Annotated in this window: 56 protein-coding genes and 1 tRNA gene (2 of these 57 cut by a window edge); 33 read left to right on the top strand and 24 right to left on the bottom strand. The window is 62.6% G+C overall.

Annotated features, from left to right (window positions below):
• Nucleotides 1-217, top strand: the 3' portion of a protein-coding gene (locus tag AArcS_RS11570) for a hypothetical protein (RefSeq protein ID WP_238477574.1). Its footprint begins 155 nt before the window's first position; the window shows 217 of its 372 coding nt (coding positions 156-372); its start codon lies off the left edge, out of view; it ends in the stop codon at nucleotides 215-217.
• A gap of 29 nt (nucleotides 218-246) precedes the next feature.
• Here the strand turns inward: AArcS_RS11570 and AArcS_RS11565 are convergent, their stop codons facing one another.
• Both AArcS_RS11565 and AArcS_RS11560 read right to left on the bottom strand, forming a co-directional pair.
• Entirely contained in the window at nucleotides 247-1305 is a 1059-nt protein-coding gene (locus AArcS_RS11565; RefSeq protein WP_238477573.1) for a glucose 1-dehydrogenase, read from the bottom strand.
• Between the two features lie 71 nt (nucleotides 1306-1376).
• Nucleotides 1377-1934, bottom strand: coding sequence for a DUF6663 family protein (locus AArcS_RS11560; RefSeq protein WP_238477572.1), 558 nt, complete (start codon nucleotides 1932-1934; stop codon nucleotides 1377-1379).
• An 88-nt stretch (nucleotides 1935-2022) separates the two neighbouring features.
• Here AArcS_RS11560 and AArcS_RS11555 point away from each other — a divergent pair, with 88 nt between their 5' ends.
• From AArcS_RS11555 to AArcS_RS11530, 6 genes are all read left to right on the top strand, one after another.
• Nucleotides 2023-2823: a hypothetical protein gene (locus AArcS_RS11555; protein WP_238477571.1), complete on the top strand. Its 801-nt coding sequence runs from the start codon at nucleotides 2023-2025 to the stop codon at nucleotides 2821-2823.
• 82 nt (nucleotides 2824-2905) lie between these two features.
• Nucleotides 2906-4003 carry a substrate-binding domain-containing protein gene (locus AArcS_RS11550; RefSeq protein WP_238477570.1) on the top strand — a complete coding sequence of 366 codons (1098 nt, stop codon included), beginning with the start codon at nucleotides 2906-2908 and terminating at the stop codon, nucleotides 4001-4003.
• Between the two features lie 30 nt (nucleotides 4004-4033).
• Entirely contained in the window at nucleotides 4034-5617 is a 1584-nt protein-coding gene (locus AArcS_RS11545; protein WP_238477569.1) for an ABC transporter ATP-binding protein, read from the top strand.
• Nucleotides 5614-6747, top strand: a complete 1134-nt coding sequence (locus AArcS_RS11540; RefSeq protein WP_238477568.1) for an ABC transporter permease — start codon at nucleotides 5614-5616, stop codon at nucleotides 6745-6747. Before AArcS_RS11545 ends, AArcS_RS11540 begins: the two co-directional genes overlap by 4 nt.
• Entirely contained in the window at nucleotides 6744-7799 is a 1056-nt protein-coding gene (locus AArcS_RS11535) for an ABC transporter permease (protein ID WP_238477567.1), read from the top strand. Before AArcS_RS11540 ends, AArcS_RS11535 begins: the two co-directional genes overlap by 4 nt.
• Before the next feature lie 62 nt (nucleotides 7800-7861).
• Nucleotides 7862-9079: a Gfo/Idh/MocA family protein gene (locus AArcS_RS11530; protein ID WP_238477566.1), complete on the top strand. Its 1218-nt coding sequence runs from the start codon at nucleotides 7862-7864 to the stop codon at nucleotides 9077-9079.
• Between the two features lie 34 nt (nucleotides 9080-9113).
• Here AArcS_RS11530 and AArcS_RS11525 read toward each other — a convergent pair whose 3' ends face one another.
• A complete protein-coding gene (locus AArcS_RS11525) occupies nucleotides 9114-10148 on the bottom strand; it encodes a Gfo/Idh/MocA family protein (protein ID WP_238477565.1) in 1035 nt (344 codons plus the stop codon).
• A gap of 89 nt (nucleotides 10149-10237) precedes the next feature.
• Here AArcS_RS11525 and AArcS_RS11520 point away from each other — a divergent pair, with 89 nt between their 5' ends.
• The 5 genes from AArcS_RS11520 (at nucleotide 10238) to AArcS_RS11500 (ending at nucleotide 15980) form a co-directional block, all read left to right on the top strand.
• Nucleotides 10238-10915 carry an HAD family hydrolase gene (locus AArcS_RS11520; RefSeq protein ID WP_238477564.1) on the top strand — a complete coding sequence of 226 codons (678 nt, stop codon included), beginning with the start codon at nucleotides 10238-10240 and terminating at the stop codon, nucleotides 10913-10915.
• Nucleotides 10908-11882 carry a phosphotransferase family protein gene (locus AArcS_RS11515; protein WP_238477563.1) on the top strand — a complete coding sequence of 325 codons (975 nt, stop codon included), beginning with the start codon at nucleotides 10908-10910 and terminating at the stop codon, nucleotides 11880-11882. Before AArcS_RS11520 ends, AArcS_RS11515 begins: the two co-directional genes overlap by 8 nt.
• A 620-nt stretch (nucleotides 11883-12502) precedes the next feature.
• On the top strand, nucleotides 12503-13525 hold the full coding sequence (locus tag AArcS_RS11510) for a tyrosine-type recombinase/integrase (protein WP_238477562.1): 1023 nt from the start codon (nucleotides 12503-12505) through the stop codon (nucleotides 13523-13525).
• Nucleotides 13526-13528: 3 nt separating this feature from the next.
• The gene (locus tag AArcS_RS11505) at nucleotides 13529-13906 is read left to right on the top strand and encodes a hypothetical protein (RefSeq protein WP_238477561.1); all 378 of its coding nucleotides are present in this window, start codon (nucleotides 13529-13531) and stop codon (nucleotides 13904-13906) included.
• Nucleotides 13907-15173: 1267 nt separating this feature from the next.
• Nucleotides 15174-15980, top strand: coding sequence for a zinc ribbon domain-containing protein (locus tag AArcS_RS11500; protein ID WP_238477560.1), 807 nt, complete (start codon nucleotides 15174-15176; stop codon nucleotides 15978-15980).
• 1144 nt (nucleotides 15981-17124) lie between these two features.
• Here AArcS_RS11500 and AArcS_RS11495 read toward each other — a convergent pair.
• Nucleotides 17125-17198, bottom strand: a tRNA-Tyr gene (locus tag AArcS_RS11495).
• Nucleotides 17199-17343: 145 nt separating this feature from the next.
• Here AArcS_RS11495 and AArcS_RS11490 point away from each other — a divergent pair.
• The 4 genes from AArcS_RS11490 (at nucleotide 17344) to AArcS_RS11475 (ending at nucleotide 19882) form a co-directional block, all read left to right on the top strand.
• Entirely contained in the window at nucleotides 17344-17850 is a 507-nt protein-coding gene (locus AArcS_RS11490) for a double zinc ribbon domain-containing protein (RefSeq protein ID WP_238477559.1), read from the top strand.
• A 215-nt stretch (nucleotides 17851-18065) separates the two neighbouring features.
• On the top strand, nucleotides 18066-18242 hold the full coding sequence (gene cdrS, locus AArcS_RS11485; RefSeq protein ID WP_238477558.1) for a transcriptional regulator CdrS: 177 nt from the start codon (nucleotides 18066-18068) through the stop codon (nucleotides 18240-18242).
• A gap of 2 nt (nucleotides 18243-18244) precedes the next feature.
• Nucleotides 18245-19438 (top strand): cell division protein FtsZ, encoded by a 1194-nt coding sequence (ftsZ, locus tag AArcS_RS11480; RefSeq protein WP_238477557.1) that lies wholly within the window; start codon nucleotides 18245-18247, stop codon nucleotides 19436-19438.
• A 69-nt stretch (nucleotides 19439-19507) separates the two neighbouring features.
• Complete coding sequence (locus AArcS_RS11475) at nucleotides 19508-19882, top strand: Ig-like domain-containing protein (protein WP_238477556.1); 375 nt, start codon at nucleotides 19508-19510, stop codon at nucleotides 19880-19882.
• Between the two features lie 15 nt (nucleotides 19883-19897).
• On the opposite strand, the gene ncsA is transcribed toward AArcS_RS11475, so the two are convergent.
• The gene (gene ncsA / locus AArcS_RS11470; RefSeq protein ID WP_238477555.1) at nucleotides 19898-20908 is read right to left on the bottom strand and encodes a tRNA 2-thiolation protein NcsA; all 1011 of its coding nucleotides are present in this window, start codon (nucleotides 20906-20908) and stop codon (nucleotides 19898-19900) included.
• Between the two features lie 48 nt (nucleotides 20909-20956).
• On the bottom strand, nucleotides 20957-21649 hold the full coding sequence (locus tag AArcS_RS11465; RefSeq protein WP_238477554.1) for an alpha/beta hydrolase: 693 nt from the start codon (nucleotides 21647-21649) through the stop codon (nucleotides 20957-20959).
• A 117-nt stretch (nucleotides 21650-21766) separates the two neighbouring features.
• Here AArcS_RS11465 and AArcS_RS11460 point away from each other — a divergent pair, with 117 nt between their 5' ends.
• Nucleotides 21767-21928, top strand: a complete 162-nt coding sequence (locus AArcS_RS11460) for a hypothetical protein (RefSeq protein WP_238477553.1) — start codon at nucleotides 21767-21769, stop codon at nucleotides 21926-21928.
• Between the two features lie 3 nt (nucleotides 21929-21931).
• Here the strand turns inward: AArcS_RS11460 and AArcS_RS11455 are convergent, their stop codons facing one another.
• Nucleotides 21932-22804 (bottom strand): hypothetical protein, encoded by an 873-nt coding sequence (locus AArcS_RS11455; protein WP_238477552.1) that lies wholly within the window; start codon nucleotides 22802-22804, stop codon nucleotides 21932-21934.
• Between the two features lie 103 nt (nucleotides 22805-22907).
• Nucleotides 22908-23120 (bottom strand): hypothetical protein, encoded by a 213-nt coding sequence (locus tag AArcS_RS11450; RefSeq protein WP_238477551.1) that lies wholly within the window; start codon nucleotides 23118-23120, stop codon nucleotides 22908-22910.
• Nucleotides 23121-23335: 215 nt separating this feature from the next.
• On the opposite strand from AArcS_RS11450, the gene AArcS_RS11445 reads away from it, so the two are divergent.
• Nucleotides 23336-24769, top strand: coding sequence for an ATP-binding response regulator (locus AArcS_RS11445; protein ID WP_238477550.1), 1434 nt, complete (start codon nucleotides 23336-23338; stop codon nucleotides 24767-24769).
• 95 nt (nucleotides 24770-24864) lie between these two features.
• On the opposite strand, the gene purH is transcribed toward AArcS_RS11445, so the two are convergent.
• Entirely contained in the window at nucleotides 24865-26481 is a 1617-nt protein-coding gene (gene purH / locus AArcS_RS11440) for a bifunctional phosphoribosylaminoimidazolecarboxamide formyltransferase/IMP cyclohydrolase (protein WP_238477549.1), read from the bottom strand.
• A gap of 168 nt (nucleotides 26482-26649) precedes the next feature.
• Here purH and purB point away from each other — a divergent pair, with 168 nt between their 5' ends.
• Nucleotides 26650-28032 carry an adenylosuccinate lyase gene (gene purB / locus AArcS_RS11435; protein ID WP_238477548.1) on the top strand — a complete coding sequence of 461 codons (1383 nt, stop codon included), beginning with the start codon at nucleotides 26650-26652 and terminating at the stop codon, nucleotides 28030-28032.
• A 21-nt stretch (nucleotides 28033-28053) separates the two neighbouring features.
• Here the strand turns inward: purB and AArcS_RS11430 are convergent, their stop codons facing one another.
• The 4 genes from AArcS_RS11430 to lysA form a co-directional block, all read right to left on the bottom strand.
• Nucleotides 28054-28839 (bottom strand): SIMPL domain-containing protein, encoded by a 786-nt coding sequence (locus AArcS_RS11430; protein ID WP_238477547.1) that lies wholly within the window; start codon nucleotides 28837-28839, stop codon nucleotides 28054-28056.
• 72 nt (nucleotides 28840-28911) lie between these two features.
• Nucleotides 28912-29991 carry a M20/M25/M40 family metallo-hydrolase gene (locus AArcS_RS11425; protein WP_238477546.1) on the bottom strand — a complete coding sequence of 360 codons (1080 nt, stop codon included), beginning with the start codon at nucleotides 29989-29991 and terminating at the stop codon, nucleotides 28912-28914.
• A complete protein-coding gene (locus AArcS_RS11420) occupies nucleotides 29988-30386 on the bottom strand; it encodes a DUF7383 domain-containing protein (RefSeq protein ID WP_238477545.1) in 399 nt (132 codons plus the stop codon). Before AArcS_RS11420 ends, AArcS_RS11425 begins: the two co-directional genes overlap by 4 nt.
• Before the next feature lie 41 nt (nucleotides 30387-30427).
• Nucleotides 30428-31663 carry a diaminopimelate decarboxylase gene (lysA, locus tag AArcS_RS11415; protein ID WP_238477544.1) on the bottom strand — a complete coding sequence of 412 codons (1236 nt, stop codon included), beginning with the start codon at nucleotides 31661-31663 and terminating at the stop codon, nucleotides 30428-30430.
• Between the two features lie 120 nt (nucleotides 31664-31783).
• On the opposite strand from lysA, the gene AArcS_RS11410 reads away from it, so the two are divergent.
• The gene (locus AArcS_RS11410; protein ID WP_238477543.1) at nucleotides 31784-32653 is read left to right on the top strand and encodes a hypothetical protein; all 870 of its coding nucleotides are present in this window, start codon (nucleotides 31784-31786) and stop codon (nucleotides 32651-32653) included.
• Between the two features lie 97 nt (nucleotides 32654-32750).
• Nucleotides 32751-33197, top strand: a complete 447-nt coding sequence (locus tag AArcS_RS11405; RefSeq protein WP_238477542.1) for a glutaredoxin family protein — start codon at nucleotides 32751-32753, stop codon at nucleotides 33195-33197.
• Nucleotides 33198-33218: 21 nt separating this feature from the next.
• Here the strand turns inward: AArcS_RS11405 and AArcS_RS11400 are convergent, their stop codons facing one another.
• Complete coding sequence (locus AArcS_RS11400) at nucleotides 33219-33851, bottom strand: FAD-dependent oxidoreductase (protein ID WP_238477541.1); 633 nt, start codon at nucleotides 33849-33851, stop codon at nucleotides 33219-33221.
• Between the two features lie 160 nt (nucleotides 33852-34011).
• On the opposite strand from AArcS_RS11400, the gene AArcS_RS11395 reads away from it, so the two are divergent.
• Together AArcS_RS11395 and AArcS_RS11390 are read left to right on the top strand one after the other, a co-directional pair.
• Nucleotides 34012-35766, top strand: coding sequence for a 2-oxoacid:acceptor oxidoreductase subunit alpha (locus AArcS_RS11395; RefSeq protein WP_238477540.1), 1755 nt, complete (start codon nucleotides 34012-34014; stop codon nucleotides 35764-35766).
• A complete protein-coding gene (locus AArcS_RS11390) occupies nucleotides 35763-36629 on the top strand; it encodes a 2-oxoacid:ferredoxin oxidoreductase subunit beta (RefSeq protein WP_238477539.1) in 867 nt (288 codons plus the stop codon). Before AArcS_RS11395 ends, AArcS_RS11390 begins: the two co-directional genes overlap by 4 nt.
• On the opposite strand, the gene AArcS_RS11385 is transcribed toward AArcS_RS11390, so the two are convergent.
• Nucleotides 36623-37144, bottom strand: coding sequence for a GNAT family N-acetyltransferase (locus AArcS_RS11385; RefSeq protein WP_238477538.1), 522 nt, complete (start codon nucleotides 37142-37144; stop codon nucleotides 36623-36625). The genes AArcS_RS11390 and AArcS_RS11385 overlap by 7 nt on opposite strands.
• Before the next feature lie 81 nt (nucleotides 37145-37225).
• On the opposite strand from AArcS_RS11385, the gene AArcS_RS11380 reads away from it, so the two are divergent.
• From AArcS_RS11380 to AArcS_RS11370, 3 genes are all read left to right on the top strand, one after another.
• A complete protein-coding gene (locus tag AArcS_RS11380) occupies nucleotides 37226-37843 on the top strand; it encodes a rubrerythrin family protein (protein ID WP_238477537.1) in 618 nt (205 codons plus the stop codon).
• Between the two features lie 93 nt (nucleotides 37844-37936).
• Nucleotides 37937-39034 (top strand): DUF3179 domain-containing protein, encoded by a 1098-nt coding sequence (locus tag AArcS_RS11375; protein ID WP_238477536.1) that lies wholly within the window; start codon nucleotides 37937-37939, stop codon nucleotides 39032-39034.
• On the top strand, nucleotides 39034-39603 hold the full coding sequence (locus AArcS_RS11370) for a hypothetical protein (RefSeq protein ID WP_238477535.1): 570 nt from the start codon (nucleotides 39034-39036) through the stop codon (nucleotides 39601-39603). Before AArcS_RS11375 ends, AArcS_RS11370 begins: the two co-directional genes overlap by 1 nt.
• Before the next feature lie 38 nt (nucleotides 39604-39641).
• On the opposite strand, the gene AArcS_RS11365 is transcribed toward AArcS_RS11370, so the two are convergent.
• Together AArcS_RS11365 and AArcS_RS11360 are read right to left on the bottom strand one after the other, a co-directional pair.
• Nucleotides 39642-41051 carry a PAS domain-containing sensor histidine kinase gene (locus AArcS_RS11365; RefSeq protein WP_238477534.1) on the bottom strand — a complete coding sequence of 470 codons (1410 nt, stop codon included), beginning with the start codon at nucleotides 41049-41051 and terminating at the stop codon, nucleotides 39642-39644.
• A gap of 214 nt (nucleotides 41052-41265) precedes the next feature.
• Nucleotides 41266-42504: a mandelate racemase/muconate lactonizing enzyme family protein gene (locus AArcS_RS11360; protein ID WP_238477533.1), complete on the bottom strand. Its 1239-nt coding sequence runs from the start codon at nucleotides 42502-42504 to the stop codon at nucleotides 41266-41268.
• A gap of 165 nt (nucleotides 42505-42669) precedes the next feature.
• On the opposite strand from AArcS_RS11360, the gene AArcS_RS11355 reads away from it, so the two are divergent.
• Nucleotides 42670-43281 carry a translation initiation factor IF-2 subunit beta gene (locus AArcS_RS11355; protein WP_238477532.1) on the top strand — a complete coding sequence of 204 codons (612 nt, stop codon included), beginning with the start codon at nucleotides 42670-42672 and terminating at the stop codon, nucleotides 43279-43281.
• A 185-nt stretch (nucleotides 43282-43466) separates the two neighbouring features.
• Here AArcS_RS11355 and AArcS_RS11350 read toward each other — a convergent pair whose 3' ends face one another.
• From AArcS_RS11350 to AArcS_RS11335, 4 genes are read right to left on the bottom strand one after another with little or no spacing between them, the layout of a single operon-like run.
• Nucleotides 43467-45053, bottom strand: coding sequence for a cobyric acid synthase (locus AArcS_RS11350; RefSeq protein ID WP_238477531.1), 1587 nt, complete (start codon nucleotides 45051-45053; stop codon nucleotides 43467-43469).
• Between the two features lie 2 nt (nucleotides 45054-45055).
• A complete protein-coding gene (locus AArcS_RS11345) occupies nucleotides 45056-45712 on the bottom strand; it encodes a cob(I)yrinic acid a,c-diamide adenosyltransferase (RefSeq protein ID WP_238477530.1) in 657 nt (218 codons plus the stop codon).
• Complete coding sequence (locus AArcS_RS11340; RefSeq protein ID WP_238477529.1) at nucleotides 45709-47034, bottom strand: cobyrinic acid a,c-diamide synthase; 1326 nt, start codon at nucleotides 47032-47034, stop codon at nucleotides 45709-45711. Before AArcS_RS11340 ends, AArcS_RS11345 begins: the two co-directional genes overlap by 4 nt.
• Nucleotides 47031-47765, bottom strand: a complete 735-nt coding sequence (locus AArcS_RS11335) for a cobalt-precorrin-7 (C(5))-methyltransferase (protein ID WP_238477528.1) — start codon at nucleotides 47763-47765, stop codon at nucleotides 47031-47033. The genes AArcS_RS11340 and AArcS_RS11335 overlap by 4 nt, the downstream gene beginning before the upstream one ends.
• A gap of 61 nt (nucleotides 47766-47826) precedes the next feature.
• On the opposite strand from AArcS_RS11335, the gene AArcS_RS11330 reads away from it, so the two are divergent.
• The 6 genes from AArcS_RS11330 to AArcS_RS11305 all read left to right on the top strand — a co-directional run bounded on the left by AArcS_RS11330 (nucleotide 47827) and on the right by AArcS_RS11305 (nucleotide 53169).
• Nucleotides 47827-48990: a PGF-CTERM-anchored ABC transporter substrate-binding protein gene (locus tag AArcS_RS11330; RefSeq protein ID WP_238477527.1), complete on the top strand. Its 1164-nt coding sequence runs from the start codon at nucleotides 47827-47829 to the stop codon at nucleotides 48988-48990.
• Nucleotides 48987-49877: an ABC transporter substrate-binding protein gene (locus tag AArcS_RS11325; RefSeq protein WP_238477526.1), complete on the top strand. Its 891-nt coding sequence runs from the start codon at nucleotides 48987-48989 to the stop codon at nucleotides 49875-49877. The genes AArcS_RS11330 and AArcS_RS11325 overlap by 4 nt, the downstream gene beginning before the upstream one ends.
• Nucleotides 49878-50019: 142 nt before the next feature.
• Nucleotides 50020-50928 (top strand): ABC transporter substrate-binding protein, encoded by a 909-nt coding sequence (locus AArcS_RS11320; protein WP_238477525.1) that lies wholly within the window; start codon nucleotides 50020-50022, stop codon nucleotides 50926-50928.
• A gap of 3 nt (nucleotides 50929-50931) precedes the next feature.
• Nucleotides 50932-51642, top strand: a complete 711-nt coding sequence (locus tag AArcS_RS11315; RefSeq protein ID WP_238477524.1) for an ABC transporter permease — start codon at nucleotides 50932-50934, stop codon at nucleotides 51640-51642.
• Nucleotides 51639-52466 carry an ABC transporter ATP-binding protein gene (locus tag AArcS_RS11310; protein ID WP_238477523.1) on the top strand — a complete coding sequence of 276 codons (828 nt, stop codon included), beginning with the start codon at nucleotides 51639-51641 and terminating at the stop codon, nucleotides 52464-52466. Before AArcS_RS11315 ends, AArcS_RS11310 begins: the two co-directional genes overlap by 4 nt.
• Nucleotides 52459-53169: a TOBE domain-containing protein gene (locus tag AArcS_RS11305; protein ID WP_238477522.1), complete on the top strand. Its 711-nt coding sequence runs from the start codon at nucleotides 52459-52461 to the stop codon at nucleotides 53167-53169. The genes AArcS_RS11310 and AArcS_RS11305 overlap by 8 nt, the downstream gene beginning before the upstream one ends.
• Before the next feature lie 22 nt (nucleotides 53170-53191).
• On the opposite strand, the gene AArcS_RS11300 is transcribed toward AArcS_RS11305, so the two are convergent.
• The 3 genes in view from AArcS_RS11300 to cobT are tightly spaced (at most 1 nt apart) and all read right to left on the bottom strand, a layout consistent with a single transcriptional unit that may run on beyond the window.
• A complete protein-coding gene (locus tag AArcS_RS11300; RefSeq protein ID WP_238477521.1) occupies nucleotides 53192-53959 on the bottom strand; it encodes an adenosylcobinamide amidohydrolase in 768 nt (255 codons plus the stop codon).
• Nucleotides 53952-54962: a threonine-phosphate decarboxylase gene (locus AArcS_RS11295; RefSeq protein ID WP_238477520.1), complete on the bottom strand. Its 1011-nt coding sequence runs from the start codon at nucleotides 54960-54962 to the stop codon at nucleotides 53952-53954. Before AArcS_RS11295 ends, AArcS_RS11300 begins: the two co-directional genes overlap by 8 nt.
• Nucleotide 54963: 1 nt before the next feature.
• Nucleotides 54964-55602, bottom strand: partial view of a nicotinate mononucleotide-dependent phosphoribosyltransferase CobT gene (gene cobT, locus AArcS_RS11290; protein ID WP_238477519.1) — the 3' portion only. Its footprint extends 393 nt past the window's final position; 639 of the gene's 1032 nt are visible here — the last part of the coding sequence; its start codon lies beyond the right edge, outside the window; the stop codon is at nucleotides 54964-54966.

The following is a 55602-nucleotide window of genomic DNA, read 5'->3' as shown; positions in this document are numbered from 1 at the left end:
CGCTGCCATTGCAATCACGGCTATGTTGCTTGCAATCCTGCTCGGTACGGTCTTTGCAGTCATGCGGGCCATGGTAATCAGTGCAAAGCGCGACGACGGAAACCCGATGCACGCACTGACGAACCCGCTGTTTATCGTTCTGTTCTTGCTCGTGGCGATCGGTGTCGCCGTCTTCGTCGGCGTATACACCTGGATCAACGCTGGCGCGCCGCTGTAGGTCCTCGCGTCGACACTGCCGAGGGAGCGTCAGAACTCGATTGCGGTCTTGATGACGTCGTCGCCGTCCTCGAACGCGCGGTCGAGTTCGGAGAGGCCGTAGACGCCGGTCACGATGTCCTCGAACAGCCAGTCTGGAAGCGCCTCAAGCGTGTCAATTGCGGCGTCGAAGTGGTCGATGTTCGAGTTGACGCTACCGATCAGCGCCTTGTTGTGGAGGACGAACTCCTCGTGGAGTGCGCCGCCGTCGATTTCGAACTCCCACGGGTCAGGGACGCCGAGCAACGCGCCGACGCCATTGGGCGCGAGTGCGTCGATCGTCTGGAAGGCATGAGGCGGGTAGCCCGTCGCCTCGTAAATGAAGTCCATCCCCTCGTGTGCGGCGGGCACTTCGTCAACGGGCGTCTCGCGGGAATCGACGTAGGTCGCGCCGAGTGTCTCGATGATGTCGATCGTCGGATCTGGACGGTCACGACGGCCGAGACAGTAGGTTCGATCGAACGGTTCCGTGTGGATCGCCATCGCGAGGGTAAGCAGTCCGAGGCTCCCGTTGCCCAGAACCATCGCGCTCTCGGGGTCCCACTCGAAGGCCGAGCGGGAGGCGTATGCGTGCTCGAACGCTTTCTCGGAGATACTGATCGGTTCGATCAGAAAGCCAAGCTCGGCCAGCGATTCGGGAATCTCGATCAGGTATTTCCCCGGGGCAGTGAAGTACTCCGACATGAAGCCGTGTGTGCCGATAATCCCACACTCGAAGTACTCGCCGTCGGGAGCCATATCCGGTTGGCCGCGCTCGAAGTACTCGTTCGATTCCCCCGGCGGTCGCCGCACCGTCGGAACGACGATATCGCCGACGTCGTGGTCGGTATCGCCGGGCTCCTCGACGACGCCAACCGCCTCGTGGCCGAGCACGAGATGATCCGCACCCTGCGGATAGCCGCCATGGGAGCCGCTGATAACTTCGTGATCTGTTCCGTCGATACCAACTCGCAACGTCCGGACGAGAGCCTCCCCCTCGTCCGGATCGGGTCTGGGCTTCTCGATTATCGTGGGCTGGTCCTCGCCGCGTCGGACCGCTATCGCTTGCATACAGCCAGCGAAGATGGGGAGATGGAAATAATTTCTTTTTTGCTGGGAGTTCCGACAGAGTATCTAGTCGGTCAGCGATACGTATCCTGCATCGTCCGCTCTAGCAAACTGTCCGGTCCCAGCACGATGTATACGAGGACGAACGGTTCCGGTGTATCGAGCACCCAGACCGAAAAAGGTGGTTCAGCAGCTTCGGCGGCGCGGGCGACCAGCGGTTCCAGCGGTTTGACGCCGTCCCGGAACTCGCCGAACAGGTCGCGCTCGCCTGCCTGCTCGGCGAACGTGTAGACCACGCCGTTGGGATCGCTGTCCATATTCCGCGTGACCTGAGAGTTCATGGCCGCCCCCTCCGCACGCGCCGACTCGAAACACTCCCGTGCGGCCTCGAAGGCTGGTTCGTCGGTGCGGACGAACCGGAACGTCGTGGCGTCGACGACGCTGCACTCGGACACGGCAGGATCGCCGTCTTCCCACACGAGTGTCGCATCGACGAGGTGCCCGGTTGCTGGTGTCTCATCCGTGGGAACGGGCACGTAGTTCGGCTCGGCTGACTCGGCATCGAGCAACAGCAGTTCGTCGTCGCTCCGCCCGGGAAGCACGCGAAACCGCCCGTCCGTGGTCTGATCCATCGGCTGGTAGTGACCGCTCCACGGGTATGAGTGTTGAGAATATCGTTCGAGCTGAAAACTTATGTCCGAATGGGAACATATTGTGGCCATGAACCGCCGGTCCCTGTCGATCGCAGCGATCGCCCTCCTCGCAGTCGTCTGTCTCGGTATGGTTGCCGCAGTCGCATTTCCGCTCTCGACCGGAGAGCCCCAGGCGGCAACCGAAAGCTTCGATCAGCACGTCGACGAGGAGTACCAACTGAGCGCCGCAATCGAGACAGATGGTGATGTCCGTCTCGCCGTCGATGGTGGGGTATCGGAATCGGGTGAGGGTTACGTCAGGATAGTCGACACCGGTGTCACCGACACACGGTATCACGACGGCGACAACGATACCGTCTACCGACAACTGTTGATCGACGACGCCGGGCCTGACCAGCCGGACGCCGACCGGTATCTCGAGGACATCGAAGACGATCCCGACGAGCGACTGGTGCGGGAGAACCGGGCCGGTGAAACGACCGAACTCGTCACCGTTGTCGAAAACCCGGACACCGAGGTCGGTGACCGCCTCGACGGTGGCGCAAGCGTCGTCACCGAGACGCTGGGCGTTGCCGAGTACGATCCTGTCGAGACGAGTGATGGGACCCAAACACTCAGCCCGACCGATAGCTGGTTCGACGAGTATCGCTCGTACCGGATCACAGGGAGTAGTGGGGAGGTCCGCATCGACGCCGAAACGAACGCAGTCGAGCACGCGGACGTGCGCTGGGAACTGACCACCGACGTTGGTTCCTACGCCGAGTATCTGCTCGCCGGCGAGACGACCACACAGCGTATCACGTACGAGTACGAGGACGGCGACGTGGACGTCGAGACGCCCGGATGGGTTGACGAAATCGACGACTGAGATCCGTGAGTGGGCGTCATGCGTTGTAGGATATATAAAGGCCACTACTAGGGTTATATTCTATAATGAAAATACATTACCTATGGCGCAAGAGTCAACTAGCCATCAGGAGTTTGGGGGAGTACCAGCGGGGGCTATCGATCGGCGTACGTTCCTCGCAGCGAGCGCGGGGGTTGCGGGCATCGGTTTGGCGGGCTGTCTCGGTAACGGTGCGGAGGACGACGAAATCGCGATAATCTCCAGCGACGCCGGGTTCGATGACAACGCGTTCAACGATATGGCGCTAAGCGGGTTACAGAACGCACAGGAAGAGTACGACTTCGAGATCAACCAGATCGAGGAGACGGACACGACCGCGTTCGGTGACGTACAGGTTGAGGCGGCCGAAACCGAACCGGATCTCATCGTACTGGTTGGGTTCCAGCACACGTCGCCGCTGGAGGATAACGCGCCCGAGTATCCCGACCAGAACTGGATGCTGATCAACGATCCGCTCGACGAGCCGAACGTCGCATCCTATACCTGGGCGAACCACGAGATGTCATATCTCGCGGGGGTGCTCGCCGGGACGATGACGACGCACGAACTCGAACACGAGGGGAACGAAAACGATCCCGAGAACGCCCACGTCGGGTTCGTCGGCGGCGAGGATGGCTCGCTGATCAACGCCTTCGAGGAGTCCTACGTTGCAGGGGCGGAGTGGGTCAACGAGGAGGTCGAGGTCAGCACCGGCTATATCGGGAACTTCAGCGACACGAGTGTGGCAAACGACATCGCCACGTCGCAGTATCAGGACGGCGCGGATATCGTCTACCACGCCGCGGCGGCGGCCGGTGCAGGTGCGATCGAGGCCGCACAGCAACAGGAACGCTTTGCGATCGGCGTCGACGCCGACCAGTCCCGTACCCTGCCGGAGTTCCAGGACGTCATTATCGGCTCCGCAGTGAAGTTCATCGACGAGGGGACCGAGGAGGCCGCACAGGCCACGTACGAGGACGAGTTCGACAGCATCGCCGACGAGCACAACCTGCTCGGACTGGCTGAGGAGGCGGTCGACGCCGTCATCGGGCAGGCGTTCGAGGGCTCGCTGCCCGAGGAGGTCGACCAGAACATCGACGAGGCGGCTCAGGCGATCGTCGACGGCGAAATCGACGTTCCCTGTGAGGCGGACGGCTGCTAGACGCTGCCCTCCACTACCCTGTATTACATCATGAGTCGGAAGGAGACACGGGAGACTGCAGTTCGTCTGGACGGAATTACGAAACGCTTCGGAGAGATCGTCGCCAACGATGGCGTCGATTTCACGCTCGAATCGGGGACAGTTCATGCCCTGCTCGGCGAGAACGGCTCGGGCAAGACGACCCTGATGAGCATCCTCTACGGGCTGTACGATCAGGACGAGGGAGAGATCGTTGTCGACGGCAAACCGCAGGAGTTCACCAGCCCGCGTGACGCGATCGACGCGGGGATCGGAATGATCCACCAGCACTTCCAGCTCATCGAGCCGATGACCGTCCTGCAAAACGTCGTCCTTGGCCACGAGCCGGTTTCGGGTGGCCTCGTCGACGAAGAGGAGGCCAGAGTGGATATCGAAGCGCTCTGTGAGCGCTACGCGTTCGACGTCGATCAGCATCTCGACACGCCGGTTCAGGATCTCGATATCGGCCTCAAACAGCGAATCGAGATCGTCAAGAGCCTCTATCGTGGTGCGGAGATCCTCATCCTCGACGAGCCGACAGCGGTGTTGACGCCACAGGAGGTCGACGGGCTGTTCGATCTGATGCGTGAGTTGACCGAGCAGGATCGTTCGCTGGTCTTTATCACGCACAAACTCGACGAGGCCATCGAGATCGCGGACGAAATCACGGTGTTGCGCGACGGGGAAGCTGTGGGGACGGTCGACGCAGCCGACACCTCGAAAGCGGAGCTGGCACGGATGATGGTCGGCCGGGAGGTGCTGTTCGACCGAACGGAACGCGAGGCGACGGCGGGCACACGCGTTCTCGAAACCGAGGGGCTCCACGTCCAGGGTGACCGGGGTCTGGAACAGGTGACGGATGTCGACATGCGCGTCCGGGAGGGCGAGATCCTCGGGATCGCCGGCGTCCAGGGCAACGGCCAGTCCGAACTCGTCGAGGCGCTGACCGGGCTGCGATCCGTCACATCCGGATCAATCCGTTTTGAGGGCGAGGAGATCACGGAGACGGACCGGCGCGAGCGGATCGAGCGCGGGATCGCCTACGTCCCCGAGGACCGCCAGCAGGAAGGGCTGGTACTGGAGTACGATCTGGTTCGCAACGCGTTGCTTGGCAATCAGACAGTCGAGCCGTTCGTCGACGGCTGGTTCGTCGACTGGGACGCCGTCGACGAGCAGGCCCACGAGGTCGTGGCGGAGTACGACGTCCAGCCACCGGATCCATCCGTCCGTTCGGCATCGCTCTCGGGTGGCAACCAGCAGAAGTTCGTCGTCGGCCGGGAGATCAACCACGATCCTCGCCTCTTGATCGCATCGCATCCGACTCGCGGCGTCGACATCGGGTCGGTCGAGTTTATCCACAATCGATTGCTGGAACTGCGTGCGGAGGGTATTGCGCTCGTCATCGTCTCCTCGAAACTCGAAGAGATCCAGCAGCTCTCGGACCGGATCGCCGTCCTCTATGAGGGTTCGATCGTCGACATCGTCGACCCGGAGGAAGTAACCGAACAGGAGCTCGGTCTGTTGATGACCGGAACGGAGATCGACCGATCGGGAGTCTCGGTTAAACAGCAGTCTGATCTCCCGGGGGAGCCATGAGCGACGCCGATCCCGGCCGTATTCGACCCGCGCTTGACGCCGCCGCCGACTGGATGCTCCGGGCGACGCCGATCGAGCGGATCGCGCTGGCGGTCGCCTCGACCGTTGCAGCGCTTGCGATCGGACTCGTCGTCGTCACCGCCTCGGGGCACAACCCGGTCCTGTTCATCAACGACATGCTCTATGGAGCGTTCGGGACCGAGCGCAGGCTAACGATCACACTCCGGGAATCGTCGTACTTCATCCTTGCAGGCGTCGCGGTCGCGGTGGCGTTCCGTGCGGGCGTCTTCAACATCGGTGTACAGGGGCAGTTCATCGTCGGGATGCTGGCGACAACCATGACGATCCTGTGGCTGACGCCGTTTCTCCCCGCCAACCGGATCGGCGGGGTCGGGCTCATGCTCGTCGGCACGCTGGGCGGCGTCCTCGCGGGCGGCGCGTATGGCGCGCTTCCGGGCGTACTCAAGGCCTACGCGGACGCCAACGAGATCATCACGACGATCATGCTGAACTTCATAGCTATCGGCGTCGTCTTCTACCTCGTCGACGGTCCGTTTCGAGGTGAGGGCGAGTCGGCGACCCGAACCGCCTCCATCCCCGAGTACGCCGAACTCCCGCCGGTGCTGTTCGAGGGCTCCGGCTTCTCGATGCTCGGCCTCGCTGGGACGATCGGCGTCGCCGTGGTGATCTACGTGTTGCTCACGCGCACGCGGATCGGCTACGATATGGTGACGAGCGGCTACCAGGAGTCCGCGGCGGTCTACTCCGGCGTCGACGCGAAGCGGACCATCGTCGGGACGATGACGATCTCGGGGATGGTCGCGGGCGTCCTCGGAGCACTTTTCATCATCATGCACGCGAACGCGACGCCGAACGCCCACGGAATCGACACGTACGGGTTCGACGCCATCGCGGTGAGCCTGCTCGCTGCGAACCACCCGCTCGGCGTGATTCCTGCGGGAGCGCTGTTCGGTGGGCTAGAGGCCGGCGGTCAGTACATCAACGTGTCCTCCGACGTCCCGCCACAGCTGATCGATGGCATCGTCGGGCTCGTCGTCCTCTTCGTCGCCGTGCCCGAACTGTTCCGGATGACCGCACGGCGGACCGGTCTCGGTGGTGATGGCGAATGAGCGTCACCAGCTACGCGAGAACACACCCCAGTCGGATCGGTGCGCTGGTCGCCCTCACGGTACTCACGGGGGTGGTCCTCGTGTGGCATGATTCGGGGCTGGCTCGACTACTCACGCTCGGGTATCTCGAACGGTCCCTGCGGGCGGCAACGCCCATCGCGCTGGTCGCCATCGGGGGACTGATCGCCGAAAAGAGCGGCGTCTTCAACATCGGTGTCGAGGGATTCATGATCTTCGGCGCGGTCAACGCGCTCGCCGCGGCGTATCTCGTCTCCGGAAACGGCGAGGTTACGCAGATGCACCTCTGGATCGGACTCGTCGTCGCAGTGGTAATCAGCGCCGTCCTCACGACCTTCTTTGCGATCTTGATGATCCGCTACGAGGCCGATCAGATCGTCGCCGGGCTGGCAGTCTGGTTCATCGGTCTCGGCTTCGGACCGTTTACCGCAATCCTGATCTGGGATAGCCGTAACAGTGGGACCGTCGGTCGGATCGGTAACCTTGACCTGCCACTCCTGTCGGAGATCCCGGTGGTCGGTCCCGTCTTCTTCGATACGTCACCGTTTATTCTGCTGACCATTATCGTCGCCGTCGCCGCGTGGGTGTTCCTCTACCGGACCCGGTACGGCTACTGGCTGCAGGCTGCCGGTGAGAACCCCGAAGCGCTCGACACGGCAGGGATCAATGTCAACCGCGTTCGCTACGCCGCGGTGATCTTCTCTGGGACGATGGCGGGACTGGCGGGGGCCGTGTTGACCCTCGGCGTCACGGGCAATTTCATCGGCTCCGGGATGACAGTCGTCGACGGCCGGGGCTGGATCGGCATCGTCGCCTACCTGTTTGGCAACTACAACCCGATCGGGGCCTTTCTCGCCGCACTCCTGTTCGGCGCGATGGATATGCTCCAGATCCAGTTCCAGACGATTGGCGTACCCCTTCCGTCAAGTCTCGTGGACCTGTTCCCCTATGTCGTCGTGATCCTCGTCCTGACGTTTTACGGCTCGACGCGGATGCCCTCGCGTGTCGGCGAGCCCTACGAGAGCGAACAGTAGGAAACCGTCGTCCCGCTCCCCCCACCACCGGGAGTTATACGCGACGAGCCGGCGTTTCATATATGGGAGGGAATTTCGGTATCGGCTTCGTCGGTTGCGGGTTTATAACTCGCGAAGCACACGTTCCGAGCGTCGAGTACCTGCCCGGCGTCCGCGTCGCGGCGATCCAGAACCGTACACGGGGGACTGCGGAAACGCTCGCAGCACGGTGTCGATCCGAGGATCTGGGTGATCCGACCGTCTACGGCGAGGGCGATATCGCCGCACTCGTCGCGGACGAGGACGTCGACGGGCTGTGGATCACCAGCCCGAACTTCACACGGGTCGACGTCGTTGAGGCGGCGGTCGACGCCATCGCGGACGGCGCGGAACTGCGTGGAATCGCAATGGAGAAGCCCGTGGCTCGAAATCTCCGCGAGGCGCGCCGGATCGTCGACCGAATCGAGGATGTCGACTTGCCACACGCCTACCTGGAGAACTGGCCCCACGAGCCAGAGATCCAGCAGTTACGCGATCTGCTCTGGGAGCGCGGCCGGGACGCGGGACGGCCTTACCTCGCCCGCTCGCAGGCCGAACACGCAGGGCCACACTCGGCGTGGTTCTGGGATGGCAAGCGACAGGGCGGCGGCGCGCTGACCGACATGCTCTGCCACGCACTGGCGGGCAACCACGTCCTGCTGGCCGATCCGGCGCGTACCGACGGCGGCCTCGACCCGGTCTCGATCTCGGCCGATACGGAGACGCTAAAGTGGGCTCGCGAGGAGTACGCCGCCGAACTCCGTGAGGAGTACGGTGTCGATTACGAGACCGCACCCGCGGACGATTACGCCCGGGCAACGATCCGGTACGAGAGTGACGCCGGGGGGCCCCTGATCTCCGAGGCAACGGGGTCGTGGTGTTACGTCGGCGCAGGGGTGCGGCGTTCGATCGAGTTGCTCGGCCCAGAGTACTCCGGACAGGTCGTTACCGACGGGGAATCCTCGAGCGTCTTCGTCTCGGATGCGCTGTGCAACGGCGATGGATGGGCGGAGAAACAGACCGCCACGAGCGGCCGGATGCCGATCCCGGGCAAGCGCGTCGTCGACGGGGGTTACGTCGCCGAGAACCGCAACGCCGTCGATGCCTTCGAGCGTGGCGAGAACGGCCGCCTCGACCTGCACGACGGGCTGGAGGTCTTGCGGCTCTGTATGGCGGCCTACCGGGCGGCCGAAACCGGCGAGGACATCGACCCCCGGACCGCCGATCTGAGATCGTATACGCCGCCGCCAGCGCGAGGATAGCGGATCGCTGTGCTAACTCGCACTCCTGTACCCACTACTCGACCAGCCGCAGGGTCTCACCGCGCTCGGCACTCCGACGTGCGGTCTCGACGATTCGATGTGCATCTCGGCAGAACGCGGGATCTGCAGGCCCCGACGGCTCGCTGTCTGTTTCCAGCAGGTCGATCAGATAGGCAACCAGATTCTCGAACCGCCCGGGTAGGGGCGACGGCTCGACTGAATAGCCTTCCGGATCCCCCTCGGTCGTGACCCGGATCGACGCGCTCCGTTCTCTCGTGCTGATCGCTCCCTCCGTGCCGACGATTTCGTAGCCTTTCGGCGGCTGGGGCTGGATCTCCCACGGGTCGGTAAGCATCCGCCATGAGGTCTGAAACGCAGACAACCCCTCTTCGAACCGGCAGATCGTCGAGGACTGCACGTCGACATCGAGGCCGTCCGGGACGTACGTTTCAGCGGTGACCTCAGTGGGCAGGTCGCCACCGCGGAACCACGTCGCGAACGTCGCGCCGTAGCCCAGATAATCCAGCATTGATCCGCCGCCAGCCTCGGGGTCGTAGAACCAGCTCCCCCTGGGGGGTGCCCCGGAGTTCCCGCCGTAGTACTGCACCTCAATGACGTCGCCGATCGTCCCATCGGCCACCAGCGTCCGGACCTCGTGTATTACTGGATCCCACATGACCGGCCAGTTGAGGACGAACAGCCGGTCGGACTCGTCGACGGCGTCGAGTATTCGATCCGCTCCAGCCAGTGTCGCGGCCAGTGGCTTCTCGATAGCCAGATGGACATCGTACGGCTCGACGCGCTCGACGAAGGCCGCGTGTCCGGAATTGCGCGGACAGCCAATCACCACGTCGGGGTCGGTTTCAGCCAGACAGGTATCGAGGTCGTCATACACGTCCCGCTTTGGGATATCGAACTCACTCACCGCCGCCGACAGCGATCCGGTCGACGTGCTGGGATCCTCGTCGCAAATTCCGACGAGTTCCGCGTCCGGATGGGCCGCGACCCAGCCGATGTTTGTGTTCATGTGCATCTGGTCGAAATTCGCGCAGGCGAACGTCCACGTCATACGCTAGCAGTCCGGGCAAGGTGGCAAGAATCTGTGCCCGCCCGACGGCTCGACACGAGGTTTTTGCTCGTGAGGACCAACTACCGACTGTGGCGAACTTCGAAGCCGTTCTATTCGATCTCGACGGGACGCTCTGTCAGCGTACACAGGACACCGAGACGCTGTACGCGCGCGTCTTCGAGCGGGTGGGCGAGGACCCGTTCGGCGCCCCTTCCGACCTGTGGACGGCGCTCTCCGGGCCACCGGATCACGACGATCCGATCGGGTACTACGGGGCCGGGTTCGCCCGGGTCGCCGCACAGCACGACCGCTCGGACGCGGACACGCTGGCACTCGCGCGTGAACTGGTCGCGGCGATCGACGACAGCGCGGTCGAGCTGCTTCCGGGCGCAAGCGTAGCGCTCGATGCAGCGGCGGCCGCTGGACAGGTGGGGCTCGTTACGAACGGACCAGCCGACAGCCAGCGAACGAAACTCGACGCGCTCGGTCTCGGGGACCGATTCGATGCGGTCGTGTTTGCCGCGGAACTCCCGCGGGCGAAGCCGCACGCGCTGCCGTTCGAGCGTGCGCTCGATGATCTGGGTGTGGCTCCTGACCGCGCGCTCTACGTTGGCAACTCGGTGGAGTACGATGTCGCTGGCTCACAGAACACGGGACTCGCCGCGGCGTGGCTCCGTAACGAGCAGGGACCGGGGTCGTACGACCCCGAGTACACCCTGAACTCGCTGGCCGACCTGCCGGAGGTGCTGGGGGTGAACAATGAATAAATTGCGGGACGTGTTTGAGACCGAGCCACGGTGGGCTGCAGCCGAAGCTGCGCTCGGAAGCGTCGAGGAACCGGCGGTCGACGTCGAGCCGATCCACCGCGGCAACCGCAAGCGAACCGCGGTCGTCCGCTTCGCCGGGCGCGGTCCCGTCGTACTACAGGTCTGTGATGAGCGGACCTGGCTCCGGACGGAGGCAGCGCTCCTGCGCGAGATCAGGGGGCGAACCTTCGTTCCAGTTCCGCCGGTGCTCACGGCTGGCTCACACAATGGCGTCGCATACATGCTCACCGCATACGTGGCCGGAGCGGATCTTCACGAACGATTCGCCACAGTCAACGCGGAGACGCGACGTGATCTCGCGTACTGGTTCGGAAAGGCGCTCGCTCGGCTCCACGAGGCGTTCGAGTTCGACGGCTATGGGCGACTTCTCGTCTCCGAAGGGGAGTTTCGGACCGAACACACGGACTGGAACCGCTGGTTCCGGCAGTACGGTCTTCGGGCGGTCGAGCGGCTCCCCGACGCGTTCGACCCGCTACGTGACGATCTGCGCGCACTGTTCGAGGAGATACCGGTGTCGGACGCAGCACCACGACTGTTCCCCTGGGACTTCCGACCCGGTAACGCGCTCGTCGCCGACGGGTCAGTCACCGCGGTGCTCGACTGGGAAGCGCCGCTCGCGGCCCCGCCGGAGCTCTCGGTAGCGAAGTCGGAGTACCTCGTGGCCGACTGGTACGTCGACGATCCCGGCCCCCTCCGTGAGGCGTTCAGGAGTGGCTACAGTGCTGTTAGAGGCTATCCGTCGATCCACCCGGCATGTCGTGTCGCAGCGATCGCCGAAAGTGCAGTGGACTCGTCGGGTGTGGTCACCAATCCCCAGTATCCCCCCGTTGGATGGGCAGCGGCGGTAGATTTCCATTGGGACGCGCTGGAGAGCGTACTCTCTGACGGCGAAATTCGATATGAGTGAGAAAGTGTTTCGCTGATCACACTCCTGACGGTCGATCTAGATTCGGTTCCACTCTCGATTTCGACAGAGGGCACGGACCCCCGACTGGTTGCCAGTTCAAATCCGGATTTTCGCCGCGATTTCGAAAATCCAGATCTCCGATTAGAGGTGCTGAGAACAGTGTAAACAGCCGTATGGCTATCTACTGTAATTCGGGTAGGAAGTAGGTCCGCCCTCCCCGATATTGAACAGATGAGAGACGGTCTCGCTCACTTCGTTCGCGAGCGTGCGACTCTCGTGTTCAAATCGGCTCAGGATGGATTTCTCACTGCACACGTTGTTCGCAGGAGAAAGTCCGCCCTCCCCGATTTAGAACGCCGGAAGACGTGCTCGCTCCACTGTGCGCGCCTTCTGAGCCCTCGTTCGCTTCGCTCACGAGGACGGGGGACAAGTCGATGGAGGTCGACTACGATTCGACTCGAAAACCAGTCCGCCCTCCCCGATTTGAACGCCGGAAGACGTGCTCGCTTCGCTGTGCGCGCCTTCCGAGCCCTCGTTCGCTTCGCTCACGAGGACGGGGGACAAGTCGAACAGGGCAACGGATCCCGGTCGCTCCGTGGATCGCGGGTTCAAACAAAACCATGACTGGAAACCAAGAACTCGAACCGCTCGATCCAGAGACGGCAAAGGAAATGTATCACCGGGAGCGCGAAGGGGAAGTGACGGAACGAACGCTTCAGGCCCATCACTATCGACTCGTCCACTTCATCCGTTGGTGTGACGAAGAGGACATCGACGACATGAACGACCTCTCGGGTCGGAAGCTCCACGAGTATCGGCTCTGGCGGAAGGAGGATGGAGATCTAAACGCCGTATCCCTTCGCACCCAGTTAGAGACCCTTCGGGTATTCATACGGTTCTGTGAGACCATCGACGCCGTCCCGAGCGGCCTCCACGAGAAGATCCTGCTCCCAACGCTCTCGAACGACGACGAGCAGCGGGAAGAGATCCTCCGGTCGGAGCAGGCCGAGAACGTGCTGGAGTACCTCCGCCGGTTCGAGTACGCCTCCCGGACCCACGTCGTCCTTGAACTGCTCTGGCATACTGGGATCCGACTGGGATCGATCGTGGCTCTCGATCTCGACGATTACGATCCCGAAGAGAAACGCCTCGAACTCCGTCATCGTCCCGAGACCGACACGGGTCTAAAGAACGGGAGCGAAGGTGAGCGGCTGGTCGCTCTCGATCCCTACGTTTGCGAAGTGTTGGACGACTGGATCGACCGTCAGCGTCCGGAGATGACCGACGAAAACGGTCGTGAGCCGCTGCTGACGACTCAGCACGGTCGGCTATCGGGAACGACGGTCCGCGAGACGGTCTACAAGGCCACGAGGCCGTGCTACTACGGCTACGACTGTCCACATGACCGTGATCCCGACGGGTGTGAAGGCGTGGATTACGGCTCTTACAGCCGGTGTCCGTCGAGCGTGAGCCCGCACTCGGTTCGCCGGGGATCGATCACACACCACCTCTCTGAAGACGTCCCCGAGAAGGTCGTCTCCGACCGGATGAATGTCGGTCAGGAGGTCCTCGACAAGCATTACGATAAGCGCTCCGAGGAGGTCAAGGTCGAGCAGCGGCGAGAGTACCTCGAAGGGGTATAACCCATGGATCGCACTGAGTACTCACGGGACGCCTCAGTGACCGATCTCTCGGGGGTCAGAGGATCCGCTGACGATGAGGCAAAGCCCGAGATCGAGCCAGACTCGTGGCGCGAGCTGACAGAGTTCGCTGATCGATTCGACGACGCTGTCTTCAGTGTACTCGCCGAGCCCGACGATAGCCCTGAGGGCTTCTGGATCGCCGAGGACATTGACAAGGTTCGGCCAGCCGCTGTTCCCCTCGGTGATCCCCCAACGTTCGACATCTCCGTACTCGGGCCAGATGGTACGGCCATCGGCGAGATCCGGCTGACTATCGAGGAGATCGAGCACGTCCGGGCGGCTGAACCCTCAGGCGTGTCGCCGGAGACCGACGAGGTGTAGGATCGCTCGTGGGGGGTGAGCACCCGCGCCACGCCACTTTGCTGGCTCTCGGACTGCTCGACGATGTATCCCTTTCGTCGAGCGAAGGAGTTCCTGTGGACGCCTCCACGAGGCCCGTAGCGGACCCTCTCGACGATCTCGCACCGGACCCCGGAATCTCTCGCGCCGCGGGCCGGACACCAAGCGGCTGGAGTGCGAGATGATTACTTGATACTCGCTGGAGTACAGACAGAGGTACACCGCTGTCTGAGGGGTCAGACGGTTGACCACCTATCTACTCGTAGTTCAGAATCGAGTGAGATGTCTGAACCCTCAGGCAGAATACAGTAATATATGAGATACTAATTTTCGTAAGTCAGTGTCTGAGGGATCAGACAAACGAAGTGATATTAGATACTGGCATAGAGGGCACCAGTAGGGCGATTATGGTTGTCTGAACCTTCAGACGGATTCCCCACCCAGCTGTTTCAGTATGGCGACTACTTGTCTGAACCATCAGACGTTCGACACTCTTATGGCCCCCGAGGTCTTAGTAACACTCGTTGACGAGTACGCGAAGCCGAACCCCCTGAAGGCCGCTATACGAACAGGACATCGGTAAATCCGGAACGACTCCGGTCTGGTCGAGAAACCCAGTGCAGGAAACGAAAGCCCCTCTACGTCGGAAGGTGGAAGGTGAGGAAGTCAGGCCCCTCACACTTCCTTAGGTAGGTCCGAAGTAATGGGCTTTTGGGACGAACCCTCCCCCCAAAGGGACGTCTCCGTCTTCCCGTGCGGTGCGGGGCGGTCAAGGCGCGTCAGCGCCGCCAACGTTCTGTTCGGTCGCGGTCGAGGGGGGTGAGGTGGAGTAGGTCGGTAGTAGAACGGTAGCTGTACTAAAGGGATTATGAAGGGAAAACAGATCGGTACTAACAGTACGAAGAGCTGTCTGAAGGTTCAGACGACACCACCCTGTCGACGAGGTTGCCAGTGCATCCGAGGCCGCGAGTCCGTCTGAGGGTTCAGATGAACCCGACGTGAGTATTTATTAGATAAGAAACCCACGACAGGGTACTTCACCGTCTGAGCCTTCAGACGGAGGGGCTTCGACCCGTCGAGACAGGGCGAACCACGACCCCGATCCCGCAAGGACCGGGAGTGGGAGTGGACCCCGACAAACGACGGAGCAAACGTCGTCTGACCCCTCCCAGCGAGTCAGAGAGATGGGAACGGGTGCGACGAGACGAGTGGCTGAGGGTTCAGACGGGACGAACCGAAACGCGAGACGGTGAACCGGGCTCACAAGAGACCTTTCCGCAGAGAGCGGGGCCGCCTCGTGAAACTCTGGAGGGGGATAAATATCAAGGATAATGGGCTAGATGGTTTGTACATGGTAACCAATCAAGAATGTCTCAAATGTAAAACGAAAGTTGCCAAAGACGCAAAATATTGCCCCGAGTGCGGAACTAATTTAGCAGACTATTCATGTCCAAATTGCGGTGTCAGAATAGAGCAGGACCCCAATTTCTGTTCGGAGTGTGGGTATGAAATCCAATCGGATATTGAAGAGGTCAAGAAGAGTGATCATGATACCAACAAAATGGATGAAGTCACTGAGGACATAACGAACAAAGACCAAAGGGAGGCAGCAGATGGCACAGACGACAGCAGATGGGACCCAGCGTTTCCGATATTTTCGATTTTCACTGCTATCATGTTGATTTGGGCAGGCATGGTTCAAGTTCCGAGGACGGGAGAGGTCTTCTTTTTTATGTTGGCAGGGGTGCTCGTTATCCCCCGGGTACGACGCCGTGTTGTTCCTCTGATTCATGACAAAACTGGTGTAGACCTATCGTGGCACCGAGACGATTGGGAAGAAGGACCCCCGGACAGAATATGGAGTCGTCCGTTCTTCTTAATCGGTTTGGCGTACACCCTCCTACTTCTTTTAGCGGTGGCCGTGTCTATAATGGAAACTGCCAACGACCCAACCATGTCCGCAAGCGCCGGACTTGTGATGGTGGTTTTTGTATTTGTTTTGGCCTTGGTCATAGTGTACGGAATCAGAGGGATTAGACGTCTTACGACAGCATGAGTCGTATTATTGTGCGTTGTCCAAGTCCATAGGATTTTCCTAATCGTCTTCTATGAGTCCATACAGGAGGTATTCCACGTTTTGGGTCCACCCTCTTTCGCCTCGGACTCATCGACGACTGAAGGTCCCAGAGTCGGGCGACAGCGCCGGTTGCGAGGTGCTGACGGACGACTGAGCGGGGAGGGCCAGCTCGGACCACGAGATTACAATGACGAGGTCGACATCTCGACGACACAGACTCCCTTCCCCCGAGGTCGACGCTGAAGGTACAGTGGCCTCTCCAGTCCCCGCGAGCAGAAGATCGAGTTGATCGAGGCCCATACCATCTACCAACGCTTCGAGTGTGAGCAGAGTCGTCCACGACCGGCCAGACGAGTTGAGAATCGATGTGACGGGAGAGAAGGGTATCACCGGTGGCACCGAAACCCCGAACTCTGCGCTCGACAGATCAGGAGGGATCCCCGGAGAGTGACGGACCAGATCGGTGAGGTATGTGGGGTAGTTCGCTGAGGGTTCAGGCAGACGAGTTACGAGTAGGGTCTCTGGCGAGGCGGGATCGGAGGCACCACCGTCACCAACTGGCATGAAACTGATCGGTGAACCTCGGGGCCCCACGCTGAACCCTCAGACGGAGTTCCGGGTGAGGTTGGGATACCACAGTCGAGAGAACCACTCGGAAGGAATCGTCTGAGGGTTCAGACAACAGCGCCGATGGGGACGGTCATGCGTGGGCGACTGAGACTTCGATCACACTGTCAACAGCGGGCTACTGAGTGAGGGGGTTCTATTCGGGCAAGTTCGTAATCGACGTCTGAGGTCCCGCGACGGTCGCTGGGGCTTGCCAGCAGAGAGGCGAGGCACGATAGGACCCAAACTACTCGCCGAGCGACGAAGGTGCGAGAGACGCCCCTGTGAGAGGTCTTACGAGGTAACGAGGACAGCAGAGTCTGACGACCGAGGCTCCAGCACACGCTGCGTAGTAACGACGGTGACAAATCTTAACCATTCGGCCCGAGTATATCCGAACCGAACCCGCGCTGCGGAGAGTTGACCGGGATTCCCGTTCGACTCATTCGACGTATATGGGCGGTTTACAGGGTAATACCGTCGCTGTACGGTCAATCCGGTTCGACTCGAAAACGAGTCCGCCCTCCCCGATTTGAACGGGGGACAAGTCGATCTACAGTCGACTGCTCTACCAGTCTGAGCTAAGGGCGGGCGTGCGATTAGTACTGGTTCACTGTCGGACTTAAGGGTTATTATCGACGGCCACCGTGCCAGTGGGAACCAGCCTATGACAGACACGTGTCAGACACGTCCGAACGTTGATAAGGGATGGCGACACAATGACAGATGAGCGGTAATGAGTAAGATTACGTTCCGGGCGGACGACGACCTCGTCAAGGAGATCGAGTCGTTCGACGCCTCGAAAAGCGAGGTGTTACGCGAGGCACTACGGAGCTACATCGAGGAACACGAGCCGGCGGAGGGGACGACACAGGATGCGGACTCGCTGGACGCGCTGGTCGCCGACCGCGTCGATCAGTTGATCGACCGACGGCTGGACGAGCGGCTGGGTCAGGGATCGATGCCACAGGACGTCACGGTAAACGTCTCTATCGAGGACGAGCGAGCGACTGCCGAGCGTCAGACAGTGTCGTCAGGAGACGTGTCGGTCGAGCGTGACGACAGGACGTGTACACAGTGTGGCGATACGGTGAGTGACGATCACGTTTACTGTCCGAACTGTGGGGAAAAGGCGTCCAAACGTTCGTTCTGTGAATGTGGAGACGAGCTCCGTTCGGACTGGGCCTTCTGCCCAGGCTGTGGGCGTCGGACACCGGCTGCAGACGTGCTAGATACTCGGTAGAGAGTCACACACTACCGAAGACGGCGTTTACTCCTTTGTGTCACAACCGCCGTTACATTTATTATGTATGCCCGTGAGGTTCCAGTCGCGTAAGACGGTTGTCTTACACGAAGGGGTGGAACCCCTCACATCCGGCGTTGTCGGGTGGCGAGGGGCGTAAGACAAATGATCGGTATCCACGAAGGGCGGCCGTCTTACACAGGGGAATACAACATATGGAGCGTGTGACACTGCGAATTCCGAAACAGCAGATCGACGCGGTCGAACAGATGGTCGACACCGGCCAGTACCCGAATCGTAGCGAGGCGATTCGGGCCGCTGTCCGGGAGATGGTCGACGAACAACAGGAGACCTCCCAGAACTCCAGTAAACGAACCTGGGCGAAGGTGTAGCTATGCAAGATATTGTTCAGGATGCGCTTGAAAACGCCGAAGAGGAGAAACGGGAGATGGATGCTGCGGCAGACGATGACGAGTTCGGCGATCCCCGGATCGTGATCGTCGGCGCTGGAGGTGCTGGTAATAACACCGTCAACCGACTGTACAACATCGGCGTCGAGGGTGCCGAGACCATCGCGATCAACACCGATAAACAGCACCTCAAGATGATCGAGGCCGACACGAAAATTCTGGTCGGTAAGTCCCTGACCAGCGGGCTCGGTGCTGGCGGAGACCCCTCGATGGGCGAGCGAGCTACCGAGATGGCTCAGGGAACGGTCAAGGAAGTGCTGGGTAACGCAGATCTGGTGTTCGTCACCGCGGGGATGGGTGGCGGAACCGGGACCGGTGCGGCACCTGTCGTCTCGAAGATCGCCAAAGAACAGGGGGCGATCGTCGTCGGAATGGTCTCGACGCCGTTCAACGTCGAGCGCGCACGGACAGTCAAGGCAGAAGAAGGTCTAGAGAAACTGCGCGACGAGGCCGACTCGATCATCGTGCTCGACAACAACCGTCTGCTGGAGTACGTGCCGAACCTCCCGATCGGAAAGGCGTTTTCGGTGATGGACCAGATTATCGCCGAGACCGTCAAGGGGATCTCGGAAACGATCACCCAGCCGAGCCTGATTAACCTGGACTACGCCGACATGACGACCATCATGAATCAGGGTGGCGTCGCAGTGATGCTCGTCGGCGAGACGCAGGACAAGAACAAGACGGAGGAGGTCGTCAAAGACGCGATGAACCATCCACTGCTCGATGTCGACTACCGCGGCGCGAGCGGCGGGCTGGTTCACATTACTGGTGGGCCCGACCTCACACTGAAGGAGGCCGAAGGGATCGCGGACAACATCACCGAGCGTCTGGAAGCCAGTGCGAACGTCATCTGGGGTGCCCGAATCCAGGAGGAGTACAAGGGCAAGGTCCGCGTGATGGCGATCATGACCGGCGTCCAGAGCGCGCAAGTGCTTGGTCCGACGACGCAAAAGCAGGCCAACAAGTCCCGTGAGAGTCTCCAGGGAGCGAACGAAGCATCCTTTGACGCTAGCCAGAACCTCGACGACTCGGGAAGCAAAGGCAGCTTCGGTGCACAGAGCGACGGCGGGAAGGACACGGTCGAGAAGCAGAACGGTCTCGACGTAATCCGGTAGTTGCGTCTTCTTTTTGACCGGCGAGGGTCGGAAACCCTGATTTATCCCCACCACAAACTGGCACCTACAGTGACGATAAGCACTTCCCGGCGTCAGCTGCTGGCCGCCAGTTGTGGGCTCGCATTCGGAGCGATAGCTGGCTGTACGGAGGCCGACGAGGGACATACCACATATGACATTGAGAACCATCGAGCCGGAGCGGTCGAAATCGACTTTCGTATGTACACGGGGAACGAGTTGGCTCTCGCTCGGGAGTACGAACTCGACTCTGGTGAGACCCTACGGGAGGAAAACGCGCTGGCAGGGACAGAGTACGATGTCGAAGTGACGGTTGACGGGGAGACGGAGACGTATGAACTTGCTCCGCAGGGCTGTGACGATCAAGTGCTACGAATCTGGATTCGGGATGACGAGGTTATGTTCGATTCCGATGATTGCGAGTGAGACCAGCTCCCCGTATTACACCGACTGGACCGCATCGACCAGCGTGCACTTCCGGCACCGCTCGCGCGTGGTCGGCGCGCCACACTCAACACACTCCTGGGTGTCCTTCGCCTCATCGCTGTCGTCGTTGTGACTGTCGGCTGCGAGCGCAGCCAGTTCCTCGTAGCCGGACATGATCGAATGTCGGGTTCCGGGATGGTTCTCTTCGAGGTCGTAGAGCAGCTGCTGGATCTCCCCTCGGTAGGCTTCACTGGAGTGTGGACACTCCGTTATATGCGCGGGTAGATTCCGGAGGTGAGCGTAGAGGGCAACTTCCTTCTCGGGAATGTCCCGGAGCGGCTTCGCCCGCGGTACGAACACATCTTGATCCGACCGGGAGTCGAGCGACCTGTCCTCGGAGTCCGGTAGGTTACGATCATCGAAGTCGCCGAGGCTCGCATGGAAGTGACTGGCCATCTGCTCGACGTTCCCTTCGAGGAAATTCATCAGGGCGGTCTGGGCCTCGTCATCGAGATTGTGGCCGGTCAATAGTTTGTCAGCGTCGAACTCGTCGGCGTACTTCGAGAGGAGATCACGCCGAAAGACGCCGCAGTACGCACATGCCGCCATGTTCTCCGGGTCTTTTTCGACGACATCGTCCATCTGGACGCCGAACTCCTCCTCGTATGTGACCAGTTCGTGGCGCAGGTCGAGATCGGCTGCCAGCTCCTCACAGGCGTCGACGCTTTTGTCGCGGTACCCTTCGATCCCTTCGTGGATCGTCAGCGCAATCAGCTCGATACGGGGATCCTTGGCAAACGTGTCCTCAAGGATTTGCGTGAGGACGACGCTGTCTTTCCCGCCCGAAAGGCCGATGACCCATCGCTGTGGGTTCTCGGGTGTGGCCGAGCGCGGCACGAGGCTGTCCTCGCGGATGCGATGGCGGACGCGGCTCTCGACCGACTCGCAGAAGTGTTCCTCGCAGAGATGCGATCCCGAGTACGCCGCATGCATCACGGCCTCGCGGTCGCACTTGGTACAATCCATTGAGAGAGCGTAACCGTGTGAGCGACATCACCGTTTCGGCTCGGCGTCTTACTGCGCGTCCGGACCGTCACGAACGGCGGTGAGTAGCGTGTCGATCCGTCGATCCCGGTCCGGTGAGGAGAACAACTCGTGCCCGCCGTCGTACAGTCGGATCCGATCTGAGGGAACCCGATCACCGATCGCCCGGGTACTGACCAGCCGATCACTGAGGGTGCAGAAGACGACGGCGTCGTCACTGATCGGTGGCAACGCACGCTGGGCATACCGTATCTCCCGGAGGAACGACGGAGCGGCGCGTCCAGCTCCTTCGGAGAGCTGTCGATCGGTGGCTAGCTCACCGATCGCGTCTCTCTCGGTCACCTCTGTCGGGACGATCGGTACCGATATCGGCAGTTTTCTGACGAGCGTTAGTGCTGGCCCCTGGTGGTTCTCGGCGTACCCCCACCATGGGCTGAGGTAGGTCCGGGTCTCGGCGTCGTCGAGATATGGCCCGATCAGGCCGCCGGTGCTATGACCCAGCAGCCGGAACGAGTCGAGTGTCTCGACGTAGCGCTCTATCGGAAGTACGTACTCCTCGACGAAATTGTTGATTGTATCCGGAAGCTCAAAGACCGTGACACGAAACTCCCCTGTCAACTCGTCTATCAGCCACTGGACGTTCTCGTGATCGATTCTGTTCCCCCAGCCGAGGACGAACACGAGTTCGTCGTCGGAGTTTCCGTCGAACGTCTGTCGGCGCACGGACGTATTTTCAGCGACGAGAACTATAAGCGTTGGCGGTGGATATCTCGTTCGTGAATCAAGCGGTTCGATAGCACACCCTCGAAGGTTATGAGCGAGTCCGTAGAATATCGACATATGTCCCGGAATACGGAGCCAGCAATGCTGTCGCACTGCTGGAACTGCGGGTTCGAGGCACCACCTGGAAGCGACGAGTGGGACCGACTCGATGCGGTATCGATCGGAACGCTGACCCGCTGTCCGGAGTGTGGGAGTACGGACGTCTCGACCGGCCGGTAAGTATCACTGGAGACGGTCGGCGACTCCCTCGAGACATCCTTCCCAGAGACATCTTCGGAAGGCGATATCGTAGCCGGTCGTATCCCGAACCGCGTCGAGGTTCGTTCGGAGCGTGTCCCATTCGTCGTCGGTCAACGCGATCTCCTCGTTGGTACCCATCACGCCCGTGTTGTCGGGGTCGTCGTCGTGACACAGTGTGAGGTGGGCAATCTCGTGGAAGAGGAGCCGTTCCTGTTCCCACTTGTCGTTACGATCGCAGACGACCGCCCTGTTACCGACACTGAAGCCGTTGACGTGGCCGTCGACGCCGCCACCGAACAGGTTAGCCCACGGGCTGTAGACCAGTCCACCGTACCTCTCGAACTCGTGACCGGGGATGACGAAGACCTGCACCGCAACATCTCGGACGAACGGCTCGACCTCTTCGCGGTATAGTCCAGTTCGATCCCAGAGCAACGTCTTGGCGTTCCAGCCGTACTCGCGTTCGATCCGGTCGTGGTCGTATCGGCCCGGGTAGTCGAGCCACTGCGCGTAGACACCGTGGTCGCGGAACCGCTGTTCGATGGTGCGTTTCGTTCTGTCGTCGATCGACGCCTCACCGATGTACCTGATATCGAGTAGAAGATCTCGTCGATCCGGATCAAGACCCTCGAACTGATTTTCACCAAACAGGTCGGTAAGCCTGCGGTGAAACGAATCGGAGCGTTCTTTTCTATCGGGGATCCCATCCCCATCCTCGTCGGTGAATCGGTCATCCGTCAAGTACCCACCCGCGCCGATGCCTGCTGTGACGCCGATCCCCCCACCGACCGACTGAAGTACTGCCCTGCGGCTCGTTCGAGAGTTCTCCTCGCCATCGTCCGTCAAGGGGGGCATTTCTCATCTCATCGGTTTGCATGATTATGTATGAATATACTGGCCGTTTACTGAGAATTCTCTCTCTGTGAGGTGTCTATATCATTCCGTGTCGTTGTCTGGATCATTCCGTGTCGGGTGCGACGAGTGCGTTGTTTCGGTCGAACAGGTTCGGCAGTATAACGTCAGTATTATCAAACACCGCCGGGGCATCGGCGCTTGCTCCGGTCTGTTCCCCGGGAACGACGCTCTCGCTGTCGGGGGTCCCTGTAGCCGGTGTGGCGTGCCGATCGGCGGCGTCACTTGTCGGTCTAACTGGTCGTCGTGTCGTCTGCATGTTGGCTGGCATTGGTCGGATTGCGGCGGATCGGTCGGGTACTGGACGTCGATCAGAAGGAGTGGTCGCGTACTGCTACGAACGTGAGCATCGTATCTACCACTGTGAGCTTATCCTTAATAATTGTTTATGTTATTTATCCTCCCTGACTCCGGGCACCAACGCACCTCTATACGGACCAAAACCTCATCTATACGCAGAATAAATACCACACAGTGACGACGAACGAGCCGATTTCCGTTCTGTACGTCAACGACGACCCCGAACTGCTTCGGCTGGTCAGCACACGTCTCGAACGGGAACGAGACCATCTGACGATCCACAGGGCTGAATCCGTCGAAGACGGGCTTTCGATCCTTCGAACCGACGACGTCGACTGCATTCTGAGCGACTACCACATGCCCGACCGAAACGGGCTCGATTTTCTCCGGACCGTCCGTGCGGAGGACGACGAGATCCCGTTTATACTGTTCACCGAAACGGGCGACGAATCCGTTGCGAGCGAGAGTATCAGCGCTGGCGTCACCGATTATATCATCCAGGAGACGATCGGCAACCAGTCTACTTTGCTTGCCAACAAGATCACGACCCACGTCGAGCACATCCGTGCACGTCGAGCGGCGGAGTATACGAATCGACAGCTCCGGGATATCGCCGAGACGACCGAAGATGTTCTCTGGGTGTTCTCGGCAGACTGGTCGGAGCTTCGGTTTGCCAGTTCCGCCTACGAGGAGACATTTGGCCACTCGATCGAGGAGCTTCGCGCTGATCCCCAGTCATTTCTCGCGCAGGTGGTAGAGGACGATCGGGACCGCGTGCAGCGAGCAATGCACCGGGTTTCGGATGGAGAGCCACTACAGATTGAATATCGGGTGAACTACTCCGACGATATTCGTCTGTGGGTCGAATCACGATGCCGGCCGGGATTCGACGAGAACGGCGACCTGGACTATGTTGCCGGATTTACCCGCGATATCACCGAGCAGAAATCGCACGAGAAAAGCCTCGTTCTCAAAAACGAACAGCTAGAGCAGTTCAGCTCGACGGTCGCACACGATCTGCGTAACCCCCTCAACATTGCCGATGGGAACATCGACCTCGCACGTGAGGAGTGTGACAGCCAGTATCTCGACATTGCGTCGGAGGCAGTCTCCGAGATGGCCGTGCTCATCGACGAACTGCTCGCGCTCGCAAAGGAAGGCGAGACGATCGACGAACGATCACAGGTCGGGTTCGAAGAACTCGTCCAGTCGGGGGCTCGAAACGTTGTTCTGGATGCAACACGCCTCGATATCCAGGGCAGCGCAACGCTCGAGTGTGACCCCTCACGGCTGCGCGAGGCGCTGGAGAACCTGTTACGGAACGCGACCGACCACGGGGGCGAGGGTGTGAGGGTAACGGTTGGGTTGCTCGACGACGGCGATGGATTCTACGTCGAGGACGACGGAGTCGGACTCCCCGCTGGCAAAGGGGAGGTCATCTTCGAGCGCGGACACACCGATTCACAGCACGGGAGCGGGTTCGGGCTGGCAATCGTTGACCAGATCGTCGATGCACACGGCTGGGAAATTGTGGCAACCGAAAGTTCCAGCGGCGGCGCTCGCTTCGAGATCACCGGAATCGATTCACTCTCGATCGAATCGGAGTGAGGCAGGTGATTTCGAGTTTCCGAACTATTCGTGGCGGAAACACCGAAAGACTCTCTCCGGTCGTCTTTCGAGCCGTAGGCACTCAATCACTCCGTTCAATCGTGGCGGAAACACCGCTGACCGGTCATCACCATCGCGATGTCGTGTTCGTCGGCCGCCTCGATGACGTCCTCGTCGTTGACTGACCCACCGGGCTGAATCACGGCCTCGATACCCGCATCTGCGGCTTTCTCGATCCCGTCCGGGAACGGGAAGAAGGCGTCCGAGGCCATCACTGCGCCCTCGGCGGACTTGCCTTCGGCGTCGCGCTCGGCTTTCATTGTGGCGATCTCGACGGCATCGACCCGGGAGACCTGTCCCGCACCGACGCCGACGGTCTCGGTACCGCTGGCGAAGAGGATCGCGTTCGATTTGACGTGTTTGATCGTCTGCCAGGCAAACAGCATCGAGTCGATCTGCTCGTCGGTCGGCTCGCGCTCGGTGACGATCTCCAGATCCTCGGCGGAGAGTTTCTGGTCGTCGCGCTGCTGGATCAGTCGCCCGCCAACGAGGTCCTTCTGCGTGAGCGGTTCGTGACCCTCGCCGAGTTCGCCGACGTCGAGGACACGCAGGTTCTTTTTTTCGGTCAGGACGTCGAGCGCGTCGTCGGTGTAGCCCGGCGCGACGACGACCTCCTTGAACGAGTCGACGACTTGCTCGGCAGTATCGACGTCACAGACCCGGTTCAGGGCGACGATGCCGCCGAACGCGCTTTTCGCGTCGGTCGAGAGCGCGCGCTCGTAGGCCTCCGCAAGGGAGTCCGCGGTCGCACAGCCGGCCGGGTTCGTGTGTTTGATGATCGCGCAGGCCGGCTCGTCGAACTCCTTGACGATGCCGAGTGCGGCATCCGTATCGTTGTAGTTGTTGTACGACATCGCCTTCGCGCCCTCGTTCAGCTGCGGCGCGCCGACGATACTGGCCTCCTCGCAGGTGTTGTCGACGTAGACGGCGGCGTCCTGATGAGGGTTCTCCCCGTAGCGGAGTTCGGCCGCCCGATCGGCGGTCTCGACGTGACGCCGAGGGAGCTGTTCAGCCGTATCCGAGGCTACCGTGACCTCGCCAGCGTCGAGGTTGACGTCGACGCTCCCCTCGGCGATCCAGCGCACCGCACGCGGGTAGGCGGAAAACTCGCCCTGATAGAGGATTCGCTCGGAAAGCGTCTCCTCGTCGTCGCCCTCGTAGACGGGGATCGGCTCCTGGGTGACGACCGGGCCGCCGTCGACCTCGCTCTCGACGACCTCGCCCTCGTCGTCGGTCGCGTCGGTGACAACGTGGACCGTACAGCCCGAAACGGAGACGCCCGAATCCAGCGCGTCGCCCCACGCGTCCATGCCGGGGAATGCAGGAAGCAGGGACGGGTGGACGTTCAGCGTCGTCGGCTGTACGTCGAGGAACTCGTCGGTGAGGATCCGCATGTAGCCGTCGAGACAGACGAGATCGAACTCGTGCTCGGCCAGCGCGTTGTTGATGCGCGCCTCGTGGTCCTGCCGGCTCTCGCCGTCCTCGCGTTCGACGACTTCGGTAGGAATCCCGCGTTTCTCGGCTTTTTTCACGACCGGCGCGTCGGCATCGTTGGTCAGGACGACCGCGAACTCCGCGCCGCCCGGCGCGATATCCGCGATGTGCATGAGGTTTCGGCCACGATTGCTCGCCATGCCCGCGATCCGTGTCATAGCTGAGAGAGCGAGCGCGTCGACAAAAGTAGTTGCGATACGACCGGCCAGAGTATCCATATACATGTATATATTTCGCCTGTATCCTCCGATGTTAGACCTGATCTGTTCACATCTGTGGCTCTCCGTTCCGACACGCTTTTGCTCTCGGCCGGGCCAGCATTTCGCATGACAGAATCCCTGTACGCCGTCTCGCCGCTCGACGGTCGCTACGCCGGTCGCACCGCACCGCTGTCACCCTATGCCAGCGAAGCAGGCCTGATGCGAGCGCGCGTCCGCGTCGAAGTCGAGTATCTCATTGCGCTCGCCGACACAGAGGGGATCGATCTCCAGCTTGGCACACAAGAACGCCAGCAGCTCCGGTCGCTGTATAAGACGTTCAGTGAAGAAGATGCAAACATCATCAAGAAGCTCGAAACCGAAGGCTACGCCGGGTTCGACGCGACGAACCACGACGTCAAAGCCGTCGAGTACTTTATTCGTCACGAACTCTCCGAGGACATTGCACACATCTCACCGTGGATCCACTTCGGGCTGACGAGCGAAGACGTCAACAACGTCGCCCACCGACTGCTCGTCCGCGACGCGATGGAGGAGGTCGTGCTCCCCGAACTGCTGAGCGCGCGTAACGATCTCACGAAACTCGCCCGGGAGTACCGGGACCTCCCGATGCTGGCCCGGACCCACGGCCAGCCCGCGACGCCGACGACCTTCGGCAAGGAGATGGCCGTCTACGCTGCCCGACTCGGCCGCGCTATCTCGGAGGTGCAGCGAGCGACCGAGAACCTCGCCGGAAAGCTCGGCGGGGCAAGCGGCACCTACGCAGCTCACGTCGCGGCCTACCCCGATATCGACTGGCGTGGGGTCGCCGAGCGCTTTGTCACCGGACTGGATCTGGAGTACGTCTCGCCGACGACGCAGGTCAACCCCTGTGACGATCTCGCCACGCTCTTCGACGCGCTTCGCCGAGCGAACTCCATCATCCTCGATCTGGATCACGACATGTGGCTCTACATCTCCGATCGCTATCTCGGACAGGAGACGACCGAGGGTGAAACCGGCTCCTCGACGATGCCCCACAAGGTCAACCCGATCGACTTCGAGAACAGTGAGGGGAACCTCTCGAAGGCGAACTCCGATCTCCAGTTTCTCGCCGACTACATCACGACTTCGCGGCTCCAGCGCGATCTCTCCGATTCGACCGTCAAGCGCAACATCGGCGGCGCGCTCGCCCACTGTCTGATCGGCTACACCAAGCTCCAGACCGGCCTCGACAAGGTCGCCCCCAACGAGCAGGTCATGCGCGATGAGCTCCGGAACACGCCCGAAATCATCGGCGAGGCCGTCCAGACGATCCTGCGGCGTGAGGGCCACGAGGACGCCTACGAACAGGTCAAAGCCCTCACCCGCGGCGAACGTGTGACGATCGAGGACTTCCGCGCGCTGTTCGAGGAGCTCGATATCGACGACGACGTCGAGGCCGAGCTGAAGGCGCTCTCGCCGGAAACCTACGTCGGGATCGCTGATCGACTCGTCGACGACGTCGAGTAAGCGAGCCGTCGTCCGGACTGCTCACTCCATCTCGTATCTAATATCGACGGACGCACTTACCGTCACGTCGTCCGGTTCGAGCGTGGTTTCGGGTGCCGTATCTGCGGCGTCGTCGTCTTCCGCAACGTCGTACTCCTCGTGGACCGGGCTGACGTCGCCGCCTGACGTGTCGACGTGTTTCGCCTCCACCACCGTGGCGTCGACCTGATCGGCGATGAACTCGGCCTCCGCGTCGGCGTCCTCGATTGCTTCTTCTAGCGCGCCCTGTCGTAGCTCCTCTTGCTTTTCCTCCGAGAGCGTGAACTCGATCCGGCCGACCGTATCCGCTCCCGCGTCGACCGCCGTGTCGACCACGTCCCCCGCGTCGTCGACCGCGTGGACCTCGACGCGATAGGCGTGAGTGCCGACGTAGTAGACGTACGGTTCGACCTCCTCCTCGGAGTCCGGTTCGACGCCGTCCTCGCGCATCTGCTCGTGGTCGATCTGGTCGCGGATCCGGAACTGATCGGTCGTAATCTCCTCTTCGTCGATCCCGTATGCCACGAGCGCGTCGTAGAGAGCGTCGCCGCGCTCGGCGAGGTCGTCCCGGACGGCCTCGGCGTCGTCACCAGTAGATTCGACTCCGACCTGCAAGACTGCAAGGTCGGGGTCGGCATGTACCTCACCGGATTCCGAGACCGTGATCGTTCGCTCGGAGCTGTCGGTGTCGTCGCCGGGTTCTTCCTCGGCATCGGAGCCGCCGAGGCAGCCGGCAAGCGCGGTCGATGCCACTGCACCGCTCGCGAGCAGTAGTTTGCGTCGTTGCATACGCGTAGCGAGAACTGGTAGCACAGTTAAACTGCCGTAGGCTCAAACGCTGATTGTAGTCTTCTCGTCGGCTTACTCGCCGAGAAGCGACTCGACCGTCTCAGTGACTGCATCGCTCGCCGCGTGAACCTCCTCCAGCGAGACGTACTCGCGCTCGGAGTGTGCTACTGCTCCGTCCTCGTCGGCAAGCACGCCGGGACCGAACACCACAGTCGGGGCGTCGCGGGCGAAGTACGATGCCTCGGTGGCAGCGCCGAACGCCCGGACCTCGCCGCCACTCGCCGCTCGAAGCCGCTCGACGAGCGGGGCTTCCTCGTCGGTGACAAAGGGATCGGGAAACGGCGTGTCGGGTCGGATCAACTCGACCCTGGCTGTGATCGGCTCGGTGAGGTGGTGATCGAGGTGGGTCTGTAGCCCGGCCGCGAACGTCTCGCTGGTCTCGGGTGGCACGTTCCGACGGTCGAACGTGATCGTTACCCGGTCGGGCACGCGGTTCGGCGCGTTGCCGCCAGCGAGTACCGTGGGCGTCAGTTTCGGCTCGCCGAGCACCGGATCATCGTCCGGCCCCTCGGCCTCGTCGTAGGTCTCCAGTGCCCGGAGTACCGTCGCAACGGCGTGGATCGGGTTTCGTGATCGGTCGACATCTGCGGCGTGTCCGCTCTCCCCCTCGATCAGTATCCGACCCTCGCACTGGCCACGCGCGCCGATACAGACGTCGAGGCCCGTCGGCTCGCCAACGATGTAGGCGTCCGCGTCGAGGCGCTCGCTCAGCGCCTTCGCGCCCGTTTGCGTGGTCTCCTCGTCCGGTGTAATCGCCAGCGTGAGTCGCCCACCGTCGACCTTCACCTCTAGAAAGGCGGCGAGCAGGGCTGCGAGTGGGCCTTTCGCGTCGCAGGCGCCGCGCCCGTGGACGATGTCCCCGTCCCGGTCGTAGGGCAGGTGTGGTGGGACGGTGTCCATGTGAGTGTTCAGGACGATGTGTGGGCCAGCGTCGGCTCCTCGCGTCGCGACGACGTTTCCAAGGTCGTCTACTTCGGGCTCGTGGCCCGCGACACGGAGCTGTTCGACAAGCAACTCACGCATCTCGGCGACGGACTCGTGGGAGGGCGTCTGTACTGCGTCGGCGTGGAACCGTTCGATGTCGAAGCTCATTCGCTTTCCCGAACCTCCTTCCAGTTGACGACGACGGTCCCGATCGCGAACGCGTCCCTGCTGTCCTCGTCGCGGCGGATGCGCAGCGTGTTCTCGCCGGCCTGTAGCGGCATCTCTGCGGGACTATCCATCCAGTACTGCCACCCGCTGCCCGGTGGGATGTCGAACCCGCCGAGGGCCTCGCCGTTAAGGACGATCTCGTGGCCGAAGGCTCCGACGTCGTAAGCCTGTAGCTCGACGTACACGTCGGTCACGTCCTCCACTGGGACGGAAAACTCGTATTCCGACGTCCGGTTGCCGCCGAACGTCGCCCACGAAAGATCGAGACTCCCCTCGTCGGGGCCGAGATACTCGTTGATGGAACAGAGCGCGTAGTTCGCCCGGTAGTCAGTCATGTTCCACGGTTGGCACCGCGGTCAAAAGCAGCTTGCGTTCGTTACTGCTCGACGCGGGTCACGTCGTCCAGCGTCTCACGGCGGCGAGCAACGCGGACCTCACCATCTTCGAGTGCGATCTCGGGCGGACGTGGCTGGGAGTGGAACTGGCTCGCGAGTTCGTACCCATAGGAGCCAGCGTTCCCGATGGCGAGCACGTCGTCGCGCTCGGGTCGCGCGATGGGTCGGTCGTGGGCAAAGACGTCCGCGCTGGTACAGACGGGACCGCCGACGGTCACCTCGTGAGGATCTCGCTCGGGCGCGGAGACGTTGTACATCGGGTGATACGAGCCGAACATCGCCGGGCGAACCAGCGTTGCGAGGCTGGCGTCGACGCCGACCACTGTGGTATCGGGCGCTTCCTTGATCGTGTTTACAGTGGTGAGGATCAGCCCGGCGTCCGCGACGATGTAGCGGCCCGGTTCGAGTTTGAGCGTCGCATCGAGCTCGCCGACCGCATCGCGGACCATCTCGCTGGCGACGTCCAGATCGAGCGGCGGTTCCTCCTCGCGATAGGGGACGCCGTAGCCCCCCCCGACATCGACGAACTCCAGCTCGTCGTCGCCAACCCGTCGCGCCATCTCGCCGACGCGCTCGATGGCTTTGCAGTGGTCTTCGAGGCCGTCGGTCAGAACACCACTGCCCGCGTGGGCGTGCAGGCCGACAAGATCAAACTCCTCTCGAACGCGGTCTGCGACCTCGGGGACCTGCTCGTAGGGGATACCGAACTTCGCGTCAGCGCCCGTGGCGACCTTCTCGTGGTGGCCGGTCCCGATGCCGGGATTGATCCGGATGGCGACCCGTCCGTCGTAGCCCCGCTCGGCCAGCCGATCGAGCGTGTCTCTTGCGCCGATCGTAATCGTGAGCCCCGGTGCGTCCTCGGCGAGGTCGACGGCGTAATCGAGGTCGTGGTCCGGCGGGTTGACCGCAGTGTACTGGAGCGTGTTCGGATCAGCGCCCGCCTCGATCGAGCGCTGGAGTTCGCCCCACGCGGCGCACTCGATGTCCGCACCGACCTCCAGTAAGGCTTCGAGGACGGCGCTCCCGGTGTGAGCTTTCGCCGCGTACATCACGTGGGCGCCGGGAAACGCCGCCGAAAAGCGGGCGTAGTTTTGCTTTACGCGATCCAGATCCATCACGTACTGGGGTGTTCCGTGTTCGGTCGCGAGCCGTGTGAGCAGATCGGCGTCCCAGTCGGCCAGCCGCCGGATCGGCGGCGAGTCGGCATGGTCGGTCATTACCCGTCAGTTGGCCGTCGCGGCCCTGAATGTTCTGGTTCGGCGGCCCCGATCCTTCGCGTCTCACCGAGGGAGAATCACCAGTAACGCTAAGTGGGAATACAGCCCGCCTTTCCGACAGTGCCAGTCGATCCGATCGTTACTGGATTGATCCTCGCGGAAGTCGTGAACGTCCCGATAGTTGGGGAGGTCGATCTCGAAGAGCACTCGGTCGTGCTTTCGACGATCCTCATTGCGCTCGTCGACGGTTTTAACCCCTGCTCGCTGTGGGTGCTGGTCGTTCTGATCGGTCTCGTTAGCCACTCCGGCAGGAGCAAGGTAGTCCTCGTCGGGACGACGTTTCTCCTCGTCACTGCTGGGATCTACGGACTGTTTATCGCCGGGCTGCTCAGTGCGTTTCACTACGTTGCCCATCTGGACGTTATTCGGTACGTCGTCGCGACGGTTGCCTTCGCGTTTGCCGTGGTGAGCCTCAAAGAGTACATCGCGTTCGGGCGGGGGGTCTCGCTGACGATTCCCGATCGCGTGAAACCACGGATCGTCGCCCGTACGCGGGAACTGATCCGGAGCGACGGGACGATAACCACTGTCGTGTTCACTGCGCTGTTTGCGGGGGGCGTTGCGCTGATCGAACTGCCCTGTACAGCAGGGTTCCCACTCATCTGGTCCAGCCTCGTCGTCGAAGCGAACGTGAGTGGCGTGTCGTACGTCGGACTCCTGTCGACCTACGTACTCACGTATCTCTCCCTGGAGCTTCTGGTGTTTCTCGCCGCAGTTACGACCATGCGTCGTGTCGAATACGGCGAATCCCGTGGACGCGTTCTCAAACTGTTTGCAGGAGTCATGATGCTGTTTCTCGGTGGCAGCATTCTCGTCTATCCTGACATTCTGGAGAGTGTGAGCATGACCCTCTCAGTCGTCCTCCTATCGGTGCTACTGACAGTGGTAATCGTCGTCATCGATGGATCCGTAGTCGACATATCGGGTTGATGATAGCGACGTGGGCACGCCTGCGACTGACGGTCGCATCCGGAATCGATTGGTCGACGCCGAAATCGATTTATGAGCTATGTTCGAAGCCGAGTGTATGACCAGTCTACGATCGCGGCGAGCAGTGTTACGGCTGTGTGGAACGGTAGGTCTGGGGGCAGGTCTCGCTGGCTGTCTCGGAGACGGTGGCGAGACGCCCGAGCAGGCGGTAACCTCGCCCGAAAGTGCGGATGCCGCGGTGGTCGTGTACTGGTTCTGGGGGGACGGCTGCCCCGTCTGTGACGATCAGAAGGGGTTTATCGACGAGATTGCTGCGACCTCCGAAACGGATGTCGTTGCGCTGGAGGTGTACAACGATGCCGAAAACAGAGAGCTGTTTAACGACGTCATCGACGAGCACAACATCCAGCGGGAGGCCGTCCCGACGACGGTGATCGGGAGTGAGCACTGGATCGGGGACTCATCAGATATCAGGGACGCTATCCGGGCCAAGCTATCGGACTGTCGGGAGGAGTCGGGCTGTCAGCCACCTGCTGTCGTGTGATGGGGGCGGTCAGTCCAGGGGTCACCCGAAACTTTCGACCGCTGCAGCATCGAAGTCCCCCCCGGCATCGGTGACCGCGTCCCGGGCCGCCTCGACGAACGACTGGAAGCCGAACACGTACAGCTGCCCCTCGTCGACGACCGACGCGACGGCAGCGGCGAACGCCTCCGTCCCCTCACCGATGATCGTGACGTCCGCACCGGCCTCGACCAGCGCGTCCAGACGCTGCTCGTGGGCTGGTACGTCGTCCTGATACACGATCGCTGCGTCGTTGCCCGTCTCAACGGCTGCCTCGGCGATCCCGACAGCAGGTCCGACACCAGGACCCCCAGCGAGTACAACGACATCCCCGTCCTCGTATGCGACACTCCCGAAGGGCCCCTCAATCCGCAACGTGTCGCCCACTTCTCGATCGGCCAGCCACGGTGAGAGATCCCCCTCGGGGTCGACTCCGACGGTGATCTCGAAGGTCTCCTCGACATCGGGCGACGAGAGCGTGTAGTAGCGAGCGATCTCCTCGCCGTCGACGGTACCGTAGAGCCTGACAAACTGACCGGGCTTCGCGTCGAAGTCGGTGGGCGTTTCGAGTTCCAGAGCGATCGTCTCCGGTCCGACAGTGGTGACTGCACGAACCGCGACCTCGATCTCGTCCATGGGTAAACTACGGTGCTCGGGTCCTAATGGGTTGTGTTTGAAGCATTGTTGCGGTCCGTTCTCGCAACACGGAGCTGGCCAGAGACCGATTCCACATAAATTATTGGGTAGGTGTTTCAGAAGGCTTTTGCCGTGTCGCAGACAACTCGGGTCTCAATACATGCCATCAGATCTGAACTGGGCGATCGGCGGAGAAGCCGGTGATGGGATCGACTCTACCGGGAAAATCTTCGCTCAGGCGCTGTCGCGCGCTGGCCGTCACGTCTTTACGTCGAAGGACTTCGCGTCCCGTATTCGCGGGGGATACACGGCCTACAAGATTCGAACGTCGACGGAGAAGGTCCAGAGCGTCGTCGACCGGTTAGATCTGCTGGTGGCACTGACACAGCGAACGATCGACGAGAACCTCGACGAACTCCACGAGGAGAGCGTCATCATTTACGACGGCGAGCGCTCGTGGGAGGCGGAGATCCCCGACGAGATCACCGGTGTGAGCGTCCCCCTCAAATCGCTTGCCGAGGACGCTGGCGGAGCAATTATGGCGAACACCGTCGCGCTCGGTGCGGCCTGTGAGATCGCCTCGTTCCCAATCGAGAACCTCGACGAGTCCCTCGAAAAACGCTTCGGCGACAAGGGCTCGAAGATCGTCGAAAACAACAAGGACGCAGCTCGTCTGGGGCGGGATCACGTCCGGGAGAACTACGGCGAGTTCGACTACGAGCTGGAGACGACCGACAACGACTACGTCCTGCTCAACGGCGACGAGGCGATCGGTATGGGTGCGATCGCTGCCGGCTGTCGGTTCTACGCTGGCTACCCCATTACCCCCGCGACGGACGTGATGCACTATCTGATCGGCCGAATCGAGCAGTATGGCGGCCACGTCATTCAGGCCGAAGACGAGCTGTCGGCGATCAACATGGCACTTGGGGCGGCCCGCGCTGGTGCCCGGTCGATGACGGCGACGTCCGGGCCGGGTATCGACCTGATGGCCGAGACTTTCGGCCTCGCCGCGACCAGCGAAACACCGCTGGTGATCTGTGACGTGATGCGGTCGGGCCCCTCGACTGGGATGCCGACCAAACAGGAGCAGGGCGACCTGAACATGACGCTGTACGGCGGGCACGGCGAGGTACCGCGTTTCGTCGTCGCGCCGACGACGATCTCCGAGTGTTTCCACAAAACGGTTGAGGCGTTCAACCTCGCCGAAAAGTACCAGCTTCCGGTCTATCTCGTCTCGGACCTCGCGCTTGCAGTCACCGAGGAGACGTTTGATCCGATGGAGTTCGACATGGACGAGGTCGAGGTCGAGCGCGGCAAGGTCGTCGACGACGAAACCGTCGACGAGTGGCTCGATGAGGAGGGCCGGTTCCGCGCGCACGCCGACACCGAGGACGGAATTAGCCCCCGTTCGCTCCCGGGGACGGCCGACGGCGCGCATATGTCGACCGGTCTCGAACACGACGAACTCGGTCGCCGAACCGAGAGTACAGACATGCGCGTCAAGCAGGTCGACAAACGGCAGCGGAAAGTCGAGACCGCACGGGAACGCGAGACGTTCGATTACCGCGAGTTCGGCGACCCAGCGGCAGAGACGCTCGTCATCTCGTGGGGCTCGAACGAGGGTGCGCTCGTCGAGGCGCTCGATATTCTGGAGAACGAGGGCATCGACGTCCGCGTGCTCTCGGTGCCGTATATCTTCCCGCGGCCGGACCTCACGGAGGAGGTCGAAGCGGCCGAGGACGTCATCGTGGTCGAGTGTAACAAAACCGGGCAGTTCGCCGATCTGATCGAACACGACGTCCTGACGAGAGTACAGCGGATCAACAAGTACACTGGCGTGCGATTCAAGGCCGACGAGCTGGCCGAGGAGATCAAGGGGGCGCTCGCCGCCGATACGGAGGTGACAGCATGAGTTCCGACGTTCGATTCACAGACTTCAAATCCGACAAGCAGCCGACCTGGTGTCCCGGATGTGGGGACTTCGGCACGATGAACGGCATGATGAAAGCCCTGGCCAACACCGGCAACGACCCGGACAACACGTTCGTGGTCGCCGGGATCGGCTGTTCCGGCAAGATCGGGACGTACATGCACAGCTATGCGCTGCACGGCGTCCACGGCCGCGCACTGCCGGTCGGCACCGGCGTCAAGATCGCCAACCCAGACCTCGAAGTGATGGTCGCTGGCGGCGACGGCGACGGCTACTCGATCGGTGCCGGTCACTTCGTCCACGCAGTCCGACGGAACGTCGACATGACCTACGTCGTGATGGACAACCGCATCTACGGGCTGACCAAGGGACAGGCCTCGCCGACGAGTCGAGAGGACTTCGAGACCTCGACCACGCCGGATGGCTCGAAACAGCCTCCGGTCAACCCCCTTGCTCTGGCGCTGGCCTCGGGTGCATCCTTCATCGCCCAGTCGTTCAGTTCCGACGCCCTGCGTCACGCCGAGATCGTCCAGAAAGCCGTCGAACACGACGGCTTCGGCTTCGTCAACGTCTTCAGCCCCTGCGTGACGTTCAACGACGTCGACACCTACGATTACTTCCGCGACTCGCTGGTCGACGTCGCCGATGACGACGACTACGATCCCACGGATCGCGAGCAGGCCAAAGACGCGATCACGGACGCCGACAAGGAGTACATGGGCGTGCTCTATCAGGACGAAAACTCGGTACCGTACAACGAGCGCCACGGCGTCGAGGCGAACAAGGCCGACATTCCCGACGGCGCGCCCGAGGGCGCGATGGACCTGGTTCGGGAGTTTTACTGAGTCGGCTGCTTTCGTTCCTGTAACTCCTTGCGGTATTGACGATCCGTCACTGTCTCCCCGAACAGGTCCGTCTCACGAGTGTCGACGGCCTCGTAGCCCCGGGCCCGGTAGAACGATTGGCCGATATCGTTGTCCGCGAGGGCGTATAGCTGGATCACGTTGTAGCCGTGAGTCGCCCACCGCGTCTCGAACTCCGAGAGCAGCGTGGTCCCGATCCCCTCGCCCCAGTGATCCGGCAGGACGTATATCGATCCGAGACCGACGACCGCGTCGTCGACCGCAGCGCCGCTGGCGTAGCCGACCACAGTATCGCCCTGCACGGCGACGAGGTACGTCACGTCGTCGTCCGCGATACGTTCGCGGGTCAGCGACGGGTCGTACCACTCCGCCAGCGCCGCCTCGATGGTCGCGTCGTCGAGCACCTCGTTGTAGGCGGTCGTCCAGCCCTGCTCGGCGACGCGGGTGATTCCCTCGACATCGGCGGGAACGGCATCGCGAATCGTCACAGCAGCCATATCGGGCAACTCACACTCCACTGGCAAAACCATGGGGGCAGCACACGAACGTTCAAACGATTCTGTCCCATAGCGAGGCCCATGGACGGCGACGCCTTTCGAGACCGACTCGAACGGGAGCACGCCGAGAAGCTGGACGCACTCGACTCGCCGGAACTGCTCGTCGCGCTCGCGGAGGGCAACCCGACGCCACCCCCGCTACTCGAAGCGGCGGCCAACAGCGAACACGCCGCCCAGCGAACGTTCGAGCAGTGGGCCGAGACCGAGCAGGACGCCGCTGCACGCGATGCCTTCGAGGATAGCGCCCAGCAGGAGCAACGCCACTACCAGCTAGTTGCGACCGAGCTCCCGCCGGGCTACGAGCCCGCCGATGGCGGCCCGCTACATGCGTATCTCCGCGGGCGAGAGGAGACGATTCAGCGGGTCGCCACAGGGATGGTCGGCCGGTCGCTCGTTAGCCTGCGGACTCACGCCCGGTTGATCGAGTACTTCGAGGGCGAGCGAGCGGCGCTGTTCGTCGAGCTACGGGACGAAACCGAAGCGACCCTTCACACTGGCGTCTCCCTGCTGGATACGCTCTGTACTGGTGAGGGCTGGGACCGCGCCGAGATGGCAGCAAGCTACGTGATTCGGGTCGCCCACGAGGACTACGTCGACTCGCTCGCGGCGACCGAGGGAGAAGAGTCGAGCGAGAGCTAACCGGCAGTCCGGGCGCGTCTCACCGGTCTCGGGTGTGCATTGAATACGCACGCGAGGGCACTGCTGATAGTGATGTCTCCCAAAGTGGGTTGTATGCCCCCGGAACTTACGCGGCGCCGTGCCCTCGCCGCCGGTGCGGTCGCCGCCCTCGCTGGCTGTCTGGACCGGCAAGACGGCGGCCTCGGCTCCGCGGACGACGTTTCCGAGCCGGACAGTCGGGATGAGGACCCACCCGAGGACCCCCCGACAACCGAGCCGCCTATCGAGATGGCTCACTCGACGGCCGCGCTGCGTCAGGAGGTAGCCAATGGGGGCGTCCCACAGGACGGTATCCCGTCGATCGACGAGCCCGTCTACACGGACGCGGGAAGCGATGAGACGCCGGCGGACGAAGATATCGTCTTCGGCGTGGAGCTGAACGGAGAGACCGCAGCGTACCCTCGAAAGATACTCGTCTATCACGAGATCGTCAATACGGAGATCGGCGGCGAACCCGTCAGCGTCACCTACTGTCCGCTGACCGGGACTGCACAGGGGTTCTACCGCGGCGGGACGGAGTTTGGCGTCTCCGGGCAACTGGTCAACAGCAACCTCATCATGTACGACCGGGAGGCCGAAAGCTGGTGGCCACAGGTCCCGGCAGTCGCGATCGACGGTCCCCACGATGGTCGTTCATTACAGGAGTTTCCGGTCGTCTGGACGACCTGGGAACTGTGGCGCGATCACCATCCGGAGACACAGGTGCTCACCGATGACACTGGCTACGTCCGGGATTATGGCAACGACCCGTACTCCGGCAGTTACAATCCGACAACTGGCTACTACGATGACGGCGGCCCCATGTTCGCGCCAGTCGTGAGCGACGATCGTCACCAGGCGAAGACGATATTCATCTGCGCGCGAACGCCCGACGGCCCGCTGGCAATCCGAAAAGAGCTCCTGCGCGAGCAGGAGCTCATCGACCTTTCCGTCGGGGACGGATCGTACCTCGGCGTCTACGACCCACGGCTTGATACCGGCTACGTCTACGAGAACCCCGACGAACGGACCTTCGAGTACACGGACGGCGAACTCCGCGGGGACGGCACTGTCCACGCTCCCGACGAACTCCCGCTAGATCGGTCCCTCCGACTCGACGCGATGTGGTTCGCGTGGACCGGCATCTACCCGGGGACGGAGGTCTACGACTAGTGGCTCTCCAGCGGCTCTCGATGACCGCAGGGGCGATCCGGGCCGCACTCACCCGGCCGCGCTCATTGGTGGTCACCCTCGCCGTCAGCGTGGTGTATCTGTTCGGGTACCTGTACGCGATCGGTGATCTGTCGATCAGGCACGGTGTCGGCGTCGGTATCGACGTGCCGGTAGAGGAGCCGCTCACCCACATGCTCACGCGGACTGGACCGGCCTCGTTCGAGGCCATCGCATTCGTCGATCTGGAGCCGTTCCGACTGCTGTTCTCGCCGCTGAACACGCTACTCGGTATCGGTCTCGCCACACTGGTCGGTGTCAACATCGCGCTCAGCTATCTGGTGATCACACAGCCTCGTTCCTGTGGGATCGGCGCGGGATCCGGCGTGCTCGCTTCGATCCCCGCCCTGCTCTCGGGGAGCGCTTGCTGTGCGCCGGTCGTACTGATCGTTCTCGGAATTCAGGCCAGCGGGCTGTTGCTCACGGCGATGACGTGGCTGTTACCGATCGGGATCGTCTTGCTGGTTGGGTCGCTCGTCTATCTCGGCGGGAAGATCGATCCGACCCTCTAGCACAGTGGGGTGAACGGAAAGCCTACCCGTGCTTGGGGTCAGTCACTACGTTCGGTGGGCCGTGGCAGTCGAAGGGTGATACCGTTGCCAGTCTCCGTCCGCTCGAACGTGATTCGCCCGCCGGAGAGATCAACCGCCCAGTAGACCAGCCAGAGACCGAGCCCGGTGTTGTGATAGACCTCAGTCATCTCTTTTTCGCCCGTCAGGACACGGTACTCCTCGTCGGGGATCGGCGGACAGGTGTCGACAAATTGAACCACGACGTGTTCTTCCTCAACACTAATCTCGACGTCGACAGCCGGGTGCTCTGTCACGTCGTGTTTCAGTGCATTCTCCAGTAGTTCGATGAAGGCGGCTTTCAACTCGGACAGCCCCTGCACCTCGGCAGCATGTGGGGCAGCTACCCGGACGGTCGCATCCGGGTACTCCGCGGACACGACGCTCACAGCCTGCTCGATGGCGTCAACAACGTCGACCCTTTTCGGCCGCTGAATCCCTGTCAGGAGGTCGATGATGGTTCGTTGCTTCTCCGCGCTCGCAAGCAGGTCGTTACCGAACTGGCGGATGATCTTCGCACGACCCGCCATCTCCTCGTCACCCTCCCGCTCGATCAGATCGGCGTTTCCGAGAATGACCGACAGATCGTTCCGAAGGTTGTGGCGCAACAGGTTGTCCATGACGGCGAGCTGTCGTTCCCGTCGATGACGGTCCGTGATATCACGAGTGAACCCGACGATTCGACGGACCGCGCCGTCCTCGACGACCGGTTCGCCCTGTACCCAGACGTAGGTGTCGTAATTGTGTTCTGGATTCACTCGGTGTTCGAAGCTAACCGATTCGCCCGCTGATAGTCGCTCCATCGCATCCTCTACACAGGGCACGTCGTCGGGATGGATCGTATCGAGGAAGGCCAGTGGGTCCTCTCGTATCCGTTCGATTGGCTGGCCGTAGGTCTCCTCGTAGGCTGGCGAGACGAACAGGAGCTCCGTCCAGTCCTCCGAGAACATCCAGACAGGATCGCTGATCGTGTTGGCGATCTCCCGTAAGCGGCTCTCGGCCGTCTCGCGCTTGTGCTCCGCCTGAACCTTAGCCGTAACGTCGCGAGAACTCACAACGTAGCCGCCCAGACTATCGTCCGTGACGTTCGAGAAGCGACTCTCCATCCAGATCCACGAGTCGTCTGCCGACCGAAACCGATACCGAACAGTCTCGGTAGTTGGGTCTTCGCTCGTAATGACCCGCTCGAAACACGCCCGTGCCGCCTTCCGATCGTCGGAATGGATATACTCGAACGCGTCCTCGCCGACCAGAGACTCCGGATCGTAGCCGAGTAACTGTTTTGCCGCATCGTTGATGTAGCCGAACTCCCCGGACTCGTCGACGAGCGCGACCTTGTCCTGCGTGTACGCGAGAAGCGATTGACCGGACAGATCCAGCGACCGGGGCATACTACCACATTGCCGTGGGGGCTGTATAAGAGTGGTGCCGGACTGACTGTTTCGACGGTCAGGTCCCTTTGCGATCAATACTTCAAAACTTGTACTGTATTACTTCGCTTTCTGTAGTGAAACACTTCGAAAGCTGTAGTTAAGAAGTCGTCTCAGTTTCTGCTGCTTCGTGACCAATCCCTGCACGTCAAAGAGTGGCTATCTCGACTTCGGCTTACGCTTCGTCGAACAGTTCCTCCCCGTCGACCATCTTCTCCTCGACGACGTCCATGTCGAGGGTGACACCCAGACCCGGCTTTTCGGGAATCTCGATGTAGCCGTCCTCGATGACATCCTCCTCGACGAGATCCTCCCACCAGCCGAGTTCGTAGGAGTGGTACTCGACGGCCAGCGAGTTCGGGATCGCCGCACCGACGTGGGCGCTCGCCATCGTCGCGACGGGCGAGGCGACGTTGTGCATCGCCACCGGCATGTAGTACATGTCGGCCTTGTCGGCGATTTTTACAGTTTCACGCATCCCGCCGACCTTCGGCATATCCGGGGCGATCATGTCGACGGCCTGTTCCTCGATGAGTCGGCGCTGGCCGTGTTTACGGTAGACGTTCTCCCCGGCGGTGATCGGCGTCGAAGTCGACTGCGTGACCTCGCGCTGGACGTCGTGGTTCTCCGGCGGGACTGGGTCTTCGAGCCACCAGACGTCGTACGGTTCGAGCGCTTTGGCGAGGCGCTTCGCGCTCCCGCCCGAGAACGTCCAGTGACAGTCGAACGCGACGTCCGCACGCGATCCGACGCGCTCGGTGACGGCCTCGACGATGCTGACCTTGTGGTCGATTTCGGGCTCGCGAAGGTGACGGTTCGCCCGGTCTTTCTCGTGGCCCGACGGGACGTCGAGATCGAACTTCAGGGCGTCGTAGCCGAGTTCCTCGACGACGCGTTCGGCTTCGTCGGCACAGGCGATCGGGTCGGCCTCCTCCTCGGTGTGGCAGTCACAGTAGACACGCATCTCGTCGCGGTACTTGCCGCCCAAAAGCTGGTACGCTGGGAGTTCGAGAATCTTCCCTGCGAGGTCGTGCAGCGCGACCTCGATGCCGGAGATGGCGGTGACTGTGACGCCGCCGATCGATCCCTCGCCGGACATCTTCTGGGTGAGATGTTCCGTGAGCCGATCGATATCTAGCGGGTTCTCCCCCTGCAGGAACGGGGTCATCCGCTCGATCAGTTCCGGTGTACCAGCACCCCAGTAAGCCTCGCCGGTGCCGACGATCCCGGCGTCAGTGTAGATTCGGACGAGGGTCCACGGGAAGTTGCCATCGACCATCGTCGTCTGGATATCGGTAATCTCGACGTCGCGACCGCCGCCTCGTTCATTCGTCACTCCCATCGTTTCAGAAGAGAGATCGCGCATCGTGTACTCCGCATTCGGATCGTGCAGGTCGCCGTAATTGACACCCATGCTCCGTGCTTTACTAAGCATACAGTAAAACCTTGAGATATGCCCGCGAGCACGTTCGGTTCGAACACGTCTCGACCACCCTTGTATCTCTCTGGAGCTTGTGCCCCGAGTGGCCGAATACCCCGTACCGAACGCGCTTTACGTTTCGACACGCTGGATTCGAGTATGGATTACGAAGACAGTCTGGATCGGGCCATCGAGGAGACGCCCGATATCGGCGGCAGCGACGAGCGGCTCTCGATTCCCGACGCGACGGCGCAGAAAGACGGTGCATTCACGCGGTTTACGAACCTCTCCGACATCGCGGACACGCTCTCCCGGGACCCAGAACACCTCCACCGGTTCGTCCAGCGCGAGCTCGGTACCAGCGGAACCTTCGAGGAAGGACGTGGTCGATACAACGGCAGCTTCTCCGACGGCGACTTCGACGCCGCGGTCGCAAAGTATACCGACGAGTACGTCACCTGTACCGAGTGTGGACTGCCGGACACCCGACTCGTGCGCGAGGACCGGACGCCGATGCTTCGCTGTGACGCCTGTGGTGCGTTCCGGCCGGTCTCGAAACGCTCCAGTACGAGCAGCAACGTCTCGACGGCCGCCGTCGAGGAGGGCAAGACCTACCAGGTCAAGATCACCGGAACAGGGCGGAAAGGCGACGGTGTGGCCGAAAAAGGCAAGTACACGATCTTCGTCCCCGGCGCGGAGGAAGGGGACGTGGTCGAGGTCTATATCAAAAACATCAGCGGAACGCTCGCGTTCTCACGGCTAGCGAACTAGGTTCGAAAGGGGGAGAGGTTTCACGGGTCAACGACCCGCAAAACCGCGTGGGGAACGGTCAGCATACGGAGCGTGGCCGCATCGTGTGACGGGACCGTAACGACCACACGCTATCCTGCCCATCCAATATACTAAAGCTTGCGGCCTCTCCCTGTCACGATACTCGTCGAATGCTGGGTGTTTAATTACCCTTCCGGTACCTGCAATCCGCCGAGTTCGTCGAGCGCGAGGAACTCCTCGATCAACGCTGCAGCACGGTCGTAACTGGTCTGCTCGGAGGGGTCGTCTGCGGCCCGGTCGATCCCTGCCGCGTCGAAGACCGAGTCGATGAACACGTCCCGCACGTTCTGATTCTCGAAGAGTCCGTGGAGATAGGTTCCCAGAACGCTCTCGGTTGCCGCCCCAGCTTCGGGAAACGGCCGCTCGACAGCGTCCGTGAGCGTCGTTTCCCCCATGTGGATCTCGTACCCTGACACCGGACCGCTCGCTCCGTCGAGGGGACCGACGCCGATGAGTTCCCCGGTAGCCTGTTCGAGGCGTTTTTCTGTAGAAAACTCGGTTTCAACGGGAAGGATACCAAGCCCCTCGACTGTCGTTCGCTCGCCCGTCCCCTCGATATCCGCGTTCGTGATCCGCTCGCCCAGTAACTGGTAGCCGCCACAGAGCCCGACGATCGGGCCCTCAAAACGCCGGATTTCCTCGTCGAAGCCCGCATCCCGCAGCGCGAGCAGGTCGTCGACGGTGTTTTTCGTCCCCGGAAGTACCAGCGCGTCGGCGTCGCCGTAGGCTGCATCGAGCGGTCGGTACGATACCCGGACGCCGGACTCGCGTTCGAGCGGCTCCAGGTCGGTGAAGTTCGAGATCCGTGGCAGCCGCGGGACGGCGATCGTCACCGCGCGGTCGTCCGGGACGCCGTCCCCGGTACCACGCAGGGAGTGCTCGCCAACCGGGGGGAGCGAGACGCTATCCTCGGCGGGCAGGCCGGGGTCGTCGTAGGGGACCACGCCGAGTACCGGCACTCCCGTCCGCTCTTCGAACTCCGTGATTCCCGGTTCGAGGATCGAGCGATCGCCCCGGAACTTCGTGATGACGACGCCGCCAACCTGCTCGCGGAGGTCCTCGGGAAGGAGCGAGAGCGTCCCAACGAGGCTGGCGAACGCGCCGCCGCGCTCGATGTCCGCGACGAGGAGGATCGTCGCATCGGCAAACCGGGCCGTCTCGACGTTCGCGAGATCCCGGTGGTGGAGATTGATCTCGCCCATCCCGCCCGCCCCCTCGGCGACGACCAGATCGGCGTCGTCGGCGAGCCGGCGGTGTGCGTCGACCGCCGCCGTTCGCGCACGATCCCAGTGCTCGTCGTAGTACTCTCCGGCCGCGTAGTGGCCGACCGCCCGGCCGTCGATCACGAGCTGGCTCTCGCCGTCGCCACGCGGTTTCAACAGGACGGGGTTGACATCCGTGGTCGGAGGCCGACGCGCCGCACGGGACTGGACGTACTGGGAGACACCGATTTCGCCGCTTCCCGGCGGGTCGTCTCTATCCTCATCCTGCCTCGATCGTGGCACGACCCGCGCGTTGTTGCTCATGTTCTGTGCTTTGTATGGCGCGACGTCGACACCGCGATCGGCGAGATACCGGCAGATCCCCGCAGCGATGGTGCTCTTGCCGACGTGGCTGGCCGTCCCGCCGATCAGGAGGGTCGGGGTGTCGGGGGCGTTTCTCGTATGATCCTCGGCCACCGCAGCCGGCTCCGCGTCGACGTCCTCGCGCATCGTCAGTACTCGGTGCCCTTCCGAGCTGGCTGTCCCGCGTCGATCATGTGTTTCACCTTGCTGACCTCGGTGACGAGATCCGCGTGATCGAGGAGGTAGGTCGGCTCCTCGTGGCTCCCCGTCAGGACGAGTTCGAGGTCGTTTGGGGAGTTCTCGATCAGGTCGATCACTCCGTCGGGGTCGACCAGTTCCCGGTCTGCCGCGTACAGTATCTCGTCGAGGATCAGCATGTGCAGGTCCTCGCCGTCGACCCCTTCGGCGACGAGTTCCTCGGCACGGTCGAACGCCGCCTGCGCCCGTTCGTCGTGGTCCGGATCTCCGCCCGCCGCGCCGAAGCCGTGCCAGCCGTAGTGTCCGGCGTTCTCGTAGGTGAAGCCGGGAATGTGCTCGATCGCGTTGTACTCACCGCGGACGTCCTCGACGGTCTCCGCGCCGCCTTTCATGAACTGGAGCATGTGGACGCGGTAGCCGTGGCCCGCCGCGCGTAGTCCCATGCCCATCGCTGCGGTGGTCTTGCCCTTCCCGTCGCCCCACCAGGCCTGCACCAGGCCGAACTCCTCTGGCTCGCTCGGTTCGATGGGCTGAGCGGTCGGCTTCCGGCCGCCAAGCGTGGCTCCCGCGCTGTCTCCGTCGTTGTCAGTATGAGTATCGTCTGTCATGAGTCGAGTGTGTCGCAAAAGCTGTCGAACGCCCCGCTCTCCGGGTGGACGTGGGCGTACGTCCCGAGGGTTCTGTGCTCGGTCAGGCCGTCCTGCTCGTCGTGGATGCCGTCGCCACGGCGGACGTCGAAGGCAAAGCGCGCGTCGCCCGCAACATCGGCGCTGGAGTAGTGGAACTCGTGGCCACGCAGTCGCTCGCCACTGCTGGCAGTGGTCGTATTACCCCGAGCCACCAGTTCGACGTGGTCGAGCGCCTGATACCGGTCGTGCATCGTCACGTCGGCGGGGAGGACGCCCGCCATCTCGTGGCGCTCGCCATCCGCCGTCGTCAGCGACTCACAGAGGGTCATCAGGCCGCCGCACTCGCCGAGGATCGGAAGCCTCTCTGTGGCTCGCTCGGCCAGCGTCGACAGCGCCGGACTCGCCGCGAGCGACTCGGCATGCAACTCGGGGTAGCCGCCGGGGAGATAGACGCCGTCACAGGGCGGCAGGTCGTCGCCCGCCGCGGGCGAGAACGTCACCACCTCTGCGCGCTCCCGGAGCCGTTCGAGGGTCGCTGGGTAGGCGAACGCGAAGGCCGTCCCTCGTGCAACCGCGACCGTCGCGTCGGTGTGGGCACCGCTGGATTTCTGCTGGGGCTCCGGTCGCGGCGGCGTCCGTGCGATATCGCGCAGCCGATCCGCTCGCAAATGTTCTGCGGCGGCGTCGAGAGTCTCGACCGGGAGCGCGGCTTCCTCGCCGAGTTCCAGTCCGAGATGGCGATCAGGGATTTCGAGCGCCTCGTTTGGCGGAATCCGACCGAGATACTCGATCGACTCGGGAAGCGCGTCCCGGATTCCTGCCTCGTGTCGACCGCCGTGGGCGCGCTGGGCGATGACGCCGACCACGTCGATCTCCCTGCCCGCCTGCTCTGCGTACTGCTGGAAGCCGTAGGCAGTGGCGGCGACGCTTTCCATCCCCGCTTTTGCGTCGACCACGAGCACAACTGGCAGATCGAGCGCCTCTGCGACCATCGCGGTGGAGGAGCCGTCGCCGTCGTACAGCCCCATCACACCCTCGACGACGCAAATGGTTGGCGGATCCTCACCCTCAGTCGGCCGGTAGTAGTTCCGACGAACGCCGACCTCGCCCTGCAGCCAGCAGTCTAGCGTCCGGGACGGACGGCCAGCGACCGTCTCGTGATGACTCGGGTCGATGAAGTCCGGCCCGGCCTTCGCCGGCTGGACGGTCTCACCTGATCGTTCGAGCGCCCGGATCGTGGCGAGCGTTGCGACGGTCTTGCCGACTCCAGAGGCCGTCCCGCCGAGTACGAATCCATTCACACCTGATCGCCTCGCACGAGTACTACCGACAGGTCCGAAAACGCTGAGTCTTCCGGTCCGTTCCCACCGCTTCCGGCAGCGAGGGTTCCAAGCGTCGTCTCCGTCGATCGCTCCTCGTCGTGAGTCAGGTGTTCGTAGACGGTTGCCCGAAGCTCGCTTCGGTTCGTTCGATCCGTCGATTCTGCCGTGTCGAAGAGGAACGCGGCGATATCTTCGGGCATCCAGTCGTACGGGCGTGGAAGAACGAGCAGATGTCGATCCCCGGCCGCCCGGGCGATCCGGTCCAGCTCGTCATCGAGCGGGCCGCGCCGGTGCAGAGTGACGAACGTCGTCTCCTCGAACGGGACAACCGCCCTGCTTGCGGCGACCTGAATCGACGAGATGCCGGGACGGACCGTCACCGTTCCGGGGACGGCCTCACGGACGGAGTCGAGGAACTGGTGACCCGACACGTTTGGATCGCCCATCAGCGCAGCAACGCCGTGCTCGCCCGCCGCGACGCGCTCGCCGAAGCGTTCCAGCGTTGCTTCCTCGTCGTCGTATCCACAGGTGAGGATGTCACCGCCGACGAACTGGTCGACGTAGCCGACGACTGTCTCGAACCCGACGACGACATCCGCCCGCGCTAGCTCGTCCCTGACGTTTCCGGTCACGTACGCCGGATTCCCCGGACCGATACCAACCGCTGTGACCGATCCGGCTGCTCCGCCTACTCCGCTGTCACTCGTCATCTGAAAACAACCAAGATTGCATTAGTTAAATATTTATTGCAACAGTAGCACGCTTCGGGTGATGCAACTACGCGTATCCGTCGTCGTGGCATTGCTGGTGATCAGTCTTGTTGCCCCTGCTGGCGCTATTGGAGCGCCGATGAGCCAGGATTCGACCTCCGCCGAGCCGGAGTGTACGTTCCCAATAACTGTCGAGGACGAAACGGGAACCGAACTGACACTCGAAGAGCAGCCCGACCGGATCGTCACACTGCGGCCGAGCGCTGCACAGACACTCTGGGAGATCGGCGGGAAAGAGCAGGTCGTCGGCGTGAGCAAACACGCCGAGAATCTGGAGGGGACCGACGAAATCGAGTCGATCTCCGAGGAGGAGACGACCGTCAGTACCGAGAAGGTCGTCGGTCTCGATCCCGACCTCGTGCTTGCGCCGGGATCCACCGACGACGAGACCGTTGAACAGCTCCGTGAACTCGGAGTGACCGTGTATCAGTTCGAGTCAGCGTCGTCGCTCGATGATGTCTACAGCAACGTCGAGACGATCGGAAAACTCTCGGGCAACTGCGAGGGTGCCGAAGAGACAACCGACTGGATGGACGAACAGCTCGATATTGTCGCCGACACGATCGAGGGCGAGGAGTCACCCGACGTGCTCTACAGTTTCTTCGGCTTCACAGCCGGTCAGGACACCTTTATCGACGAACTAATCGTCGCTGCGGGGGGTACAAACGTCGCCGCCGAGGAAGGGATAGAGGAGTACCAGCCACTCAACGAGGAGACGGTCGTAGACACGGATCCCGACTGGATCGTACTGAACACCAACTCCCCCGAGATTCCGGACGGCGAGGGGTACGAGGAGACAACCGCCGTACAGAACGATCAGGTGATCGTCATCGATATTAACCATCTCAACCGGCCCGGCCCACGGGTCGTCTACGCCGTAACCGAGATGGCCGAGGCGTTCCACGAGGATTCCTACGCGGAGGCCGTCGATGCGGCAGAGAGCGAGTCCGACGAGGGCGGTGACGATGCCACACAGGCTGATGATGATCCCCAACAAAACGGCGTCGACGATCAGGAGGATGGTGACGAGCAGACCAGTGACGATCCGGCCGACCCCGAGGATGACGGGAGTGTGGACGACGATCTCGCCGGGTTCGGCATCGGCGTCGCGGCTCTCGCGCTGTCCCTTGTCGCCCTGCTCGGTCGGGTGGGAGGCGATCGATGAACGTCGTCTCGACCTCTCCATCGGGGACCGAGATCCTTTACGCGCTGGGTGTCGAACCGGTTGCCGTCTCGCATTCGTGTGATTACCCGCCAGGGGTCGAGGAGCTGCCGACGATCGATACGTCGCGTGTCGACGCCGAGGCGAGCGCCGATCGACATCAGCAGGTCGAGGAATCGACACGGTCGGGTCACGTCTACCGGATCGACTCCGAGGTGTTGCGTACCGTCGAGCCTGACCTCGTCCTTACGCAGGGCGTCTGTGGCGTCTGTGCAGTCGACGAGTCCCTGATCGACGAGACGCTCGCCGATCTGGACGTCGACCCGGAGGTGCTCGCGTTACACGCGAACGAGCTGGACGATCTGTACGAGTGTATCAAGCGGGTCGGCCGGGCGGTCGGCCGCGGGGAGCGCGCGGAATCGCTCGTTGGCGAACTCAAAGAGCGCGTCAGAACGGTCGAACAACGCGCGTCCAGTCGGACGGCATCACCGCGTGTCGCCGTCTTCGAGTGGATGGATCCGCCACGGCTGGCCGGCAACTGGGTCCCCGAGTTGATCGAGAGTGCGGGCGGCACACCGCTGCTCGTCGAGCCGGGCGACCGAACGTCGGAACTCGACTGGCAGACGTTTCTCGATGCCGGCCCCGAAGTGATTGTCGTTGCACCGTGTGGCTTCGACGTCGATCGCACGGAAGCGCGGCTCCACGAACTCGCCTACCGCGAAGGATGGGCCGAACTTCCCGCCGTCCAGCAGGGGCGCGTCTACGGCGTCGACGGTGCGGCCTATTTCAACCGCTGGACGCCGCGACTGATCGAGTCACTGGAGCGGCTCGACCGAATCCTCACGGACGAGAAGAGCACGCTACCGGACGGGGTTCGACGCCTCGTGTAAGCCACTCTGCGGGGCGAACACGAGTCGGTCACGATACGATATCTGGTACCACAACGACGCAAAAACCCCTCACGAAACTGAAAGTGGTTATATCTCGAAGGAATAATTATGTACGTAGCCGATAGTCGTTGTATCATACACGATGCATCGACGAGAGTTCGTCGCGACGCTGGGCGTCGGGGGAGCGGTGGCGATCGCAGGATGTGGCGATACTGATGATAGCGGCGATGCGGAGATCACCGACGAGACGCTGACGCTCACGACGACGACGAGCACGTACGACACCGGGCTGGTCGACGAACTCACCCTCGCCTTCGAGGAGCGGTTCGGCGCGGAGGTCGCGGTGGTCAACGAGGGGACCGGTGCGGCCCTCGATACCGGACGTCGCGGCGACGCAGATGTCGTCATGGTCCATGCCAGGTCGCTCGAAGACGAGTTCATCCGCGAGGGCTACGGCGTCAACCGCCGCGATCTGATGTTCAACGATTTCGTCGTCGTCGGACCGGACGACGATCCAGCAGGGATCGACGGAACGAGTGATGTCACGGAGGCGTTTCGATCGATCGCCGACTTCGAGAGCGTCTTCGTTTCTCGGGGCGACAGCTCCGGGACGCATGCGAAAGAACGTGAACTCTGGGAGGTCGCCGGGCTGGAGCCGGGAGGAGAATGGTACCGCGAGGCCGGGAGCGGGATGGGTCAGGTGCTCGTGCAGACCGACCAGAGCGACGGCTACACGCTCGCCGATCGAGGCTCCTTCCTCTCGATGCGCTCGCAACTCTCGATCGGGATCCGCGTCGAGGGGCCGATCCAGGACGGCCCGGAGCTGCTGGCGAACCCCTACGGGATCGTCGCGGTCAACCCCGCAGTCCACGACAACGTTGCATACGATCTCGCGCTCGCGTACATCGGCTTTCTCACCTCACAGGCGGGCCAGGATGTCATCGAGTCCTACACCGTCGACGGCGAACAGCTGTTCTTTCCTCGCGCGCTCTCCGCGGAGCCGAACTTCGAACAGTACGTTCCCGAAGACTGGATGCGGGAGGAGGGCTGAGAGATGGTCGGAGCGATCGTCGAGCTTGCAACACTCCCGCTCGTCGAGTTCCCCTTCGAGTCCAACTACGTTCGGAGCATCGTCTACGTCTCGCTGTACGTGAGCCTCACGGCTGTCCTGTTGAGCACGCTCGTCAGCCTTCCCGTCGCGATGCTGGTCGGCTTCGCCGAGTTCCCGGGACGACGACTCGCCATCGCGCTGATCAACACCGGGATGGGGCTGCCGAGCGTCGTCGTCGGTCTTGCCGTCCTCTTTCTCGTCTCGAATCAGGGGCCGCTCGGGACCTTCGATCTCGTGTTCACCAAGGAGGCGATGATCATGTCACAGTTCGTGCTGGCCACGCCGGTGATCACCGGCGTCAGCCTCGCCGCCGTCACGGGCGTCGACGAGGGTGTCCGGGACGCCTCCTACGCACTCGGCGGGACGCGCCTCGACGTCGCGCTCGTCACGATCAAGGAGGCCCGCTACGGGATCGCCACGGGCGTGCTGGCCGGACTCGGGCGGGCGATCAGCGAGGTCGGCTCCGTGCTCATCGTCGGCGGAAATATCGCCGGCGCGGACGGCACCGCGATTACGCGAACGCTGACGACCGCGATCCAGCTTGAAGCCCGACAGGGCCGTTTCGAGCTTGCACTCGTGCTCGGCGCCATCTTGCTCGTACTCGTCTTGCTGGTCAACGCTGTCGTGCTCCGGCTCGGGGGTGGGCGGATATGAGCGATCGAGTGATCGAGACCCCACATCGCCGAGTCGAGGATGGGATCGTCGCCACGGACGTGAGCCACGGGTTCGACGACACCGGCGTACTCGATGAGATCTCGCTCGGCCTCGAACGCGGCGAGATCCTCGCAGTGATCGGCCCCTCGGGGACCGGCAAGACGACGCTGCTGGAGCTGCTCGCCGCGTTCTACCCGCCCAACGAGGGGGAAATCCGGATGAACGGAGGGGACGTCTGGTCCCGGTCCGAACGCGAGCGCCTCGCGGCGCGACGCCGGATCGGCATGGTGTTCCAGGAGCCGAACCTGTTCGACACGACCGTCCGCCGGAACGTGAGCTACGGGCTACACGTCCGGCGCGACTGGCGATCCCGGCTCCGGGAATGGGGTACCCGGCTTTTCGGCGAGGGAACGAGTCTGCCAGTGACCGAAGCGCTGGAGACGGTCGGCCTCGCGGACGTCGCAACACAGACTGTCAGATCCCTATCGGGCGGCGAGGCACAGCGGGTCGCGTTCGCTCGGGCGCTCGCGTACGATCCTGACGTCCTGTTGCTGGACGAGCCGACGTCGGATCTCGACCCGCGAAACACCGCCGTCATCGAGGACGCGATCGGAACGGCGCGTAATCAGGGGATCGGCGTCGCCGTGGCGACCCACGACATGCACCAGGCGGAACGACTGGCCGACCGGGTGGCGGTGATGCTCGATGGAAGCCTCATCGAGGTCGGACCAACAGAACGGGTGTTCAGTGATCCCGACGATCCCCGAGCGCGGCGGTTCATCGACGGCGAACTCGTCTACACGGCGGGTGAGAAGGGTGACTGACACGCGCCGACGGGGTGAGGCAGCGCTCGTCGAGGACGACGTCGAGTTCGATAGCCGTGACGCCGCGTTGCTCCGTGCGATCGACCGAACTGGATCGGTCGCGGGGGCCGCCTCCGAACTCGACCGCTCCCGGGCGCGGGCACTGATGCGGATCGAGATACTCGAAGTGGCCTTCGGCCCGATCGTCCGGCGGCAACGAGGCGGTCGCGACGGCGGCGGCAGTAGTCTTACCGAGACTGGGTGGGACGTACTGAACCGCTACGAGCGACTGCGGGCCGCCCTCGCCGCGACGGCGCAGGTTTCCGAAACCGTGCTCGACGGCACCGTTATGGAAGTCGACGGCGAACTCGCGCTGGTCGAGACTCCGGTGGGAACTCTGCGATGCCTCCACGACGGGACCGAGCGAGGCCAGCGGGTTCAGGTTCGGATCGGGGCGGACGCGATCACGGTGCTCGACAGCGCAGCAGAGCCGGCTCCCGACGCGACGAGCGCGAGGAATCGTGTTTCCGGCGAACTCGTCGGGACCGACCGTGGCGAGATGGTGGTAACCGTGCGTATCGACGTCGACGGGACGGCCTTCGACGCACTCGTCACGTCGGACAGCGAGCAGCGACTCGGCCTGAAAGAGGGCTGTCGGGTCGCGCTCACCTGGAAGGCCACGGCGACGCGGATCGTCGGCGACAGTGGCGCTGATCAGAAATAACGCAGGTCCGACGTGACGCCGATCAGGGACGGAAAACGTTCGCGGAGCGAGTCGTTACCGCCCCGTACTCCGCGCGTTCGACCGTTTCGGGAATCGACGTTTCGTCGTATCTGGCGGTGAGACTGGCGCGGAGGGCGTCCCGCACACAGGCCCGGACCGCAGCGCCGATCGGTGTTCCGCTACCGGTGAACCGTATCGGCTCGTCGGATTCCATTCCTCCAGTAGCCCCGACGATCACAGCATCCGTTGTGGTCCCCGGAAAGCCGGTCTCGCGCAGCAGCGTGGCCGCTTTGGCCTCTGCGACGACAGCGATCAGATTGGCGAGCGCACCCGCTGCGAGCGGGTGATCCACGTGGACGAGCACGTTTACGGTTCCCGGCTCGGGATGCCCGGCGTCGCTGTCCTGTGTGTGCTCCTGTTCCGCGTCGGCGTCCGCCCCGGGACACAGGACGGCGGGGTTCGAGACGCCCGCAGTGGCAACCGCGAGCACGTCGACGCTATCCCCGCCGCGGTCTGTCTCCCCCGTGTCGCGCTCCGCCGCTAGTCGCCCACAGCGCGCGTGGCGCATTTCGACGCCCGTGAGCAGCGCTGGGCCCTCTTTTTCGAAGCCCGCGTCGGCTCGTCGGTCCGCGATGTACTCGTCCAGATCGGTGCGCTCCCAGCCCTCGGGGACCGTGCAGTTGTACGCGGCGTCCGCCCGGATTCGCCCACCGTTCCAGCCCGCCGAGAGCCACGACGTGTCGGGAGCGATCAGTTGTAGCACCTCCTCTCGGATGCGTACGTCAGCCATCTACGAGCACCTCCAGTAGCCGATCGTTCGCCTCGCTATCCTTCACGGCGACCCTGACGTGGGAGTCGAGGCCGCGAAACGTCCGGGCGTCCCTGAGTGCGAGGCCGTGCTGTCGCGCGTGGGCGAGCAGATCGTCGACATCCCGGTCGCCGATGTCGAGCAGGAGGAAGGGGGCATCCGATGGATGGATGTCGTAGCGGGTGGAGAGTGCCTCTCGAAGGCGTTCGCGTTCTCCCTCGATTCGCTGGCGCGTCTCCACGACGAACTCCTCGGCGCGGAGACAGTGAGCGCCAACTGACGCCGCCGGAGTACCGAGGTTCCACGCGCGGCGTGCCGTCTTCAGCGCGTCGAGTTCCGGACCCGTGGCCACCGCGAAGCCTGCCCTGAGACCGGGCAGGCCGAACAGTTTCGTCAGCGAGCGAGCGACGATCACGCCTGCCTCTCCGGCAAGCGAGGGGATGTCGGTAAAGCCGAGAAACGCCTCGTCGACGAGCAACCGGGTGTCGGCGTCCCGACAGCGGGCGGCAAACGCCCTGAGCTGGTCGGGATCGTAGGCTTCGCCGGTCGGGTTGTTGGGCGTGCAGACAATGGCGAGAGCGTGCCCGGCTGGATCGGCGTCGAGCACTCGATCGTGAGAGACGAACGCGGGGTCGGCTCCCTGGAGTTCGATCTCGCGAGCGTACTCGCCGAAGCTCGGCGTCGGGACGAGCACGCTGTCACCGGCCTCGACCGTCGTCTCGATCGCCAGCCGAATCGCCGCGAGTCCCCCTGGCGTGGGAACGACTTGCCCTGCATCGCAGCCGACGTACGCCGCGGCAGCATCCCGAAACACGGGGTAGTCGTCGTTCGGATACCGGCGCGATGCGTGGAACGCCTCGCGGTAGACCGCCTCGACACCCGGCGGTATCTCCGTGTTCGTGTTGGCGCTGAAATCCAGCACGTCCCGCTCGTCGCTCCCGCCGTGGGGTACCCGGTCGACCTCCCGTACTGCATCGGGATCCATCTCAGCGGTCACCTCCAGTGACTGGAGGCTCGCTCTCCGGCGTCGAGTCGGGATCGAGTCGATCGTACACCGACGCGATCTGCCCTCTGATAGCTCCCATTCCGACCGCTGCACGATCTGCGAGCGCCAGCGCCCCGCCCATCCCGACGCCCTCCTTCGCTTCACCCGCGACGTATCGCTCCATGGCGACGTGCTCACTGTGCTCGAACCCGGGATCGGTCACCGTCACGTCGAGTTCGAGCGCCGCCGTCGCGGCGTCGAGATCCACTGCAGGATCAGCGGCAACGAAGTGAGTAGTGGCGAGTGACAGGGGTTCGCCGCAGCCGAACGCCCGGACCAGCGCCGCTGTCGCGACCAGCTGTGTCCCGCCAGCCAGCGTCACCGAACTCCCTGATTCGAGCGCGCCGACGGTCAGGCCTGCGACGGTCGCTTGCACGGGATCGCCGACCGCCTCGATGGCCGCCAGGGGCGAGTCGACCAGCTCGCCGCGCTCGATCCCGCTCGCGTCGAGCGCCGTCGTGACGACCTGCTCTTTCAGCGCGAGGGGGTTCTCGGGCAGCGACGAGGAGACGCCCAGATCAGCGCCGAGCGCCCGAAGTACCGCTGCTGCGGTCGTCGTCCCGCCGGGAATCGTTTCGGC

It is taken from the genome of Natranaeroarchaeum sulfidigenes (assembly GCF_017094485.1).
Lineage (GTDB): Archaea > Halobacteriota > Halobacteria > Halobacteriales > Natronoarchaeaceae > Natranaeroarchaeum > Natranaeroarchaeum sulfidigenes.
Note: the sequence above shows the minus strand (reverse complement) of the source record. Positions and strands in the feature narration are given on the sequence as shown.

Excerpts from the sequence above, each read along its gene's own strand:
- AArcS_RS11300 (WP_238477521.1), bottom strand. The coding sequence starts at position 53,959 with ATGGCTGACGTACGCATCCGAGAGGAGGTGCTACAACTGATCGCTCCC.
- AArcS_RS11515 (WP_238477563.1), top strand. The coding sequence starts at position 10,908 with ATGAATAAATTGCGGGACGTGTTTGAGACCGAGCCACGGTGGGCTGCA.
- AArcS_RS11380 (WP_238477537.1), top strand. The coding sequence starts at position 37,226 with ATGGACGGCGACGCCTTTCGAGACCGACTCGAACGGGAGCACGCCGAG.
- AArcS_RS11345 (WP_238477530.1), bottom strand. The coding sequence starts at position 45,712 with ATGACAGACGATACTCATACTGACAACGACGGAGACAGCGCGGGAGCC.
- AArcS_RS11565 (WP_238477573.1), bottom strand. The coding sequence starts at position 1,305 with ATGCAAGCGATAGCGGTCCGACGCGGCGAGGACCAGCCCACGATAATC.
- AArcS_RS11330 (WP_238477527.1), top strand. The coding sequence starts at position 47,827 with ATGCAACTACGCGTATCCGTCGTCGTGGCATTGCTGGTGATCAGTCTT.
- AArcS_RS11400 (WP_238477541.1), bottom strand. The coding sequence starts at position 33,851 with ATGGACGAGATCGAGGTCGCGGTTCGTGCAGTCACCACTGTCGGACCG.
- AArcS_RS11490 (WP_238477559.1), top strand. The coding sequence starts at position 17,344 with ATGAGTAAGATTACGTTCCGGGCGGACGACGACCTCGTCAAGGAGATC.
- AArcS_RS11545 (WP_238477569.1), top strand. The coding sequence starts at position 4,034 with ATGAGTCGGAAGGAGACACGGGAGACTGCAGTTCGTCTGGACGGAATT.
- purH (WP_238477549.1), bottom strand. The coding sequence starts at position 26,481 with ATGACACGGATCGCGGGCATGGCGAGCAATCGTGGCCGAAACCTCATG.
- AArcS_RS11525 (WP_238477565.1), bottom strand. The coding sequence starts at position 10,148 with ATGACGTGGACGTTCGCCTGCGCGAATTTCGACCAGATGCACATGAAC.
- AArcS_RS11375 (WP_238477536.1), top strand. The coding sequence starts at position 37,937 with ATGCCCCCGGAACTTACGCGGCGCCGTGCCCTCGCCGCCGGTGCGGTC.
- AArcS_RS11315 (WP_238477524.1), top strand. The coding sequence starts at position 50,932 with ATGGTCGGAGCGATCGTCGAGCTTGCAACACTCCCGCTCGTCGAGTTC.
- AArcS_RS11360 (WP_238477533.1), bottom strand. The coding sequence starts at position 42,504 with ATGGGTGTCAATTACGGCGACCTGCACGATCCGAATGCGGAGTACACG.
- AArcS_RS11460 (WP_238477553.1), top strand. The coding sequence starts at position 21,767 with ATGTCCCGGAATACGGAGCCAGCAATGCTGTCGCACTGCTGGAACTGC.
- AArcS_RS11350 (WP_238477531.1), bottom strand. The coding sequence starts at position 45,053 with ATGCGCGAGGACGTCGACGCGGAGCCGGCTGCGGTGGCCGAGGATCAT.
- AArcS_RS11385 (WP_238477538.1), bottom strand. The coding sequence starts at position 37,144 with ATGGCTGCTGTGACGATTCGCGATGCCGTTCCCGCCGATGTCGAGGGA.
- AArcS_RS11450 (WP_238477551.1), bottom strand. The coding sequence starts at position 23,120 with ATGCAGACGACACGACGACCAGTTAGACCGACAAGTGACGCCGCCGAT.
- AArcS_RS11310 (WP_238477523.1), top strand. The coding sequence starts at position 51,639 with ATGAGCGATCGAGTGATCGAGACCCCACATCGCCGAGTCGAGGATGGG.
- AArcS_RS11555 (WP_238477571.1), top strand. The coding sequence starts at position 2,023 with ATGAACCGCCGGTCCCTGTCGATCGCAGCGATCGCCCTCCTCGCAGTC.
- cdrS (WP_238477558.1), top strand. The coding sequence starts at position 18,066 with ATGGAGCGTGTGACACTGCGAATTCCGAAACAGCAGATCGACGCGGTC.
- AArcS_RS11505 (WP_238477561.1), top strand. The coding sequence starts at position 13,529 with ATGGATCGCACTGAGTACTCACGGGACGCCTCAGTGACCGATCTCTCG.
- AArcS_RS11355 (WP_238477532.1), top strand. The coding sequence starts at position 42,670 with ATGGATTACGAAGACAGTCTGGATCGGGCCATCGAGGAGACGCCCGAT.
- AArcS_RS11560 (WP_238477572.1), bottom strand. The coding sequence starts at position 1,934 with ATGGATCAGACCACGGACGGGCGGTTTCGCGTGCTTCCCGGGCGGAGC.
- lysA (WP_238477544.1), bottom strand. The coding sequence starts at position 31,663 with ATGACCGACCATGCCGACTCGCCGCCGATCCGGCGGCTGGCCGACTGG.
- AArcS_RS11455 (WP_238477552.1), bottom strand. The coding sequence starts at position 22,804 with ATGCCCCCCTTGACGGACGATGGCGAGGAGAACTCTCGAACGAGCCGC.
- AArcS_RS11530 (WP_238477566.1), top strand. The coding sequence starts at position 7,862 with ATGGGAGGGAATTTCGGTATCGGCTTCGTCGGTTGCGGGTTTATAACT.
- AArcS_RS11395 (WP_238477540.1), top strand. The coding sequence starts at position 34,012 with ATGCCATCAGATCTGAACTGGGCGATCGGCGGAGAAGCCGGTGATGGG.
- AArcS_RS11405 (WP_238477542.1), top strand. The coding sequence starts at position 32,751 with ATGACCAGTCTACGATCGCGGCGAGCAGTGTTACGGCTGTGTGGAACG.
- AArcS_RS11550 (WP_238477570.1), top strand. The coding sequence starts at position 2,906 with ATGGCGCAAGAGTCAACTAGCCATCAGGAGTTTGGGGGAGTACCAGCG.
- AArcS_RS11365 (WP_238477534.1), bottom strand. The coding sequence starts at position 41,051 with ATGCCCCGGTCGCTGGATCTGTCCGGTCAATCGCTTCTCGCGTACACG.
- purB (WP_238477548.1), top strand. The coding sequence starts at position 26,650 with ATGACAGAATCCCTGTACGCCGTCTCGCCGCTCGACGGTCGCTACGCC.
- AArcS_RS11320 (WP_238477525.1), top strand. The coding sequence starts at position 50,020 with ATGCATCGACGAGAGTTCGTCGCGACGCTGGGCGTCGGGGGAGCGGTG.
- AArcS_RS11425 (WP_238477546.1), bottom strand. The coding sequence starts at position 29,991 with ATGAGCTTCGACATCGAACGGTTCCACGCCGACGCAGTACAGACGCCC.
- AArcS_RS11390 (WP_238477539.1), top strand. The coding sequence starts at position 35,763 with ATGAGTTCCGACGTTCGATTCACAGACTTCAAATCCGACAAGCAGCCG.
- AArcS_RS11430 (WP_238477547.1), bottom strand. The coding sequence starts at position 28,839 with ATGCAACGACGCAAACTACTGCTCGCGAGCGGTGCAGTGGCATCGACC.
- AArcS_RS11540 (WP_238477568.1), top strand. The coding sequence starts at position 5,614 with ATGAGCGACGCCGATCCCGGCCGTATTCGACCCGCGCTTGACGCCGCC.
- AArcS_RS11335 (WP_238477528.1), bottom strand. The coding sequence starts at position 47,765 with ATGACGAGTGACAGCGGAGTAGGCGGAGCAGCCGGATCGGTCACAGCG.
- AArcS_RS11420 (WP_238477545.1), bottom strand. The coding sequence starts at position 30,386 with ATGACTGACTACCGGGCGAACTACGCGCTCTGTTCCATCAACGAGTAT.
- ncsA (WP_238477555.1), bottom strand. The coding sequence starts at position 20,908 with ATGGATTGTACCAAGTGCGACCGCGAGGCCGTGATGCATGCGGCGTAC.
- AArcS_RS11295 (WP_238477520.1), bottom strand. The coding sequence starts at position 54,962 with ATGGATCCCGATGCAGTACGGGAGGTCGACCGGGTACCCCACGGCGGG.
- ftsZ (WP_238477557.1), top strand. The coding sequence starts at position 18,245 with ATGCAAGATATTGTTCAGGATGCGCTTGAAAACGCCGAAGAGGAGAAA.
- AArcS_RS11535 (WP_238477567.1), top strand. The coding sequence starts at position 6,744 with ATGAGCGTCACCAGCTACGCGAGAACACACCCCAGTCGGATCGGTGCG.
- AArcS_RS11510 (WP_238477562.1), top strand. The coding sequence starts at position 12,503 with ATGACTGGAAACCAAGAACTCGAACCGCTCGATCCAGAGACGGCAAAG.
- AArcS_RS11325 (WP_238477526.1), top strand. The coding sequence starts at position 48,987 with ATGAACGTCGTCTCGACCTCTCCATCGGGGACCGAGATCCTTTACGCG.